Here is a 54,013-nt window from a genome sequence, read left to right as displayed (position 1 = left end):
CCCGACCGTTGGAAACCGAGCCAGAATTGGGCGCGATTGGACATGCGGCATCGCTGTGTCTATCGCGGGCCATTGCAAGGGCTGTCTATCTTGCCTCGCCCGCAAAGGGCGATCTTTTGCCGTGTTGGTCTAGGTTACATGACATAAGTTAAGGACGATGCCTAAACGTCAGTGACACAGTGTCCTCGCGCGGCAATCTGCGCGTTGACTCTCACCTGCACCAGCGGTCCATTCGGTGCAGCCAAATGTATCGGAGCAAAAAGCAATGAATCGCATCCTCGCTACCGCAATTGTCGGCCTTTTGGCCGTACCTGCCTACGCCGAAGGCGACGCAGAAGCCGGAAAAAAAACGTTCAACAAATGCAAATCCTGTCACATGATTGCTGACCCAGCCGGCGAAACGATTGTCAAAGGCGGAAAGACCGGCCCGAACCTGTATGGAATCGCAGGTCGCACCGCCGGAACCTACGAAGGTTTCAAATACGGCGACAGCATTGTTGCCGCAGGCGAAAACGGTCTGGTCTGGGACGAAGCAACATTTGTTGCATACTCACAGGATCCCAAAGCCTTTCTGAAAGACTATCTTGGGGAGACTTCGGCCAAGTCCAAAATGACCTTCAAACTGAAAAAAGGCGGTGAAGACGTGTACGCCTATATCGTAAGCGTGTCTGGTGAGTAACGCCTGATTGCCGCCGCGTGATACAATGAACGAAAGGCCGCAGCCCCTGCGGCCTTTCGTGCGATTGATAACCAGTTGGATCCTCGTCACTTTGGGAACAAGTGATGTGGGCCGCAATGGTGGTCGCGTCACAACGCCAAGCCGATCGGGCCGCAGCTAATATTAGAACCCCGTCGGGAAGGCGGATCGGCAGCAGGAGACGACAGATGGGAATCATGATCCCGGCTTGGGTTGATGGTGAATTGGCCCCCGTGGACAAGCTTGAGGCGCATGAAAAGGGGCTCAAGCACAAGGCGGTCTCCGTCTTCGTCGTGCGGGGAACCGAGATTTTGCTGCAACGCCGTGCGATGGGAAAATACCATACGCCGGGTCTTTGGGCGAATACCTGTTGCACTCATCCGGACTGGAACGAAAAGTCCTCGGTCTGCGCTGTGCGCCGCTTGCGCGAGGAACTTGGGATTACTGGTCTTTATCCGGAATATCGCCATCGGTTGGAATACCACGCCGATGTCGGCAACAATATGGTCGAAAACGAAGTGGTCGACGTGTTCCTGGCCCATGTACGTGGACCGCTGAAGATCGAGCCTAATCCGGAAGAAGTCATGGATATTCGCTGGATCGACTATCACGATCTGCTGGCCGAAGTGCAGCGGCACCCTGATCGTTTCACCCCGTGGCTCAAGATCTATCTGCACAACCACGCAGACACGATTTTTGGTCCGGACCTGATCATTTCGGCTAAATCCTGACACCCAAGGCGAAACCCTGCCTTGCATGGTCGGGGCAAGCCGCCTAAATCAACGCGTCATGGCCAAGCAAAAGACAGACCCGAATTACAAAGTGATTGCCGAAAACCGGCGTGCCCGCTTCGATTACGCAATCGAAGAGGATATCGAGTGCGGCATCATGCTGGAAGGGTCCGAGGTCAAGTCGCTGCGCGCAGGTGGCTCGAACATCGCCGAAAGCTATGCATCGGTTGATGACGGAGAGTTGTGGCTCGTCAACAGCTACATCGCGCCATACGATCAGGCAAAATCATTCAAACACGAAGAGCGTCGCCGCCGCAAACTGTTGGTCTCGCGCAAGGAATTGTCGAACCTGTGGAACGCGACCCAGCGCAAGGGCATGACGCTGGTACCGCTGGTTCTGTATTTCAATCACAAAGGTCTGGCCAAGATTAAGATCGGCATTGCCAAGGGCAAGAAGACCCATGACAAGCGTGAAACTCAAGCCAAGCGGGATTGGTCACGCCAGAAGCAACGGCTTCTGAAAGATCACAGCTAAAACGGTTCAGTTTTTTCCGAACCAACCCGATCAAAACGCCATTGTTGCCTGAACCGCGCGCTGCCAGCGCGCATAAGCAGCGTCGCGCTCGGTTTCGGGCAAGGCAGGGTCGAAGCGCTGATCCAGGCGCCACGTCTCGGCAAAGCCATCCTGATCAGGATAGATCCCGGCTTTCATTCCGGCCAGCCATGCGGCGCCCAGCGCAGTGGTTTCCTGCATTACCGGCCGGTCAACGGGCGCGCCAAGATAGTTCGCCAAGCCCTGCATGGCCCAGTCAGATGCGCTCATCCCGCCGTCGACGCGCAGGATGACATTCGCATCGGCGCCCCAGTCGCCTTGCATGGCATGCCACAGATCGCGGGTCTGGAAAGCGATGCTTTCCAGCGTTGCGCGGGCGATTTCGGCCCGGCCCGAGTTTCGGCTGAGCCCGAACATGGCGCCGCGGCAATCCGGCTTCCAGTATGGCGCCCCAAGGCCTGTGAAGGCCGGAACCAGAACCACATGCTGGTTTGGATCGGCCTTGGCGGCAAGATCACCACTTTGCGGCGCTGATTCGATGATTTCCAATGCATCACGCAACCATTGCACCGCTGCACCTGCGATAAAGATAGACCCCTCCAGCGCGTAAGTCCGCTGTCCATCCAGCTGATACCCGATGGTCGTGAGCAGGCGATTTTTGGAGGCAACCGGAGTTGCCCCCGTGTTCAGTAGCGCAAAGCACCCGGTGCCATAGGTCGATTTCATCATACCCGGTTGGAAACAGGCCTGACCGATGGTGGCTGCTTGCTGGTCGCCTGCGACGCCCAGAATGGGAATGTTACCGCCCAAAAGAGATGTGCTGCCGAAGTCGGTCGCACAGTCGCGTACCTCGGGCAGCATATCCAAGGGTACATCCAGTAGATCGCATATTTCCGGGCTCCATACGCCTTTGTGAATATCGAACAGCAGGGTTCGGGCCGCGTTGGTAGCGTCTGTGACATGGCTGCGCCCTTCGGTAAGCCGCCAGATCAGAAAACTGTCGATGGTGCCGAACATCAGCTCGCCAGCATCGACGCGCGCGCGGGCGCCGGGCACTGTGTCCAGCAGCCATTTGACTTTGGTGCCCGAGAAATACGGGTCCAACAGCAAGCCTGTTTGCGCGGTGACATCATCCTCGCACCCCGCTTGACGGTAGCGCGCGCAGATATCGGCGGTCCGCCGGTCCTGCCAGACGATTGCGTTGTGGATGGCCTTACCGGTCGCGCGATCCCAAACGACGGTGGTCTCACGTTGGTTGGTGATGCCGATCCCTGCGATCTGAGCGGCAGTGACCCCGACAGTTTCCATAACCTCGCGGCAGACCGTCAGAACACTGTTCCAAATGTCTTCCACATCATGTTCGACCCAGCCTTCCTGAGGGAAATGCTGCGGGAATTCGCGTTGCGCGGTGCCGACACCCTGCATCTGCGCGTCGAACAAAATCGCGCGTGAGGACGTGGTGCCCTGATCGATTGCCAGAATATAGGTCATGCCTGCGCTTCTCCCCCGCTTCGTTTTGCGGGACTTTAGCGCAAACAGTTGCGGTCCTGCCAGAGCAGAAATCAGGCCGGCGTGACCGGGATATTGTCGATCAGCCGAACCCCATCCGCCCAGGCGGTGACGAACAGCCGGGCTGGGCGCGAGGCGCGAGGCAATTCTTCCAAACTGTCAGCACAGCGCAGGTCGATATATTCGACCTCGGTGAAACCGGCGTCGATCAGTTTGGCCTTTGCCTTTTGCGCCAGCGGTGCAAAGGCTTGCCCGTTTGCCAACTCGGCAGCCAGCGCCTGCATGATTCCGCTTTTCTTCGCGGCAATGCAAAGCCCCTCGGGCGACAGCATCAGATTGCGCGATGACATGGCCAGACCCGACGGTTCTCGGATTGTCGGGCACCCAATGACTTTGATTGGAATATCCAGATCACGCGCCATGTGGCGAACAACCAGCAGCTGTTGATAGTCTTTTTCCCCGAAATAGGCTCGATCTGCCTGGGTTTGCAGGAACAGCTTGGCCACAACTGTGGCCACCCCTTCAAAATGCCCGGGCCGGAATGGCCCCTCCATAACATCGGTCAGCCCCGAGACTGTCACCGTTGTCGAAAACCCTTCGGGATAGATCTGATCCGGGTCGGGAACATAGATCGCATCCACACCGTAAGGCGCCAGTTTTTCGGCATCTTCAATTTCAGTGCGCGGATACTTGGCCAGATCTTCGGGGTTGTTGAATTGTCTTGGGTTCACAAAGATGGTGACGATCACCCGTTCGCAGTCGGCCTTTGCGGCCTCGACCAATGACAAATGCCCCTGATGCAGCGCGCCCATTGTTGGGACAACACCAAAAACATCACCGTTTTGGTGCCATTCGGACGTTAATACGCGCAGATCTGCCTGACGGCGCAGGATTGGTGCGGTCATGCTCTCGAGCCCTTGGACGGGGCCTGATCTCCAAAGACGTGTTCCTGGGCCGGGAAACTGCGTGCCCGAACTTCGGCCGCGTAGTCTGCAATGGCCTGTTCCGCCAATGGGCCAAGCTCGGCGTAACGTTTGACGAATTTCGGTTTGAACGCTGTGAAGAAGCCCAGCATGTCGTCGACCACCAGAATTTGCCCGTCACATCCGGCAGACGCGCCGATCCCAATCGTCGGGATTGCAATTTCAGCGGTGATCCGATCGGCGAGTGCTTGCGGAACCTTCTCTAACACGACGGAAAACGCCCCTGCATCCGCAACAGCCTGAGCATCGGCCAACACCGCCTCGGCCTGCTCATCGCGGCCCTGCACCTTGTAGCCGCCCAACGTGTTGATCGATTGCGGCGTCAAACCGATATGGGCCATCACCGGGATGCCGCGCTTGACCAGAAAGCGGATGGTTTCGGCCATCTCGACGCCGCCCTCCAGCTTCACTGCGCCTGCTCCGGTTTCTGCCATCAGCCGTGCCGCGTTTTGAAAGGCTTGGGCCGGGTTTTCTTCGTAACTGGCAAAAGGCATGTCGATGACCATCATGGCCTTCTGCAGCCCGCGGGCGACGGCCTGCCCATGCAAGATCATCATCTCCATGGTCACACCAAGGGTCGAGGGCAGACCGTGCAGCACCATGCCGACGCTGTCACCCACCAGAACAAAGTCGCAATGGTCGTCCATCAGCTGCGCCATGGGCGTCGTATAGGCAGTCAGACTAACCAGAGGTTCGCCGCCTTTTCGGGCTCGAATATCCTCGGCGTTCGGGGCTTTTTTGCGGGCGGTGGCGCTCATGCTCGCTCCTGCGGGGTTCATGTTGCAGTGCGGCATAACAGATCGAATGAGGTTATAGAAACCCCGGTTGCGCGAACATTTCCTTGAATGACCTTAGGTTTAAAGGGACATTGTGGGTACGGTGACCCGCAGTACGACGGGTCAACGCGTATTAGTGGGTGGAGAATTTTATGACAAAGCAGATGTTTCGAACCGTAAGCTCAGTGTTGGCAATGAGTGTCAGCGTTCTCGCGGGCCAGGCTTTGGCAAAATCGGATATCACGATTGCCATGCAATTGGAGCCGCCGCATTTAGACCCGACAAGCGCCGCAGCGCAGGCCATCGATTCGGTCGTTTACACAAATGTATTCGAAGGGCTGACCCGATTCATGGGCGATGGATCAGTCGTGCCCGGCCTGGCCGAAATGTGGGAGATTTCCGATGACGGGACCGTCTACACATTCACGCTGAGGGATGGTGTGACCTTTCACGATGGCACCACGATGGACGCCGAAGATGTCAAATTCAGCCTTGACCGTGCCACGGCCGAAGACAGCGCGAACGCGCAGAAAGCGCTGTTTGCCGGAATTGAAACTGTCGAAGTCGTCGATCCTTTGACTGTCAAGGTCACCTTGTCAGAGCCGAATGGGAGTTTCCTGTTCAACATGGCCTGGGGAGACGCGGTCATCGTTGCGCCGGAGAGCATTGATGGCATCAAGACCAACCCGGTCGGGACTGGGGCTTTCGCGTTTGGTGAATGGGTTCAGGGCGACAGCATCACGTTGAACCGGAACCCCAACTATTGGGGCAATGAGCCCGCGTTAGAGACTGCGACATTCAAGTTCATCTCGGATCCAACCGCTGCCTTTGCGGCCATGATGGCCGAGGATGTGGATGCGTTCGACAACTTCCCGGCGCCGGAAAACCTGCCTCAGTTCGAGGCTGACCCGCGTTTTAAAGTTCTTGTCGGTTCGACCGAGGGTGAGACGATTCTGTCCACCAACAACAAGCAGCCGCCATTTGACGACATTCGTGTACGTCAGGCGCTGGCCCATGCCATCGACCGGCAGGCAATCATTGATGGGGCGATGTTTGGGTATGGCACACCGATTGGATCCCATTTCGCACCGCATAACCCGGCTTACGTCGATCTGACGGGCAATTCAGCCTACGACCTGGAAAAGGCCAAAGCGCTGCTGGCTGAGGCAGGTTTTGCCGATGGGTTCGAAACCACTCTGCATCTGCCGCCGCCGTCTTACGCCCGTCGTGGCGGAGAGATCATCGCCGCACAGCTGGCCGAGATTGGGATCACCGCCGAGATCATCAATGTCGAATGGGCGCAATGGCTGGAATCGGTATTCAACGGCAAAGACTTTGGACTGACCATCGTCAGCCATACCGAGCCGATGGATATCGGAATCTACGCCCGGCCCGAATACTATTTCCAGTATGAGAGTACGGACTTCCAAACCTTGATGGCGACGCTGAATTCGACCACGGCCCCTGAAGAACGGGCAAAGATTCTGGGAGAGGCGCAGCGATTGATCGCAAATGACTATGTAAACGGCTATCTCTTCCAACTGGCTAAACTGGGCGTCGCCAAGGCCGGTGTCCAAGGACTTTGGGAAAATGCCCCTACCGCTGCAATAGATTTGACGGCAATAAGCTGGAATAAATAAAAGCATCTAGCACTGAAGAGGGTCAGCGCATGATTAGAATAGTTGTTGCTGCCCTTTTTATTGTGGCTCAGGCTGCGATCGGCTCAGCCGTTTCGGCGCAAACACCGCTTGAGAAGGCCGTGGCGCTTTGGCTGGACGGTGATGACGCAAGGGCTTTGCCGATGCTGGCTGAATTGGCGGCCAAGGGCGATGCCGAGGCCCGCTTGCTGTTGGCACGGATCGAAACGATGGATCTCGGTCCGTCACCATTCCGGCTTGGGCTTGAGCCTGCGCAGTCTCGTGCGCTGTTCCGACAGAAGGATCTTTCGGCGTTCGGACGGTCCTGGTTGGTGGTCGAGGCGGCGGCCGGCAACGAATTGGCGCAAGCCTTGCTGCGCGCCAAACGCCCCGACCCAGATCCGGCTCTGATCTCGCGCCTGAATGCACTGGGCGAACATCAGGCGACGGATTATCCAACCAGGATAATAGCGCTGTACGGCAATGAAGATATGCGCCTTAGCCTGCTGGAAGACGACGGACTTATGGATGACCTCAAACCGTATCTGTCCTACCTCACCCTTGATCCTGAACCGCGGGGAGACGGCCTTGCCGCCCTGCGTCACATTCAATCGGACGGCGTTGAGGCAAGTTCTGCACCTGCGCTGGGTATGGCTGGAACCTTGGCGCTTGGGCTGGGATACGGGGACCTTTCACCAGACAATCCATGGCGGCCTGCTGTAGAAAGCTGGTTGATGACCGCCCAGTCAACCGTGCCGATTGCGCAACTCTGCTCGACAAGCTGCGGAACCGAGGCACCAGCTTGCGCCTTTGCGTTCATGGCGTTGTCCGGCGGGTATTTTGAGGTCATCCGAACCGACAGCCCGCTTGAGACGGTTATTCCTCAGGACAGGTTTCTGAACAGCCCGCGCGCGCGACTGATGGTGTTGCGCCGGGCGGTTCTGGCCCGAACCGAGACCAATGTTGAATGGCTTGCCGAATCCGCACCCGCAGCAGAGTTGTCGGCCTGCGCCATAGGCCTGATCCAGGCAGAACGTCAGGCGTACCAGTAGCCGCTGGACCCGGGCGGCAAGCGCACTTAACCTGTTGCCAATGCTACGCTATGCCCTCAAACGTCTGCTCTCGCTTATCCTGAGTCTTGCCGTTGCCTCGGTTGTCATTTTCGCGGTGATCGAGATCGCGCCGGGGGATCCGGCGTCTTTCATGCTTGGGGTGAATGCGCAGGCTGACACGCTGGCCGCTTTGCGCGCCGAACTTGGCTTGGATGTGTCCAAGGTGCAGCGATACTTCAACTGGGTCAGCGGGATGCTGGTTGGCGATTTCGGCACGTCCTACACCTATCGCACCCCAGTGTCGCAGATGATTGCCGACCGTCTTTGGGTGTCGCTGCCGTTGGCCCTTTATGCGCTGACCCTGTCCACCCTGATTGCCTTTCCGGCGGGCATTTACGCGGCAGCACGTCGGGGCAAGCCCGGTGATTTGGCGGTGATGGGCGCCACCCAATTGGGTGTTGCCGTGCCCAACTTCTGGTTCGCAATGATGCTGGTGCTGATCTTTGCCATCAATCTGCGATGGTTCAATGCCGGCGGGTTTTCGGGTTGGGACGCAGGGATTTTGGCAGGGCTGCATTCTCTTACGTTGCCGGCCATTGCGCTGGCCTTGCCACAAGCGGCAATTCTGGCGCGTGTCATGCGGTCGGCCTTGCTAGACATTCTGGGCGAAGATTTCATGCGGACGGCGCGCGCCAAGGGGCTTAACCCCCGACAGGCGCTCTGGCGTCATGGGGTGAGGAATGCGCTGATCCCGGTTCTGACCATCATCGGGCTGCAGTTTTCCTTCCTTCTGGCCGGATCCATCATTATCGAGCAGGTCTTCTACTTGCCGGGTTTGGGGCGATTGGTGTTCCAAGCGATTTCTGCCCGTGACCTGATCGTGGTCGAATCCGTCGTCATGCTGCTGGTTTTCGCGGTGATCACCGTGAACTTTCTTGTCGATCTCGCCTATGCCGCCGTTGACCCAAGGCTAAGGAGCAGGACATGAGCCGCAACCTGATCCTTGGCGCATGTTTGTCTTCGCTGGTTCTTTTGGCGGCTTTGGTGTCTTTTGTCTGGACGCCATACAACTATGCTGCGCTGAACATTCCCGACAAACTGCAATCGCCCAATACGCAGCATTGGTTCGGCACGGATCATTTCGGGCGCGACATATTCTCGATGATCATGGTTGGGGCGCGGACGTCGATTGCTGTCGCGCTGGTCGCCGTCGGCATCGGTATGGCGCTGGGCGTGCCCCTTGGCTTGGCGGCGGCGGCGCGAAAGGGATCTTGGCTGGACGAAGTGATCATGCGCGGCAACGATTTGGTCTTTGCCTTCCCGTCTTTGGTGATCGCCATCCTGATCACAGCGGTGTTTGGCGCAGGCGCGGTCAATGCCATAATAGCGATCGGTATCTTCAACATCCCCGTTTTCGCGCGCATTACCCGCGGCGCCGCGTTGTCCTTATGGGAGCGTGAGTTCATCCTTGCCGCCCGCGTCGCTGGCAAGGGCGCCGCGCGTATTTCAACCGAGCATATCCTACCAAATGTTGCCAACCTGCTGATCGTTCAGGGCACGATCCAGTTCAGCCTTGGTATTCTTGCCGAGGCGGGCTTGTCCTATGTTGGTTTGGGGGCACAACCTCCGACGCCCAGTTGGGGGCGGATGCTGGCCGATGCGCAGACAATGGTCAGTTTTGCCCCGCATTTGGCTCTAATTCCGGGGTTCGCCATCATCGTAACGGTGTTGGGCCTGAACCTGCTGGGGGATGGGTTGCGCGACTGGCTGGACCCTCGGATTCGGGTGGCGCGCGTATGACGTTGTTGCAGATCAAAGATCTCACGCTGGGGATCCACGGGACGAACATCCTGAGCCATATCAACCTGTCCATTGCGCCAGGGGAAATCGTGGCGGTGACCGGCGAAAGTGGCTCGGGCAAGTCGATGACTGCTTTGGCTGTGATGCAATTGTTGCCAAATGGCGCCAGAGCCGAAGGGTCCATTTTGCTGGACGGGCAAGAGGTATTGAACCGTCCCGAACCAGAGATGTGTCAACTGCGCGGATCCTCCATCGGTATGGTGTTTCAGGAACCGATGACGGCCCTGAACCCGGTGAAAACAATCGGTGATCAGGTGATGGAAACCATCCTGATCCACAAAGCCATGCCCCCTGTTGGCGCGCGCGAACGGGCAAAGGAGGTTTTGAACCGGGTTGGTTTGCCGCCCGATAAATTTCCCCTGTCGCGCTATCCGCACGAGCTATCCGGCGGCCAGCGGCAAAGGGTTGTGATCGCCATGGCCATCGCCTTGCGCCCCCGACTGCTGATTGCAGATGAACCGACAACAGCGCTGGATGTCACGACGCAAGCGCAAATTCTCGACCTGCTTAAGGGGTTGGTCACGGAATACGGTATGGGCCTGCTGATGATCACCCACGATCTGGCCGTTGTCGCCGACCTGGCCGACCAGATTGTGGTGATGCGCCACGGTAAGGTGGTGGAAACCGGTGCAACCGGGCATTTGTTAGAACACATGCAGCACCCGTATACCCGAATGCTGTTCGACGCGTCTGGTCATAAGGTGACGCTGCCTGAACCAGTGTCATCGACGCCGCTGCTTGAGGTTACAGATGTGGTTCGAGAATACCGTCTGCCACGGCATCATCTGTTCGCGGCTCCGGCGCAGCAGCGTGCTGTGGATCACGTGAGTTTCACGCTGAACAAAGGGGAGCGATTGGGACTTGTAGGCGAATCCGGTTGCGGAAAATCGACCCTAACAAGGGCGATTTTGGGTCTTGAAGAGGTGCAACAGGGGCGAATTCTGCTAGATGGCCAACCTGTTTTTGCAGGCCACAAACCCAATTTGGCGGTGCGTCGGAAGATGCAGGTGGTGTTTCAGGACCCTTATGGCAGTTTCAATCCCCGTCACCGCGTCGCCCGATTGATCACGGAGCCGTTTCATTTACTGGATCATCCTCCTGCCGGATCCGAGCGGCAGGATCGTATTGCGGAGATCCTGACGGCCGTTGGCCTCGGCCCCGATGACGCAAACAAATATGTACACGAGTTCTCTGGCGGTCAGCGACAGCGCATTGCGATTGCCCGAGCCTTGATCATCCGGCCCGCGCTGATCGTGTTTGACGAGGCTGTCTCGGCGCTCGACGTTTCGGTCCGGGCGCAGATTCTGGATCTTCTGGCCGAGCTTTGTGCGGCCTATGACCTGACCTACTTGTTCATCAGCCACGATCTGAGCGTCGTTCGGACAATCACAGACAGGGTGATGGTGATGCGTGCGGGTAAAATCGTGGAGCAGGGTGAGACAGAATCTGTCTTTGCGGATCCGCAGCAAGGCTATACCCAAAAATTGATCGCGGCCGCACCGCGACTGCCTGAACTGAGTATCACATGAAATCCCCTAGTTAGAGCCTAAACTGGAGTCCGACATGACCCTTCCCCTCTGGTTCGATCCCAGCCTTTGCCTGATTGGTGGGGTCTGGAGCACCCCAACGTCCCGAGATACTTTGCCTCTGATCAACCCATCGGATGGGTCCGAGATTTGCCGGATTGCGCGCGGGACGTCAGCAGACATTGATAAGGCTGTATTGGCTGCACGGACTGCGCGAGACGGGGCGTGGGGTGGGATGACAGCATTGGAGCGTGGCCGTATCCTAAACCGGTTGGGGCAACTGGTGTTGGACCGGGTCGAAGACCTGACTCTGCTCGAGGCCATGGATGTTGGCAAACCGCTGACTCAGGCACGCGCAGATGCGGTGGCTTTGGCACGATATTGCGAGTTCTATGGGGGCGCAGCAGACAAGGTGATGGGTGAGACCATCCCGTATCTGGATGGCTATACCGTATACACCTTGCGCGAACCCCACGGTGTCACAGGCCATATCGTGCCGTGGAACTACCCGATGCAGATCATCGGGCGATCTGTTGGCGCGGCATTGGCAATGGGCAATGCCTGTGTGCTGAAGCCAGCAGAAGAGGCCTGTTTGACCGCCCTGGCCTTTGCCCATTTGGCGCAAGAGGCAGGTTTGCCAGACGGGGCGCTGAATGTGGTTCCGGGGCTGGGCGTCGAGGCAGGTGCGGCTTTGTCGGAACATCCGGGCATCGATCACATCTCGTTCACCGGATCGGTGGCGACGGGCGCGTTGGTACAGCAGACGGCTGGGCGAAACGTTGTACCAGTCACACTGGAGCTGGGCGGGAAATCTCCGCAACTTGTCTTTGATGATGCTGATCTTGATGCGGCGCTGCCCTTTCTGGTGAACGCGGGCATTCAGAATGCGGGTCAGACCTGCTCGGCCTCGTCGCGTATTCTGGTACAGCGTGGCGTCTATAGTCAGGTGAAAGAACGCATTGCAGACGCCTATGCGCAGCTGAGTGTTGGCCCGGCGCAAGACGATTTGCGAGTCGGACCGTTGATCTCTGCGCGCCAGAAAGAGGTTGTGACCGGGTTTCTGGCCAAGGGCGCAGATCTTAGCATCGCGGCGCAAGGCAATATCGTCGATACGGCGCCGAAAGGCGGGGCTTATGTGCGACCCACTGTGTTCTCGGATGTGCCGCCTGACCACGTTCTGGCGCAGCAGGAAATTTTCGGTCCGGTTCAGGTTCTGATCCCGTTTGACACGGAGAGTGAGGCTCTAACTATAGCAAACAGTACCGATTATGGCCTTGTTGCCAGCCTCTGGACCCGCGATGGCGCGCGCCAGATGCGTCTGGCCAAGCGGCTAAACTCGGGGCAGGTGTTCATCAACAATTACGGGGCCGGAGGCGGGGTCGAGTTGCCCTTCGGAGGGGTCGGAAAATCAGGCCACGGCCGCGAAAAGGGGTTCGAAGCCCTGTATGGGTTTTCGCAGCTCAAGACGGTGGCGGCTTTTCACGGTTAGACGATCACCTCGATGGGCTGTTGAGCACCAACACCAAAAACGCGCTTGTAGCGGTCGATCTGATCCGCTGGGCCCATTGCCTTTTCCGGGTTGTCCGACAGCTTCACCGTCGGTCGACCATTGGCCGAGACCGCTTTGCAAACCAGCGAAAACGGGGCAAGCGCGTCATTGGGCACAAGCCCACGGAAGTCATTGGTCAGCAGTGTTCCCCAGCCAAAGGACACCTTTGTGCGATGGGCAAACTGGCTGTGCAATTCCTGAATTTTGTCCACGTCCAGCCCGTCGGAGAATATGATGCGCTTTTCTTGTGGATCCTCACCCCGTGACTGCCACCAGTCTATTGCGATATCAGCGCCGGCCGCAGGGTCGCCGCTGTCAATGCGAATTCCGGTCCAGCCAGCCAGCCAGTCAGGCGCGCGATCCAGAAAGCCCTTGGTTCCATAGGTGTCCGGCAAGATGATGCGTAGGTTCCCGTCATGTTCATCATGCCAATCGCTCAGCACGTCATAAGGGGCCTGGGCCAGATCGTCATTTGTGTCGGCCAAAGCGGAATACACCATCGGAAGTTCATGGGCGTTGGTCCCAATCGCCTCAACCTCGCGACGCATTGCGATCAGACAGTTCGAGGTTCCGGTAAAGGAGTCGCCCAGCCCCTCCATCATTGCCTGAACACACCAATCCTGCCAAAGGAATGAATGCCTGCGGCGGGTCCCAAAATCTGCGATGCTCAGCCCGTTGATCGCGCTGAGCGGCTCGATCTTTTCCCAAACACGGGTCATTGCGCGGGCATAAAGCACCTGCAATTCAAACCGGCGCATGCTGTTCAGAACGGCGCGGGACCGCAGCTCCATCAACACGGCTAGCGCAGGGATTTCCCACAACATGACCTCGTGCCATTTGCCTTCGAAAGTCAGCTCGTATTGGTCGCCCTTGCGTTCCAGATTATAAGGCGGCAAGCGCAGGTTCTCGAACCATTCCATGAAATCCGAACGGAACATCTGGCGTTTGCCATAGAACATATTGCCCCGCAGCCATGTGCTTTCACCACGGCTAAGGCTAAGTGAGCGGATATGATCCAGCTGCTCGCGCAGCTCTCCTTCGTCGAGCAGCCGGGCCAGCGGCACATGAAGCGATCGGTTGATCAGCGAGAACGTGACATCTGTTTGTGGCTTGTTACGAAATACGGATTGGCACATCAGAAGTTTGTAGAAATCCGTATCGATCAAAGACCGCACAATCGGGTCGATCTGCCATTTGTGATTGTAGACACGGGTCGCGATGTCGACCATGGGGAACTCCTGCGATTTCCGTTGTTAGATCAATCGTCACGCTGATTGGCAAGAGTCGCTAATTTGATGACAATGCCCGTATGACGTCACAATGCGGGCATATTCTGCGTTGTTTTCACCGATTAGTGAGGGGTCGAAACAAACTCAGAAGGCTGAACTTGGTGAATGGGTCTTAAGTACGACTTTGATATTGTCAAAAAGGCATCGGACGATTTTGATCCTGAACTGAACACCGCAGGCAGCAATCAAGGCGCCAAGGTGCGTGCGCTGTTTCGGGATATCAAAACGACAGATGCCTTGCGTGGCGCGTCCCCCAAGATCCGCGGCATGTTTTTGGACGCGGGGTTCGGGCTTGAAGCCCATGACAGCGGGATTGCGCCCGACGTTTACCCGCCTGCCGATGAGCTTGATCGGGAACGCATTCTGCGTGATCTGTTCGCAAACATCAAATCCAGAGGGATTCAGGGCGAGTATTCTGGGGAATTCGATTTCCGGCAGTTTCTGCATCATGTCAGACATGCACAACCGGTGAGCGGCGTCATCAGCGCCTCAGCTGTGTCGCAGGGCAAAGCGCATAATCCGCCTGCCGAAGTTCAAAGACGCAGTGTGCCGGGGCGAATTGGCCTGGCCCTTGGCCTGTCAGTAATTCTGATCGCTTTGTTAAAATACTTGGCCGCCGCTGGCGCGTCGCCCTAAGCCAGCACAACGCCCGACGCGCGCATTGCGTTCTCGGCCGCCGCCCGTGACCCGTCCATGTCTATTGCTTTGCAGGCTTTCATCAACACCGTGACGTCAAACCCCAGTTTCGCTGCATCCACTGCCGAGTAGTGAACGCAGAAATCTGTGGCGAGTCCCACCAGTGTCAGCCGGTCGATCCCGCGTGTGTCCAGATACCCTTTCAACCCCGTTGGCGTTTTGTGATCATTCTCAAAAAAGGCAGAATAGCTATCGATTGCAGGGCGGAACCCTTTGCGCAGGATCAGATCACCATCTGTCCGCAATGCGGGATGGAAGGCTGCGCCATGCGATCCCTGAATGCAATGATCGGGCCACAGAACCTGAGGGCCATAAGGCATCTCGATCATCTCGAACGGTGCTTTGCCCGTGTGCGAGCTTGCGAACGAAGAATGCGCGGCCGGGTGCCAGTCCTGTGTGAGGATCACGGCGTCAAATTCATCCATCATGGCATTGATCGGCGCGACGATCTCGTCCCCTCCGGCCACAGCCAAAGCCCCGCCCGGGCAAAAGTCGTTCTGGACGTCTATTACGATCAGGGCATGGGTCATGGTGGCCTCCGTTGACTGCAATATGGGTAAGGGGCCATGTGCGGGGCGTCAATCCGATCCCTTGCGACTCCGGCCCAGCGGGTTTAGACCGCGCGCATGTACACGATCGCTGCCCTATACCACTTTACCCGTTTCGCTGATCACGCCGCCCTGCGTGACCCGTTGGCAGAGCTGTGCCGTGCCAAATCGGTCAAAGGCACGCTGTTGCTGGCACGCGAAGGGATTAACGGCACCATCGCCGGACCCCGTGACGGCATCGACGCGGTGCTGGCCCACATCAAGGCTTTGCCGGGTTGCGCCGATCTGGAGTGGAAAGAGGCCGCTGCCGATCACCCGCCGTTTGGCAAAATGAAGGTGCGTCTTAAAAAGGAGATCGTCACCATGGGGCAGCCGGATGTGGACCCGCGCGCCCGCGTCGGTAACTATGTTGAACCAGACGAGTGGAACGATCTGATCCGTTCCGACGACGTGGTCGTGATCGACACCCGCAACGACTACGAAGTAGCGATTGGTACGTTTGAAGGAGCAATAGACCCTGAAACGACCAGTTTTCGTGAATTTCCAGCCTGGTGGGAAGAGAATAAGGAACGGTTCCACAACAAACGGGTCGCGATGTTCTGTACCGGCGGCATCCGCTGCGAGAAATCCACCAACTATCTGCTGGGTCAGGGGTTAGAGGATGTCTATCACCTGAAAGGTGGCATCCTGCGTTATCTTGAGGAAATGCCAGCGGAAGACAGTACTTGGCAGGGCGATTGTTTTGTTTTCGACAACCGCGTCTCAGTTGGGCACGGGCTGGTTGAAGGCCCACATAAATTGTGCCATGGGTGTCGGCGACCAATCCTGCCCGAAGACGTGAAACGCCCAGAATACGAGCACGGGGTGTCTTGCCATCGATGCATCAACGAGACGTCCGAGGCGGACAAGATGCGCTTTCGCGAGCGGCAAAAGCAGATTGGTTTGGCCCGAGCGCGCGGCGTTGAACATTTGGGTGCGGACTGAATTCGGGTTGCGTTGGCCGGTGTGACGCCGGATGGTTGTCTGACTGCCATCAAAGCGGAGTGGCCATGTCCCGCGAACCCAAAACTCTGGATGAATGGAAATCGACACTGTTTGCGGCGGCGGGGCTGGTGGTTGCAAGCTTTCTGGCCTGGTACGGGTTGTCCCGCCTCAGCGAATCTGCTGCGGGTGACACCATTGGCACATTTGCCTCGATCGGCCTTGTCATCTGGCTGATTTCGCAATCCTGGTTCTACATGACGCAGGTTAAATCGCCCCGCAGGCTTTTGTTTCTGATGGGCGTGTCGTTTATCCAGGTGGTGCCGTTCCTTTTTGCTGCCGTTTATGGCGCGTTTGGATACAGCGATCTATGCGTCGTCGGCGCCAAAGGACCTGCGGATGTGCTGTATTTCTCCTACGTGACCTTTACCACAGTAGGATACGGCGATCTGTCCCCGGCAGGGCTGTGCCGGGGTTTGGCTGCGGCCGAGGCCGTCACAGGGTATATCCTGTTGGGCCTGTTTGTAGCTGCAGCAGTCACCATATACTCACATAACCACAGCCGCAGTTGATCAGCTTATTTGTTCTCGTCGATCCAGCGGGACATCCGGTGTTTGTCGCGGAAACACTCGGATGGGATCGGGCGGCGTTTGCTGCGTGAAATCCGCTCGGCAAAGGCAACCTGCTTTCCGGTCGGGTAGTTGTCAAAAGGGGATGCAGCCCGGGGCTTATGTGTCGAGATCCAATCAGAAAGCATCCGCCGGTCGCGCTGCACCTCAACAGGAATTTCAAGCGCCGATTGTTCGGCAATCGCGCGGGCATAGCGCATCTGGCGGTCTGTTACCGGCAGCAGGTGGTAATCATTTGTCGGGCCGCTAGGCGCTAAAGTTCGAGCAGACTGTGCCATCGGTGTATCCTCTGACTGTGTAGAACATATATAGAACATTTGGTTAATTTTTCAAGCCTGTTGACACAGCGGATCCCCCACATCAGGCGGTTGGGTGAGGTTATTGACTGACCAATCAATAACCGGTAGGGGCGAGCTGAGCTGCCCATTGTGACCGAACCAGGGGCTGCGCTTGCAAAGAAGAGGACTCGGTTATGAAGTTTCAGCCCAAGGCCAGCCATTTCATCGACGGTGCCTATGTCGAAGATACCAGCGGCGCACCCATCGACGTGATCTATCCCGCAACCGGAGAAGTGATTGCACGGCTGCATTCGGCGACGCCTGCGATCGTTGATCAGGCTCTAAACAGTTCAAAAACTGCTCAGAAGGCCTGGGCTGCCATGTCTGGAACCGAGCGCGGCCGCATTCTGCGCCGTGCGTCAGACATCATGCGTGACCGCAATCGCGAGCTGTCGATCCTGGAAACCCATGACACCGGAAAACCCTTGCAGGAAACGCTGGTGGCAGACGCGACCAGCGGCGCGGACGCGTTGGAATACTTCGGAGGATTGGCCGCATCCCTGACCGGGGAACAGATTCCTCTGGGCGGTGGCGATTTCGTCTATACCATCCGCGAGGCGTTGGGCGTGTGTGTTGGTATCGGTGCGTGGAATTACCCGACCCAGATCGCTTGCTGGAAAGGGGCCCCGGCGCTGGCCTGTGGCAATACGATGATCTTCAAGCCATCTGAAACCACGCCGTTGTCGGCGCTGCAGGTTGCCGAGATTCTTATCGAAGCCGGGGCGCCCAGGGGGGTCTACAATGTGATCCAAGGCTACGGTGACGTGGGCGCATCGTTGGTCACCGATCCGCGCGTTGCCAAAGTGTCGCTGACCGGATCGGTTCCGACGGGTCGTAAGGTCTATGCCGCGGCAGCAGATGGCATGAAGCACGTGACGATGGAATTGGGCGGCAAGTCCCCGATGATCGTGTTCGACGATGCTGACATTGGAAACGCGGTATCCGGTTCGATTTTGGGCAACTTCTATTCCTCGGGGCAGGTCTGTTCGAATGGCACTCGTGTTTTTGTTCAGAAAGGCATCAAAGAGGCGTTCTTGAACCGACTGTCTGAACGTCTGGCTACGGCAAAAATCGGCGATCCACTGGATGAGCAAGTCAACTTTGGCCCGATGGTCAGCGAAAACCAAATGAACATCGCGTTGAGCTATGTCGAAAAAGGCAAATCCGAAGGCGCACGGCTGGTCTATGGCGGCGCACAGATTGAAGGCGAAGGCTACTACATGCAGCCAACGGTCTTTGCCGATGTCACCGACGATATGGCCATCGCGCGCGAGGAAATCTTTGGCCCGGTCATGTCAGTTCTGGATTTCGACACCGAAGAAGAGGTTTTGGCGCGCGCCAATGACACCGAGTTCGGCTTGGCAGCGGGCGTGTTCACCAACGATCTGACCCGTGCCCATCGCATCGTCGCAGGGTTTGAAGCCGGTACGTGCTATATCAACACCTACAACCTTGCCCCGGTCGAAGCGCCGTTTGGTGGATCAAAAATGTCCGGCGTCGGGCGCGAGAATTCCAAGCTGGCGATCAACCATTTCAGCGAGATGAAGACGGTTTACGTTTCGATGAACGACGTCGACGCACCATACTGATTCAACTCTGGTTGAGAATTATTCGAGCCATGAGATATCTGTTCCCGACATTTCGCGTCGGGAACAGAGCATAAGCCCATCCCGACCTGTGGCTGAATTTCCTGCAAAGGAGCCGATCTGGCGGCGCCCGAAACGCAGGAGACTATCCCATGAAAACCCACGCGCAGGCCGTCGTTATCGGAGGGGGCCTTGTCGGTTGTTCGATTCTTTACCATTTGGCTAAGCTCGGTTGGACCGACGTGGTCCTGCTGGAACGGGATGAGTTGACCAGCGGTTCAACCTGGCACGCGGCGGCGAATATTCACGGGCTGCACGACAACAACAATATCACCCGCATCCAGCATTATACGATGAATCTGTATAAAGAGCTGGAGAAGGAAACTGGGCAGGGCTGTGGTGTGTTCCAATCCGGGTCGCTCTACCTCGCGCAGACCGAAGACCGGGAACACCAATTGCGACTGCAAGAGGCCAAAGCCAAGTTCTACGGTCTGAATTTTCACGAAATCGGCCACGAACAGGCGATGGAACTGCACCCGTTGGCGCAATTTGACGATGTTCGGTGCATCATGTTCGAACCCGATGGCGGCAATGTCGATCCCTCGGGCGTGACTCATGCCTATGCTGCCGGTGCGCGGGCAATGGGTGCCACGATCGAGCGGTTTTGCCCCGTAACAGGCACTGAACAGCAACCAGATGGGTCCTGGATCGTGCGCACCAAAAAGGGTGATATCCATACACAATGGGTGGTCAATGCCGGTGGTCTTTGGGGGCGCGAAGTCGCAGCGCTTGCGGGTGTAGAGCTGCCCTTGCAACCGACTGAGCATCAGTATTTTGTAACCGAGGCGATTGATGAGGTTGCCGAGCTGGGCCGCCGCCTACCGTCCATCGCCGACCGGGATGGCGAGTATTACTTCCGTCAGGAAGGCAATGGCCTGCTGATCGGCGCCTATGAGAAAGACATGCGGTTCTGGGCGGAAGACGGCACGCCATTGGATTTTGCCCACGAGCTGTTCCCCGATGATCTGGACCGGATCATGGAGAATGTGATTCGCGCGACGGAACGTGTTCCCGTCGCCGCTACCGCAGGGGTCAAACGAGTAATCAACGGGCCAATGATTTGGTCTCCGGATGCCAATGCGATCTGGGGGCCGGTGCCCGAGTTGCAGAATTATTTCTGCTGTACCGGGATTATCCCTGGCTTCTCTCAGTCCGGCGGGCTGGGGCTGTTGTCCGCGCAATGGATGATCGACGGGGAGCCGCAATACGACATGTTCGCCTGGGACTTGGCCCGTTTCGGCGGTTGGGCGGACAAGAAATTCACTAAAGCGCGGGTTGAAGACCAGTACTCGCATCGTTTCGCGATCCATTTCCCAAACGAAGAGCGCAGCGCCGGTCGTCCTGCCCGCACCCGTCCTGCGTATAAGATGCAACAAGAGATGGGCTGCGTCTTTGGTCTCAATTGTGGCTGGGAACACCCGCTATGGTTCGCGGATCAGCCGGGAGCCATCGAAACTAACGGCTTCACCCGTCAAAACTGGTGGGAGCCGGTCGGTCGCGAAGCGAAGATGCTACGTGAGACTGTCGGTGTGATCGATATCTCGAACTTCGCCAATTACGTGATCAAAGGTCCAGGGGCCTGCGATTGGCTGGACCGCCTGGTGGCCAACCGAGTCCCGACTGACGTAGGGCGGTCGTGTCTGACTCCACTGATCTCGGTTCGGGGCGGCGTCGCTGGCGATTTCACAATCACAAAAGTCGCAGATGATGAGTACATGATGATCGGCTCTGGCATGGCCGAGCGTTACCACCAGCGTTTCTTCAACATGGTCGATCTGCCTGAGGGCACCACGCTCGAGGTTGCAACAGATCGTATCGCGGGTTTCAACGTGGCGGGACCAAAGTCGCGCGACATGCTGCAGCGCCTGACAAATGCGGATCTGTCAAACGAGGCCTTCCGGTTCATGCGCTCGCAAACCGTTGACGTGGCAGGGGTTACATGTCTGGCCATTCGCGTCAGCTTTACCGGCGATCTAGGGTGGGAGCTGCATTGCGCGGAAGAGGATCAAATCAGGCTCTATTCGGCGCTTTTGGACGCGGCAAAAGAAATGGATGGCGGCCCGGTGGGCGGCCGTGCGTTGGGCTCTCTGCGCATCGAAAAAGGTTATGGTTCGTGGGGTCGGGAGTATTCTCAGGAATACTGGCCACAAGAGGTCGGGCTGGCAGGGTTGATCAAGCTGGACAAGGAGTTTTTGCACAAAGACGCCTACCTGGCCGTCAAGGACAACGCCCCGCGTGAGGTGCTCTCGATTTTTGAGGTTGATGCGGTCGACGCCGACGCAGCGGGAGGTGAGCCGATCTTTAACCCCGATGGGAGACCAGTAGGTCGTGTGACGTCCGGCGCTTACGGCTATTCGGTCGGCAAATCACTGGCGCTCGGGTATGCCGATCCGAATGTGGCGCAGCCCGGCGATCCGGTCGAGATCTTTATTCTCGGCAAACCTCATACTGCCCAGTTGTTGGCGAAACCGCCATTCGATCCCGACGGCCTGCGCCTGCGTGGTGCTAGACCGCTCGTGATGGAAGCGGTCAAATGACAGACACCTTCGCCTGCGTTGCCAAATTTGCCCTGGGCCGTTCGGCACAGGACATGCCCATCAGCGCGCGCGAGGCTGCCGCGTTGTTGATGCTGGACACGATGGGCATTCTGATCGCATCGGGCCCAATGGAGGCTGGAGTGATCGCGCGCGATACGGCGGCGTTGCTCTATGCCAGTTCAGACCCGTCCTACAGCGCGCGCATGATGTTTGACGGGCGACAGGTCAGTATGGCCGGGGCCACCTATGCCGCTGCAACCCAGACCGACAATCTGGACGGTCATGACGGCTATAACCCGGTCAAAGGCCATATCGGTGTCGTCGTTTTACCTGCCCTCGCGGCCCTTGCGGAACACCGTCCAGATCTGACGGGACCCGAGGCTTTGGCCGCGGTGATTATCGGTTACGAGGTCGCGGGACGTGCCGGTTTGTCGCTGCACGCAAGTGTCAGCGATTATCACACCTCTGGGGCCTGGAATGCGCTGGGCGTAGCGGCAATGGCTGCGCGCTTGCGCAGGCATACACCCGAACAATTGCGACAAGCGATGGGGATCGCTGAATTCCACGGCCCCCGCAGCCAGATGATGCGCGAGATTGCAAACCCTACGATGTTACATGACGGATCAGGCTGGGGCGCGATGGTCGGAATGTCAGCAGCAATCCTGGCCGAGCGTGGCTTTACCGGTGCCCCTGCAATCACCATCGAAGCCGCCGAGGCCGCACCGCATTGGGCGGATCTGGGCGCGTTCTGGGTGGTCGAAAATCAATACATAAAACCTTACCCGATCTGCCGATGGGCCCATGCCGCAATCGACGGGGTAAGCGCGATACTGTCCGAGCATGATCTGACCCATGAGCAAATCAAAAGGCTGGACATCCGTAGTTTCCACGAAGCGGTTTGCCTGTTTTCCGGCCTGCCTGAAACGACGTCACAGGCGCAGTATTCCCTGGCATTTGCAGTGGCTAGCTACGCGGTGCATGGTCAGATCGGAGTGGAACAGATCACAGGCACCAGCTTGTCCAATCCGGGTGTCGCCGCTTTGATGGCGCGTATTCATGTGGCCGAAAGCGATCATCACAACGCAGGTTTCCCGCAAGGTCGCAGCGCCGATGTCCGTATCACCACCACAGACGGGCGCGTCCTGGTGTCAGGCCACGTTGACGCCCGCGGAGGCACCGAAGCACCGCTGACCAAGACTGAAGTGATCAAAAAATTCATTCAATTCGCCTCTCCCGTCGTTGGGCATGCGCGTGCCGAGGCCATTCGCCAGGCTGTTTTGGGCTGGATCGACTCAAAGACTTCCTACGCGGATGTGGCGGACCTTATCTATGACCCGCCGACAACCTAAGACCAACTGTCGAGCGCGGCCATAGCCCCTCAGGCGAACAAACTGGTTGGGCCTAAGATGGCTGCCACAACCGACGCGCTATTCGTTCTTTACCGAGTCGAGAAGCTCAGCGATCTGCTGACGCGCCTTTGCGCTGTCATCCAGTAAATTGGCCGCATCCGCCAGTGGTCTGGCTGGCAATCTGATTGGCGGTTCGGACAATGCTGTTGCCGCTGCATTTATGTTCGCGAATTTCCCTGCCGGCTCTGAACCGACCGCGGGCGGTAGTCCGGCCAGCCACAAATAGCGGTTCGCCATCATTATTTCTCCGAGTTCCCGCGACATCTCGCCAGCCGCCGCATAGTCTTCAACGGCGCTCATGGCCTGAACCCGCAGCGCAACTGCATTTTTCGATGAATCACTCTCCAACTCTAGCATCGCCTGATGTGGGCGACCATCCATCAGGGCAGCGCGGGCCCGTAACCGCGCCCGTTCAGATCGTCTGGTGCTGTCTTCCTGTCTGTTGGCCAAAGCAAAAGTCTGTGCCGCAAACCCAAGCGAAGCGAGGCGCCTCGATAGGACTATGGCGGTATCTGTCGACAATAGATCGGTGAGCTCTGATGGCATTGCTAATGTCTGACGTAGAAAAGTCACATCGTCCGATCGCTCTGCGAGCAATTGAAGGTGCCGATTCAAGGTGACTGGCACCTCTTCTCCATTTGGCAAAGTCTTGATCAGATCCAGTGCGCTGTCGAATTCATGGCTCAAGCCAAGAGCGACTACATGAGTTCGCGCCATCATAGGTCCAATTTCGGATCGCCGGAATTCCATCGCATAAGACGCGGCAAGGCCAAGCTCTTGCGATGTTACCGCACCCCGATCAACCCAGCGTTTGTCAACCAACCGGGCCAGTGCCAATGGTGCTTCCGTCAAAGCGCCAGGGCTGGAGGCGACCTCGCTGAGCAAGGTTTCAGCGCGCTCGTCGTCACCTGCTGCCTCGGCGACCTTGGCCTTTACTCGTGTCACGCTGGAGTGTTCGGTCAGTTCGATGCGATTAACCGAGCGCAACACGCGCCGCGCGGCCTCTAGCTCCTGAGCATCGACCAAGATGGACGACACCCTTGGCCCGAGCGTGCGACGAAGATGCTCAGGCAGCCTGGCAAAGGCTTGTTCAATCGCCTCAACATCGGCTTCGGATGCCAGCTCACTTTCCGATAGAACCGCCCATAGCGCCGCGTCGCTGTCACATCGCTGTAGTTTTCTGAATGGGTTTGGTCCGGACATCTGTCGATCGTCCATGATATATGCGATGGCGGAAACCCTCGTCAGTTCGGGGGTTTGCGTCTCCATCAACCCTAATACTCTGATCGCCTCTGCCCCAAATCCATAAAACGCGTAGAGCTTGGCGAGACTGACAGCGCGCTCGTCGTCCAGATGATCAAACTCCTGATACAGCCCAGCCCTTAGGTCCGCCAACTGGCTGTGGAATGGGCGCGCTTCAGACCAGTGATCAAAGCCCAATTCGGTGGTCGAGAAACAGGTTGGCCTATCCCCGATCTGCAGCAATTCTGCACCAAGCAACCCGTTCAGATCGTCAAGTACACTCGACAGATGAATATTCGAACTCAGACTGGGCGGCACTGCCGTTCTCGAAACACTGGACGAATTACGAGGCCCGACAGGTGCCAGGTTCAGGTCAAGCAGGCTCCTATCCGCGCCTTGCAGCAGACGCGCAGACAACTGGTCCCTAAACCCCTGCCCGTTCATGTTCAGAGGCGGCAGCTTCAAATCCACTTTCAGACCCAATCTTTTGGGGTGAGATTCACGGTCTGGTTCGCGCGTCAAAACTGGCGGAGGGATGTAAGTGGTCAGCGGTGGCAATGAAATGCCTGGTGCGATGTCGACCACGATCATCGAGTTTCTGAACAAAAAGGCCGACGCGACGCAATCGCATCCGAACTCCATGTTCAAGGCGGTGCCGGGCTGGGATTGCGACAGGGACGACAGACGATTGGTTGTCAGGCGTCCAAAGACCGATCTGGTTTGAAAGGTGACGTCATCCACCTCCACGGTCAGCGTTGCGCCATTTTTCTGCTGCGCCAAAACCCAACCGGTGTCTGGGGGCACGTTGAACACAAGGCGTGTGTACCCGTCATGCTCGCCAGATCGTACCGTCACTTCCTTCGACGCTGCGCCCGATGCGACCGCAATCAGGATGGAAACCACTGCACAAAATCGTGTCATGCCGCCGCCTGCTTAAGTTCCTTCAGCGCGTCCTCAAGCTCGGTAAAGCCGGGGCGGTTGTGGGTCGGTGTGTTTTGACGCCCGACTTCAATGCACATCGCCGCGTTGTGATTGTGCAGGTTGGCAACCAGAACCTCTTTGATCAGCTGGTAAAAGTGGTTGTCCTCCTCCACCACGGATTTCAACTTACCTGAAAATGGGCCGACCAACCCATACGCCAAAAAAACCCCCAGGAATGTACCGACCAAAGCGCCACCGATCAGTTTTCCCAAAACTTCGGGCGGCTGATCGATCGACCCCATTGTCTTGATCACACCCAGAACCGCGGCAACAATCCCCAGCGCAGGCAGGCCGTCTGCCACGGTCTGCAGCGCGTGGCTGGAGTGCATCGCATGGTGAAAATTAGCCTCCATCCGTTTCTCCAGAACCTCTTCGACCTGATGCGGATCGTCATAGTTCATCGAAGCCGATCGCATGGTGTCGCAAATAAGATCAACAGCTTCCTTATCAGCCTGTATCTTGGGATACGCGGAAAAGATGCTGGAACTTTCGGGCTCTTCAATATGTTGTTCAACCTCTACCGGATTTGCACGCGCGATGCGGATTAACGAAAACAAAAGGCACAACAGGTCGCGATAATCCTCGGGTTTCCATTTTGGCCCTTTGAAGACTTTTCCCATGTCTTTGAGTGTGTGTTTTACGCCGCTCATATCGTTACTGATCAGGAACGCACCGATTGCGGCGCCGCCGATCATCATCATCTCAAACGGTAGGGACTTCATAATGATGGTCATCTTGCCGCCTGCGGCGAGATAACCGCCGAACACCATCACGAAAATGACGACAATTCCAACAATTCCAATCATTTGTGATCTCCAGCAATATCCAGTGCAGGGTTAGGGGACACGGGCATCTACTCCTGCGGGGCGTTGGCGTTGCGCCCCGCCATCACAACACTGATCGTATACGCCACTTCGGGGCTGAGACCGGCAAGGACTCCAGCTGCAGCGTCAGGCGGCATGCGCGCCAGAAAACCTGCTGCAAAAGTCGGGTCCATGGTCTCGAACAGCGCAGCGGCATCTTTGGGCTTCATGTTCTGGTACACGTCTGTCAGGCGCGTCAGATCAGTTTCCGCAGCCTTGTCCGCCACGGCCAGCGTCGCGCGCAGGGAAGCTTCGGCTTCTTGCATCGCAATTAATCTGGTCTCAATTGCCCGGTCTGCTATCTCCAGCGCTTTTTCCCTTTCGACCAAGGCATCTTCGCGCTCCTGCACGCGTTCCTCGCGACGCAAAAGTTCGGTCAATACAACCTGAACATCCCGTGTATCCGCCGAGGCAGACTTACTTTCGATAGGCTGAGGTTCTGTCGATTTGGCCAGGGCTGGCCCGGCTTCCAACCCCAACCGAATCGCAGCTGAGCCAATCATCAAAAAAGAAATCACCGCAAGAACACCACCTCGTGGATGCCCGCGCGTCTCATTTGCCGGGCGACTTCTCATTTTGGGGCCTCGTTCTGCTTGCGGTCATGCCGGAAAAACATCACGCCTTCGGGGACTTTTGCAGAGGCATCAAGGGCTGAGGCATCTCCGGATTCAGACGAGACAGCGAGCTCTTGCGCCGCGACCTTGATGTCCTGGGTCATTGAATCAGAAGGCAGGTCGTCTCTGGGGGAGGCATCCGATTTGGTAGCAGTGTCGACAGTCTCATCTGTGACAACGTCATGCATCGACGCCATCATGAGTTCCAGCCGCTGAGCCACTGTCTCCGCACGTTGAGTGAGGTCTTTAAGCACATCGCCCGATTGGTCAGAGGCCGACCGCGCGCTCTCCAGCGATGTCTTCAGCTCATCCGCCTGAGAAGACAGTACGGCAACAGCGCCGCCTACTCCCTTTTCGAGATTTGTGAACCGCTTGAGCCGTCGTGACAGCACAAAGCAATAAAGGCCCGCGCCCAGCGCGCCCGCAACCAGCAAAATATCCGCAACCAGCTCCAATTTCGCCTCCTAATTCAATACAAATTCCATGACCAGAACGTCACGCACCCGGCCTTCGCCGACGACAATTCCGATGCGCCGCAGCAGGTGCCCGCGAATGCGTATCAGGGCTAGAGAATCCTCAAGATCCGAGATTTCAACGGCGCGCAGATACCCGTTCAGGACATCCATGATTCGTGGCTGCATTTTTTCCACATCAGCGATGTACGGTGCGTTAACTTCGAGCTGCGCATGAAATTTCAGATGGCGCGACTCGCCCGTATTCACAGATACGATGACAGGCGGAAGATCGACGAATCCCACATCTGCAAGTGCCTTAGCGGGCATGTCTTCCTGGGTTTCATCAATGGCGGCCTTTTCTGCCTTGGCGCCGAAGGGCAACACCCCGGACGAAGTCAGAAAATACCCAGCGGCCGCGCCTGAGATCGCCAGAATCAACCCTACAATCAACCCCATTTTCCCCTTTTTTACAGGGGCCTCCGCCTGTTCTGCAGTTGCGTCGGTCATGACGTCCTCATTCATCCAATCTGCAACTGTCATAACCCTGTATGGACTAACCGATTGTTAAGGGCATTCGGCCAAACAAGAGGGGTGCCGGGCAGAATGTCGGCGAGTCGGAGGTGAGTGTGCAGCAGATCGGAACCGTCTGGGCGGGTTTGGACAGGCGAAAACAAATTGTCGTCGCTGGTGCGGTTGTGCTGGTCTTTCTTGGTGTATTGGGGATGTCACGGCTTGTGTCCGCGCCGTCGATGACACTGCTATATGCAGGGCTGGAAAGCGGTGCCGCAGGGGACATCGTCCGTTCGCTGGATCAGCGTGGTGTGCCATACGAGATTCGTGGCGGGTCCATCTATGTTCCAGGCGCAAAGCGGGACGAATTGCGCATGATGTTGGCCAGCGAAGGCTTGCCTGCAAACAGTAACCGTGGGTACGAACTGCTAGATACACTCAGCGGTTTTGGTACCACGTCGCAGATGTTCGATGCCGCCTATTGGCGCGCGAAAGAGGGCGAGTTGGCGCGCACGATCGTCGGCGGTCGCCATATCAGCCAAGCTCGGGTTCATATTGCAAATGCATCGGCGAACCCGTTTCAGCGAAGCGTCGCTCCAACCGCCTCGGTCTATCTGGTTCCATCGGGGTCAGATATCACTGGCGATCAGGCCAAGGCGGTTCGCTTTCTTGTGTCATCCGCCGTCAGTGGTCTGGCGCCCGAGAACGTGGCTGTTATTGATTCCAACGGATCCGTAATCGGAGGGCAGGAGACGGCGGTGGCCGCTGATACGGCCGATGATAAGTCCCGCCAATTGCGCGAACGGGTTTTGCGCCTGGTCGAGGCTCGGGTTGGCACTGGCAACGCTGTGGTCGAGGTTAGCGTCGATACCGTGACCAAAACGGAATCGATCCGCGAACGGCGCTTTGATCCCAAAGGTCGCGTTGCGATTAGCACGGATGTTGAAGAGAAATCGGATAGCGCCCGCAACCAGTCGTCTGATGTAACTGTTGCGTCGAACCTGCCTGATGGTGATGGTGCAGGGGGTGATGAATCGAATTCGACGGCGACGCAAACCCGCGAACGTGTGAACTATGAAGTGTCCGAGACCGAGCTTGAGGTCCATAATGCACCTGGGGCAATCAAACGGCTGACGGTTGCCGTATTGGTCAATGGCATGCGCGCAGTTGACGCCGCCGGTGCCGAAACCTTTACACCGCTGCCGCAGACCGAGCTCGACGCGTTGGAAGAGCTTGTTGCATCTGCCGTCGGGTTTGATCCCGAACGTGGGGATGTAATCACATTGAAATCTCTGGATCTGCCAGCTGCTGAACCTCAGGGGACGCTGGTCTCGGCGTCGATGTGGCAGAAGATCCATCTGGATGCGATGTCGCTCATCCAAATGGCCGTTCTGGCGATTGTCTCTCTGGTTCTGGCGTTGTTTGTCATCCGACCGATCTTGATGAAACCCGCAATGGCCCAGGCCTTACTGCCAGCCGGTGCAGCACCTGTAGCGGACGATGCCCCGCTGCTAACGGGCGAAATTGCGGCGGCTGACGGATCGGACTTTTCGCAACTTCCGGCGCAAGCCAATGTACCGGCGCTCGGCTCCGCTGTGTCAGAAGATCCGGTGGATCGGCTTCGGTCCATGATCGGTGACAAGCAGGAGGAGACAGTGGAGATCCTTCGCAGTTGGCTTGAAGAAGGCGAGGAGCGTGCGTGATGTCCATTACCCATCTTCTTGAAGACTTCACGGTGCAGTCCGGCGGCGGCAAGATTCATCTGCTGGATGACGAAGCATTGGAAGAACAAAACCTTGCGGTCTTTGAAAAGGGGTATGGCGCCGGGTGGGAAGACGCGATGCAGGCGCAAGAACAAAGCCAAGGGCAGGTCTCGGCCGAGCTTGGCAATGCATTGCAGGACATGTCGTTCACCTACCAAGAGGCAATCAACCGCATGACGCTGTCGCTGGAACCGATGTTCCAGAGCCTGACCCGCATCGTTCTGCCGGACACTATGGAGCGCGGCTTTGCGGCCCGGATGGTCGAGCAATTGTGTGGCATGGCTGGTGAACAGATTGAACAGCCGATGCAGATCAGGGTGCCCAAAGGGTGTGCCAAAGACGTCGAGGCGATGATTCCATCCGACTTATCGCCGACCCCGCGCGTGATTGAGGATGCGTCGCTGGACCCGGGCCAAGCGCGGTTGCAAGTGGGCGTTTCCCGACGCGAGATCGATTGCAGCGCTCTGCTGGCTTCGGTCGCGCACGCATTCGATTCCTATGTGTTTGAGGCAAGAGAGGCTTTGTCAAATGAGTGATACTCAGACCCCGAAATCAGATAAGCCGAACCCGTTTGATTCTGTTCCGATCGAAGTAACCGTGTCGGTTGGCTGTGCACGCCCTTTGATCAAGGACCTGTTGAACATGGGCGAGAACGCTGTGTTGACCTTGGACAAGCGGATTGAGGATCCGGTTGACCTGTATGTCGGAGACCAATTGGTTGCACGCGGTTTGCTCGAGGAAATGGAGGGCGATCAAGCCGGTCAACTGGCTGTGCGATTGACGGAAATTGCGGATCTGCAAAATGGGATCGGGTAATGCGCGCCCTGATCTGGTTGGTTTGTGCAGCTGTATTTCTAAGCCCGTCGCTTGCCGTGGCACAGGAGCTGACGCTTTCGCTGGGCGAAGGCGGGTCAATCTCGGCCCGGACCATCCAGCTGATTCTGCTGATCACCGTGCTGAGCCTTGCGCCTGGATTAGCGATCATGATCACTTGTTTTCCGTTTTTGATCACCGTTCTGGCCATCCTGAGACAAGGTATCGGGCTGCAGCAATCACCACCAAACATGTTGATCGTAAGCCTGGCTCTGTTTCTGACTTACTTTATCATGGAGCCCGTGTTTACCGAGGCTTGGACCGATGGAATCCGCCCACTGGTTGAAGAAACGATGGGTGTTGAAACAGCATTAGAACGAGCATTGGAGCCATTCAGGGTATTTATGGCCAACCGTTTGGACGTGGACACGTTCTATGCCATGGCGGCATTACGACCCGGAGGCGACGCGCTGGAACTGTCGGCCCAGGCCCCGCTTTCGGTTCTGATGCCGTCTTTTATGCTTTCCGAGATTGCCCGGGCCTTTCAGATCGGCTTTCTGATCTTTCTGCCGTTTTTGATCATCGATCTAGTGGTAGCTGCTGTTCTTATGTCCATGGGTATGATGATGGTGCCGCCCGCGATTGTTTCACTGCCGTTCAAACTGGCGTTCTTTGTGATCGCCGACGGATGGGCACTGATCGCCAGCGCCTTGGTGCGCAGTTACATGCCATGACACCTGTCAGGGTGTTCCATCAAAGGGCGCGTTTGCGGCATAACCGCCAGTTCTCAAGGACTGTGTTGAGGAACCGCAAAATAGGCAGGTTCGAACACACTCAGTCTTAACCCGTCCGGTCAAGGTCCTTGATCAGCTGGTTCAGGTTGCCTTTTCTTGCATCCAGCATTGCGCCGATTTCGGTTCGTTCGGTCAGCAGCAGGTTCACGCCTTCGATGAACATGTTGTAGAACTTGTCACGCCCCGATTTGTCGGACACAAGAAAAGTCACATCAAAAGGTGCGGAACCGCGCAGTTTCACCAGGGTTCTGACCTCGTACCCCGCTTTGATCTTTCGGGCGTTACGTACATTAACCTCGCCCCCGATGAATTCCCGGAAGCGGCGGCCGTACTTGCGCGAGATATATCCCTGAAACGCCTTGGTGAACTTTTTCAGCTGCGACGGGCTGGCGGTGCGGGCATCCACACCCAACGCATAGCGCGCCATAATCGGCACGTCGGCATATTGCACAAAGATCTTTTCGAAATCACGCAACATGGCGTTTTCCGATTTGCCCGATGCGATCACGCGATTGATTTCGGTTACCACGCTGTTCACCAGTGCCTTGGCGCTTGCCTCAGTCTGGGCAAATGCGGACACAGGTATCGCTGTCAGTGCTACACCCGTCAGGGTGGTCGCAATAAAATGGCGTCGGTTCAAGGCGTTACTCGGCATAGGGGTCCTCGTAGGGGTCTAAATAGGGGTCCCTGACTGGGTCGGTTCCGATGTCGGCATAGGGATCGGTGTAAAGGTCCAGATAGGCATCCTCGTCATCCCTTGCCAGTTCAAACCGGCGATTCTGCAAATAGATCAGACGCGCCTGCGCATAACTGTCGGCGCTGTCATACAAGATCGAATCGACCGTGTCCGAGAACCGACCCCGGTCGCCCATCCGCCGTACAACCTCGGCATAGACACCCAGATTGTCGGCCGGGCGCGTTGGCGTGAAATTGATGGGGTTCGAGAACAGGTTGACCACGACACCCACGGCATCGCGGGTGGTCGAGGGGCCATAGAACGGCAGTTCGACATAAGCACCTTCGCCAAAGCCCCAGACATGTAGTGTTTCCCCGAAATCGGTATCAACCGGAGGCAGGTTCAGTTCGTCTGCAGGGGCGGATAACCCAAATCCGCCAACTGTCATGTTGATCACGAACCGCAAAAGTGCGTTACCCATCTGCTTGGGGTTGCCCTGCAGCAGATAGTCAACCGCCTGTCCAGGCAGAGAGATATTCTCGGCGAATGTGCTAAAGCTGGTGACCATCGGGTCGGGAACGATTTTCACATAACCTTTCGAGGCCGGACGAAACAGGAACCGATCCAGGCCCAGGTTGAATTTGTGAACGGATCGGTTTGTGTCTTCATACGGGTCAAAAACCTGACCGCGGGCGGCTTGATCTGAAGGTTGTGAGGCGCACGCAGTCAATACGAACACCAGCGGAAGAACAACAAGATGTTTTAGGCGAAGTCTGCTTAACACGGTCTTTGTTACTCCAAAGCGGCCCAGCACCTTCGCGACCAGGCATTCAATCAACAATGTAGTGCTGTATCGGCACAAGTCGTTGTCACATAGATGTTTCGGGTCAAAATTGAAACACCTTGCGTTTAACCCGCCTGCCGGTCCGGGGTAAAGTGACACCGGTTCAACAGTTCGGAATAAGAGAAGTTATGCCAAGATTGCAGGCATTCCAGAAAATACTGGTTTCCGGCTTTCCCAATCCGATCTTCCCGGTTAGCGTCCGCCCGAGTCGAAAACAGGGAGGATCATAAATGAGCATCGCAGCCAATTTGGAAAGCCTGGGTGTGACCTTGCCCGATGCACCTGCACCAGCGGCAAACTATGTGCCTTTTGTGCGTGTCGGTAACATCGTCTACGTCTCAGGCCAGATATCAAAGGCAGATGACCTGATCACCGGCAAACTGGGGGATGACATGGATGTCGCAGCAGGCGCTGCGGCGGCAAAGGTTTGTGCCATCAATCTGCTTGCGCAGGTCAGGGCGGCCTGCGGTGGAGACATCGAAAAGCTGGTGCGTGTGATCAAGTTGACTGGCTTTGTGAATTCAACCGCAGATTTCACAGACCAACCACAGGTGATCAACGGGGCCTCAGATTTCCTTGTCGAGGCTTTGGGGGATGCAGGTCGTCATTCCCGTTCAGCTGTCAGCGCTGCATCATTGCCACTGGGTGTCGCTGTTGAAATCGAAGGTATTTTCGAGGTTCAATGACACCGTCTCTGCCAGCAGAGTTCCTGCAAACCCCGGTCGCACATCGGGCGCTGCATGACAAAACGCAAAACCGTCCGGAAAACAGCCGGGCGGCCATTCGTGCTGCCGTCGAGGCCGGGTATGGGATTGAGGTCGATCTTCAGCTGACCTCGGATGATCGCGCGATGGTGTTTCACGACTACGACATGGCCCGATTGACCGGGCAGTCTGGTCCAATCCGGCAGATCACCGCTACGCAGGCGTCATCCACCACGTTGCTGCACGCTGACGATGGCATTCCGACGCTGGATGAAGTGCTGGATCTGGTTGCTGGCAAGGTGCCGTTGTTGATCGAGCTCAAGGATCAGGACGGGGCGATGGGCACGGATGTCGGGGCTCTCGAACAGGATGCTGTTCGCGCGTTGCAAGGATATGATGGCCCGCTGGCGCTGATGTCTTTCAATCCAAACAGCGTGGCCGAACTGGCTCGTCTGGCGCCGGATTTGCCGCGCGGTCTAGTGACCAGTTCATATGATCCGCAGGATTGGCCCCTGTCTGAAGAAACTTGCAGCCATCTGCGCGCGATTCCCGACTTCGATCGGGTCGGCGCCAGTTTCATCAGCCACGAAGTCCACGATCTGGCCCGTCCCCGAGTCGCTGAACTCAAATCGAAGGGTGTACCGATACTGTGTTGGACGGTCCGGTCGCCCGAACAAGAAGCAGAAGCGCGCAAGGTTGCCGACAATGTGACCTTTGAGGGGTATTTGGCCGCACAACCGGGTTGATCCCGCCGCGTCCCACCACAAATACTGATCAGGTGCGGAGGGCATATGGATCAGGCACAGATCGAGGTTCAGATTCTGGGATCGCTCTCGCAGATTGCTGCGGCAGAGTGGGACAGTTGTGCTTGTCCCGATGCGGCAGATGGCGGGCGTCCGTTAGATCCGTTTACCACACATCGGTTCCTGCTGGCGCTTGAAGAAAGCGGTTCCGTCGGTCGTGGTACTGGCTGGCAACCGCAGTACCTGACCGCCTTTCTGGATGGCATGTTGATTGCGGCAGCACCGATGTATGCCAAATCCCACAGCCAGGGCGAGTATATCTTCGATCACAGCTGGGCGCATGCTTACGAAAGTGCCGGCGGACGCTATTACCCTAAATTGCAGATCACCGTGCCCTTTACGCCAGCTACCGGGCGGCGCTTTCTGGTGCGCCCCGGGTACGAAGGGATTGGCATGTTGGCGTTGGTGCAGGGCGCGGTGCAATTGGCGGCGGACAATCAGGTGTCGTCGCTGCACGCAACCTTCTGTACCCAGGATGAGGCGCTGGCGGGTGAGCAGATGGGGCTTATGGTGCGCAGCTCGCAGCAGTTTCACTGGCTCAACAATAACTATGCGGATTTCGCCGGTTTTCTCGCCGACTTGTCCTCGCGCAAACGCAAGAACATTCGCAAGGAACGCGCACAGGCGGGAGATTTCGGGGGCGAGATCCGCACCCTGACGGGATCTGATCTGAGGCCGGAGCATTGGGATGCATTCTGGGAGTTTTATCAGGACACTGGCGCGCGCAAATGGGGTTCGCCATATCTTACGCGCCAGTTTTTTGATATCGCGCAGGAAACCATGACGGACGACATGGCGCTGGTTTTGGCCGAACGCAATGGCGTTCCGATCGCAGGTGCGCTTAACTTCATTGGTCGCGAAACACTTTTTGGTCGCTATTGGGGCTGTGTTGAACACCACGCCTGCCTGCATTTTGAGCTGTGCTACTATCAGGCAATCGACTTTGCCATTGCTCATGGGCTTGCCCGTGTCGAAGCCGGTGCGCAGGGTGAACACAAGCTGGCGCGCGGCTATTTGCCCACGCTCACCCACAGCCTGCATTGGATTGGCGATCCAGGATTTGCAGATGCGGTAAAAAAGTATCTAGACGCCGAAGGCCGTGCAGTGGGAGAAGAGATCGAGATTCTGACGGATTACGGCCCGTTTAGAAAATCGAACCCGGAGGAACAGCAATGACCGAACTTTTGTCTACTGAAACCCGCGGACCCCTGCTGGATCCGCTGTTCAACAACGGCTGGACCATGGTTGAAGGCCGGGACGCGATCACCAAGACCTTCATATTCGACAATTTCGTCGCTGCATTTGGCTGGATGACGCAAGTGGCAATCTGGGCCGAAAAGTGGAACCATCACCCCGAATGGTCGAATGTGTACCGCACAGTCGACGTGGTGCTGTCCACCCACGACGTGGGCGGTTTGTCGTCGCTGGATGCAAAGCTTGCGCGCAAAATGGACAGCTTGCTTTAGCCTCTGTCGCTGCCTGATCCAACGCCGCCAGCCAAAGACGCTACCACACCCATCTGTTTGAATTCGGACGGTGTTACCGTGCCATCGTTGACATTGATGTTAGACGGTATCCCGGTCGTGCGGTTGCCGATGGACCGAACGCTGCGTGCGGCCGGGTTTATGTCCAGGCACCGCGTATCATAGCAGGTCAGACCGCTGGTATTGATCTGAATACGGGGCTGGCCGTCCGCGCCGGTGACAACCGGGGCCTGAGGCACGTCACATGCCGCCAGCAGCGCAAGCGCGCTCAGGCCGATCCATTTGCTCATACCATGCTCCTGTCAGAGTTGGCCTAGTCCAACTGGCTATTTCCGTCCTGATCCGCCGCATTGAAATCTAGGTTCATCTGGGCGTCGTATTCAGCTCTGGAGATAAGGCTATCTTTGTTGCGGTCAACTTGCTGGAACTGCTTGATGTCCAGAAACGGCTTGGCTTCGTCCAGACCCAGCGTGCCGTTCTTGTCGTCATCCATTTCCTGAAACGCATAGTCGGAAAAGGCGTTGAACTCGTCCTTGGACAGAAACCCATCATTGTTGGTGTCGATCGCGTTCAACTCTTTTTCATGCAACTCAGCCACGGTTTCGGCGCTGACGGCATTCGCCAGAAACATGGCAGCGACAAGGATAACTGCGCGCTTCATTCCAAACCCCCTCAGCATGAGAACCTCTGACCTTCAATGCCCCCGGCAGCGGCGCCCGCCGCAGTGAGGATTGATTTGCCAGACCCGCCCCCAAACTGGTTGCCAATGGCGCCGCCGATCAACGCGCCCCCAAGGGTTCCGCCGAGACATGCGATTTCGTGTTGCCGTGCGGCTTGTTGTTGCGGCGTGGGTGCAGGGCCGCAGGCCGCCAACAGACCCGCCCCGCCCAAGATAACAGAATACAAACTAAGTTTCACAAATGAGCCCCCAATAAGACGGGTCCAGTATTGGTCCATCTGGGGAGTGTATCAAGTTAAATACACTTCATGTGGCCCCAGCACTGCCGGGGCCAAACTGGATCAAATGACGTCCAGCAGTCCTTCGCCTGCCGAAGTTTCACAGACACCTGGGTTTTCTTCCAGGTTCAGGGCGACGACTTTGCCGTCTTCGACCAGCATGGCGTAGCGCTTGGACCGTGCAATCAGGCCCACGGGTGGTGCATCAAAATCCATTCCCAGTGCCTTGGTAAATTCCGATGAGGCATCGGACAGCATGGTCAGACCGGCCGCGCTGGCACCTGTGGATTCGCCCCAAGCGCTCATCACAAAGGGATCGTTGACCGAAATGCAGATGATCTCGTCTACACCCTTTGCGTCGAACTGATCTTTGGTCCGCATGAAGCTGGGCACGTGCGCAGTTGTGCAGGTGCCGGTATATGCCCCAGGCACAGCAAAAATGACGACCTTCCGGCCTTTTGTCTTGTCTGAAACCTGAACGCCTTCGGGGCCTTCAGCGCCCATCTGGATCAGTGTGGCATCGGGCAGAGTATCACCGGTAGAAATCATTTTGTGCTCCTGTCGATTGGATTTGCAGAGTCAGTCCCTGCCGCAATATAGGTGGTCGGACGAAAGTGACCACGTGAATTCGACAGGGTGGGAGGAACATGAGCCATATTGTCGTGATAGGTGCCGGACAGGCGGGTGCATCGCTTGTTGCCAGGCTGCGAAAAGATGGGTTCGAAGGCGATATCACCCTGATTGGGGCCGAGCCGCATCTGCCATATCAGCGCCCGCCACTGTCCAAGGCCTACCTGCTGGGCGAGATGGAGCTGGAACGTTTATTCCTGCGCCCCGAGAGCTTTTATACCGATAACAGCATCACCCTGCGTTTGGGTCAGCGCGTGACGGGCATCGATGCCAAGGCCAAGACTGTGACGTTGGGCGATGAGGTTATTTCCTATGACGAGCTTGCCCTGACCACCGGATCAGACCCGCGTCGGTTGCCCGCTGCGATAGGCGGTAATCTGGATGGTGTGCACGTGGTGCGCGATCTGGCGCATGTAGACGATATGGGCCCCTGGGTCACAGAAGGTGCGCGCGCACTGATCGTGGGCGGCGGCTATATCGGGCTTGAGGCCGCCGCCGTGTGCGCCAAGCGCGGGGTCAAGGTAACGCTGGTCGAAATGGCGGATCGTATCCTGCAACGTGTTGCTGCTCCTGAAACCAGCGACTATTTTCGGGCCTTGCACAGCGACTACGGCGCAGACATACGCGAAGGGGTTGGGCTGGATCGTCTGGTGGGCGAGAATGGCAAGGTGACGGGCGCCGTCTTGACCGATGGATCCGAGCTTGAACTGGATTTCGTTATCGTCGGCGTCGGGATCGCGCCGGCAACCCAGCTGGCCGAGATGGCGGGGCTGACGTTGGACAACGGAATCAAGACCGATGCCCATGGCCGCACCTCTGATCCGTCAATCTGGGCGGCCGGTGACTGTGCGTCTTTCCCGCACAAGGGGGATCGCATCCGGTTGGAAAGCGTGCCCAACGCAATCGATCAGGCCGAGATCGTCGCCCAGAATATGCTCGGCGCGGCCAAGGATTATGTGGCGACGCCTTGGTTTTGGTCGGATCAATACGACGTCAAATTACAGATCGCGGGCCTGAACACCGGCTATGATCGCGTGGTGACGCGCAAGGGCGAAGGGGCAACTGTTTCCTTCTGGTACTACAAGGGCGATCGGCTGATTGCCGTTGACGCAATGAACGATCCGCGTTCCTATATGGTCGGCAAGCGCTTGATCGAGATGGGGAAAACAGCCGATCCGACTGTGGTGGCTGACCCGGATGCGGACCTGAAGCCGTTGCTTAAAGCGTGAGGATTATTGCCGGAGCGTTCCGGGGTCGCGCCCTGACCTCGGTTGGCAAAGGAGATGTGGGCGCGCATCTGCGCCCCACCACCGACCGGGTGCGCGAAAGCCTGTTCAACGTTCTGAGTCATCAGATCGATTTTGACGGCTTGCGCGTACTGGACCTGTTCGCGGGCACTGGCGCTTTGGGGCTTGAGGCGCTGTCGCGCGGCGCGTCTTATGTGACTTTTGTCGACGATGGTCGTGCGGCGCAGGCTCTGATCCGCAAAAATATTGACTTGACCGGCAGCAAAACCTGCACCGAGCTGATCCGCCGGGACGCAACGCGGTTGGGGGATAATCCAAGCCCGGGGTACGATCTGGTCTTCCTCGATCCGCCTTATGGTAAGGCGCTGGGCGAAAAGGCTTTGGCCAAAATCACGCAGGGTGGTTGGCTGGCTGATGACGCCCTGATCGTCTGGGAGGAAAGGGCCCCAATGACAGCGCCCGAGGGTTTCGATCTGCACGATACGCGGAAATATGGCGACACCCATATCTCATTGATGTGGTGGAAGGGGGCGTGACATGCATGATCTGGTGATTTTCGATTGCGATGGCGTTCTGGTCGATAGCGAGGTTCTGTCCAATCAGGTCATAGTCGACAATCTTGCGGGCTATGGTGTGCATCTTTCCTTGAACGAATGCATGTCGCTTTTTGTCGGCGGAACCATGACTGGTGTCCGCGACAAAGCCCGGACGCTAGGCGCGGATTTGCCCGACGCGTGGATCGATCAGATTTACGCCCAGACCTACGAGGTTTTGCGCGCAGGGACGCCTCTGATCGAGGGTATCCCCGAACTGTTGGCACAGCTTGATGCGCAGGGAATCCCATTCTGCGTTGCTTCAAACGGGCGGCCTGAAAAGATGCAGATCACACTGGGTCAAAACGGCTTGTGGGACCGTTTTAGCAACGTCATGTTCTCGGCCTATGTTCTGGGGGTCGGCAAACCCGACCCCACCATGTTTCGGACCGCAGCCCGGCATTTTGACGCTAAATCGCCTGTCGTCATCGAAGACAGTGAAAATGGCGTTACCGCTGCCATCAAGGCGGACATGCGCTGCCTTGGGTACGCCGCCCATGACGACGGCGCCCGGTTGGCTGCACTTGGCGCCGAGGTCTTTTCCGATATGGCGCAAGCCCCACAGCTTTTGGGGCTTTGACGCGACTATGTTATGGTTTGCAGATGGACCGCGCCATTCCCCCGCCACTCTGGGCCTTTTTGCAGGACACCGATGCCGTCACCGGTCCGCCTCCAAAACCTATGCGCACACCGATCTTCATCCATGACGCTGTCACGCCATGGGGCCCAGAGACGATGCTGCTAAAGCTATTGCGCGAGCAGGTCGCCGATCAGGACGAATAAGTCGGGTGGTACTTGCCGCCCGGTGAGAGGGTGAAAATCTCGACCCCGTCCGCCGTGACACCCACCGAATGTTCAAACTGGGCTGACAGTGATTTGTCGCGCGTCACCGCAGTCCAATCATCGGCCAGCGTTTTGGTCTCGGGGCGGCCTAAATTTACCATTGGCTCAATGGTAAAGAACATGCCTTCTTCCAGCTTTGCACCGGTGCCCGGACGCCCATAATGCAGAACGTTCGGCGGCGCGTGGAACACCCGGCCCAACCCATGGCCGCAGAAGTCGCGCACAACGCTCATCCGATGCGCTTCGACATAGGCCTGAATCGCGTGACCGATATCACCGAACGTGTTGCCCGGCTTGACCATCTCGATGCCTTTGAACAGCGCATCATGGGTCACCTGAATAAGTCGTTCGGCCTTGCGCGGCAGTTTTCCGGCCACATACATGCGCGAGGTGTCTCCGAACCAGCCATCGACAACAACGGTCACATCAACGTTCAGGATGTCGCCATCTTTCAGCTTTTTATCGCTAGGAATACCATGGCAAACCACGTGATTGACGCTGATACAGCTGGCGTGTTGATAGCCCTTGTAACCTATGGTCGCCGAGGTCGCGCCCGCATCCTCGACCATCTGTGTGATGATCCGATCAATCTCGCCAGTGGTTTGGCCAACAACGACATGGTCAGCGACATCATCCAGAATCCGCGCAGCCAGTTCCCCTGCCGCGTGCATTCCGGCAAAGTCACCCTGTTCATAGATGCGGATACCGTCCTTTGTCAGACGGCCACGATGTTCTTTCATCGACGCTAGGCTCCAAATGTTTCGCGCAGCACTCCTTTTACGCTGCTTGCGCAGAAAGTACCAGAGGGCGCGGCGTCGCATTGTAATGCTGTTGATCAAGTATCATATCGAAACAAATAGACCCTCGGAAATTTTTTGAGTGAACCGGGGCATGGTCTGTTCGAATTAATGAGACAGATAGGGCTTTGAAAATGATTAATAAATTCGACCCTGTGGGTGCCGAAGTGTCTGTTATTAGTGATTTGTTAAAAAATGGTCGTCCGGACAAAGCATACAAACGGGCAACCAAGGCCGCAAAAAAATGGCCGAAAGTGTCCGCTTTGCCCAAGCTCGCGGGATTGTGTGCGGTCCAGCAACAGAAATTCAAACTGGCGCAGACGAACTTTGAACGTGCGTGGCATTTGGATCCTGAAAACCAGGAATTGATCCAGAATTACGGGTTGAGTCTGGTACAGGGTGGAAATTCCGAAGACGCTTTGCGTTTCATCGACAAAGTTGGCACCCGGGCGGCTTTGACGCCATCCCAGCTTTACATTCAGGCGCTGGCGCTGCTGCGTGAAAACGAAGATGAATTGGCCCTGGTGGCCATAGAAAAAGTGATTAAACAGCAACCGAAGAATTTGCAGGCTCTATGCCTGAAAGCCGATATCCTGGACGAGTTGCGCGAATGGACACGTGCGATTGACTTGCTAACCACACTTGTTGAACAAAACCCCAGATTTCACTTTGGCCGTTTGCGTCTGGCCAAGGCGCATGTCGGAATGGGGCAGATCGATGAAGCAATAACTCATGCTCGTGTGGCCCTTGATTTGATTCCGGACCATCCCGAAACGCTTGAATTCATGACGACACTGCCAAACCTGTCGCCGGATGATCGGTTGAAGCTGAAGGCCAATATATCCCAGACTCTTGAAGGCAAGCGGTCCTCTGGTCGCGAAGGGGCTGCGGTCGTTCATTTTGCAGCGGCGAGCCTGGCGCGTCACGACAAGGATACCGCGGTTGAGATGCAGCACCTGTCCGAGGCCCATGGATTTCTGCGCGAGGGCCTGAAGGAGTGGGACTCGCGCAACGATAAGCAATGCCGCAAGATTCTGGCCGCGTCTTTGCCAAACCCTACACCCGGACCACGAACCGATATTCCCCGACCGATATTTGTCGTTGGTCTGCCGCGATCCGGCACAACTCTGGTCGAGCGTATCTTGTCTGCCCATAGCGGTGTTCAGGGTCTGGGTGAACTTGCGTCAGTGCACCACTGGGCCCGAAAGGCCCATGCTCAGCCGTCCGAATGGCAAGCAGCGGATAAACTGGCCGATCATTATGCCGAAAACTTGCCAAACCTGACCGAAGGCGCGGTGGCTTTTGTGGATAAGGCGCCGGGGAACTACGCGTATCTCGGGGCAATTGCCCAGGCCTTCCCCGATGCTGTTATCCTGAACGTCGAACGCGATCCCCGGGATGTTGCCCTGTCGATGTGGCGCACGCATTTTGGTGCGGCTGGGTTGTATTTCACACATGACCTGAAATGGATGGCGGCCGAGGCAAACCGATATCGCCGCTATGTTCTGCATTGGCAGCACCAGCTGCCGGGTCGGATTCACAACATCGGGTACGAGCATCTGGTCAGCAATCTGAAAGACACGGTCGAAGACCTTGCCCGGATCTGCGATCTTCAGTTCCAAGAGGCTATGCTGTCGCCACATGACCTGTCCGATGCCGTCAAAACCGCAAGCAACTTACAAGTCCGACAGCCTGTGAACACGTCTTCGGTCGGGCGTTGGCAATCTGTGGCAGACCATTTCAAACCGTTCGTCAAAGCCCTTGATAAGGACTTGTGGCCGGATCTTAAGACTTTGTGAGGTAATATGTTGGTCTGACCTGTGTTGGGAGCGCCCGTTCAAGGAATTGTCGCTTCCGGCACAGGTCAGTCAGAGACTATTTTACTGGGACGGAACCCAAGCCAGCGCGCGCTGAGCCCGGACTCCTTGATTGCGATTTTCAAACGGTTAGAGAAGAAGACTCTGCTGAGAACGTTGCGATCCATCCAGAAATCCAGATCACTGGCGGCAGACGGGTTTACGGCCAGCTTGTTATTCCCCTCGGGGTCGACCTGTCAAACTTCGGTGCTCTCAACAACTGCTCGTAACCCGGCGGACAGTTTTGGCTCAAAAGTCTTTCGGCAGAATTGGCAGCACTCAGTCTTCAAAGAGGTTTAAGCCTTAGTTCACAGCAGTTTACCTGAAATCAATCGGTCGTCTATCTCAATCCCCTCGGGCGAAACCCGAGTTCCATAGATCAGCCGTTCTACGCCCTGTGCTTGTGCCGCATCAAATGCCGCCGCATAGGTCGGGTCAATGTCTGCTGCCAGTGCAAATCGATGACAATCCGTGCGTTGCACCAGATACAACATGATCGCGCGATGACCTTGCTGGGTCATCGCCTCCAGTTCCCCCAAATGCTTGGTGCCGCGGGCGGTGACGCTGTCGGGAAACTCGGCCAGACCGGGTTGGCGCGATAGGGTGACGCTTTTGACCTCAACATAGGCATCCGGCAGCCCTGGTTGGGTCAGTAGGAAATCAATGCGACTGTTTTCGCCGTATTTCACCTCGGGTCGCACGGTTTGATAGGCGGCCAGTTCGGAAACCTCACCTGCTTCAAGCGCGGAACGCAGGGCTTTGTTGGGCACGGATGTGTCGACGCCGGTGAAATGCCCATTCTCATGATCGACCAGCCGCCAGCCGTATTTCAGCTTTTTCTTGGGGTCGTCATTGGGCTCCAGCCAGATTTTTCTACCCGGCTCGGCCAGTCCCAGCATTGAGCCTGGGTTGGCGCAGTGGGCGGTGATCTCACGCCCGTCCTCCAGCGTGCAATCGGCCAGAAAGCGTTTGTAGCGGCGGATCAGGCGGGCGGGAACAAGAGGCGTCGGGAATCTCATACCCACCGCCATATCGCGCACCCGCCCGCAAGAAAAGGGTCAGACCAGACCCGCCATCACGCCGCCGTCGACATCCCAAACCGCCCCGGTGACCCAGGACGCGTCATCCGAAAGCAGATGGGTGATTGTGTTGGCTACATCCTCGGGCCGACCGACGCGACCAATCGGGTGGAAGGCATCAAATCCGCTGGTCAGAGTGTCTTCGATCTGGTCCGGGTCGATGAACGCGCCGTAGATTGGCGTCACCACAACCGCAGGTGAAACAGCGTTGACGCGGATGCCGTGGGCCGCCAGCTCCATTGCAAGATGCTGGGTCAGTGAATGCAACCCAGCCTTGGCCATCGAATAGGCCGAGGACGGCGTCGCCCGAACCGCCTGCTTGGCCCACATAGAGCCTATGTTGACGATGCTGCCACTGCCGTTGGCCTTCATGTTCTCAGCCACGGTTTGGGTGATGAAAAACGTAGCGCGGTTTAAGTCCATGTAGCTGTCATAGTCTTCAAACCCATGCTCAAGGAACGGTTTGGGCGAGAATGTTCCAGCCGCGTTGATCAGACCCACGATGTGCTTGTCGCTTGTCTTGATCTGTTCAATCAAGGCTTCGACCTCGGCTGCATTGCGCAGGTTGACCTGCTGGGTTTCCGTAGAAGCGTCCAGCTCGGCCTTGGCGCCGTTCAGCTTGGCAGTTGACGAGCCGACCAGCGTGACATGCTGTCCCTTGGCCACGAGCTGCCTTGCTGCAGCCAGGCCCATTCCACTGGATCCACCGATGATAAGAGTTGTCGTTTGTGTCATGATCAGATTCCCTATCTACTGATAGGTAGATATATTGGAGTGGCGGTTTCCTTTTCAACCCCCTATCTAATGATAGATAGATTTCTTGGACGCGTGACCCATGGCAAAATCAGATAAACCCCTGACCGAGACGGCAACTCGTATCCTGGACGTGGCCGAGCGTATGGCGCGGCTGGGCGGGTATAACGCCTTCAGTTTCCGCGATATCGCCAGCGAAATTGGCATCAAATCAGCCAGTATTCACTACCACTTCCCCACCAAGGAAGACTTGGGGGAGGTGCTGGTCAAGCGATACACCGAGCGGTTTCTGGACGCGTTGGGCCAGCCCGATGGGGCCTCTCCCATGGAACTACTCGCGCGGTATGTGCAGGTGTACCGATCGGCCCTGATCGAACAAGACCTGATGTGCTTATGCGGTATGTTCGGTGCAGAGATTGCAAAACTCCCCGACCCTGTGTCCAAGCGGACGCGCGAATTTTTTGAACGCAACCTTGCGTGGCTTGAAACCGTGTTCCAAGCGGCTGAGTCAAAGGATCCAAGAGCGCGTGCCGGTGAAACCATTGCCCAACTGGAGGGAGCGATGATCTTGGCACGGTCGCTGAATGACATGGACCTTTTCAACAGGATCACCGCAAATTTGCCGACAGAATCCTTGCGTCACTAACAATGGGACCTTGCGAGGCCGGTCAGGACGGATATCTTGCCCACACGTCGCAGCAAGAAAGGACAGGCCATGTCAAACCCAACCGCAGCCATGCTGGTGATCGGGGACGAAATCCTGTCGGGTCGTACGCGTGATGCCAATATGCACTATCTGGCCGGGGAACTGACCAAACAAGGCATCGATCTGAACGAAGTTCGCATCGTAAGTGACGATGCGCCCGCGATTGAGGCGGCGGCCAAAGCATTGTCTGAAACATATGACCACGTGTTTACCAGTGGTGGCATCGGTCCGACCCACGACGATATTACCGCTGATTGCATTGCCCGCGCCTTTGGGGCGCATATCGATGTGCGCGATGATGCCCGCGCGTTGCTGCAGGCCCACTATGACAACTCCGGTCTGGAATTGAATGCCGCGCGACTGCGCATGGCCCGTATTCCGGATGGGGCGGTTTTGATCGACAATCCGGTCTCGACCGCGCCTGGTTTCACCATAGAAAATGTGCACGTCATGGCCGGGGTCCCATTGGTGTTCCAGGCGATGGTTGCCAGTGTGCTGCCAACCCTGACCGGGGGTCGTCCCTTGTTGTCTCAAACTTTGCGCGTGAATCGGGGTGAGGGCGATATCGCCGCAACCCTGTCTGTGTTGGCCGGCGCGTTCGACGACCTGTCGATCGGGTGTTATCCGTTTCAGACCAACGGAGTGTTTGGGGCCAACGTGGTTGTCCGGGGTACCGATGGTGCGCGGATTGACGCGGCCATGACCCGGTTGGCGAAAGAGTTGCCGCTGTGATCCCTAACTGGGTCGACATCGTCGACGGCACCTGGCCCGCTGCCAGTTATGAAACGCTGGGTCCATTTCAATTGCGCCAAGGGCAGGGCGGCGGCTCACGCGTGTCAGCGGCCAATGCGCTGGGCGCTGCGACCGATGCAGACATCGACGCCGCCGAAGCAGCAATGAGTGCGATGGGGCAGAAACGCATCTTCTGCCTGCGTCCGGGTCACGAGATGCTGGATGCGCGGCTAGCCCGCCGGGGGTATGATATCCTTGATCCGGTCAATATCTATTCTTGCCCAGTGACCCGTCTGACCGACCAGCCCATCCCCCGTGTCACGGTATTTTCAATCTGGGAACCGCTTGTGATCATGCGCGAAATCTGGGCGTCAGGTGGTATAGGGCCTGAACGAGTGGCGATTATGGAGCGTGCCAAAGGCCCTAAAACGGCCTTCCTTTTACGTCACAACGATCAACCCTGCGGCACCGCGTTTGTCGCGATGCACGGCGATGTCGCAATGTTGCATGCACTGGAAATCTTGCCGGATCATCGACGTCAGGGATTGGGTCAATGGACCATGCGCGCTGCGGCCTTCTGGGCGATGGACAACGGCGCCCAGACCCTTAGCGTGATCTGCACCAAAGCCAATGACGGGGCCAATGGCCTCTACCGTGCGCTCGGGATGGAGATCGTCGGAGAATACCATTACCGTCAGCGTGTCGAAAGAGAGAGATCGTCGTGACAAAACAAGACATGCCCACCGCGTTGGACCTGCCCATGGTCGATCCGTTGCCGCCCGAGACGCAGAAGTATTTTGACATCTGTGTCGAGAAACTGGGCATGGTGCCAAATGTGCTGAAGGCCAATGCGTTTGACATCGAAAAGCTGAACGCTTTTGCGGCGATGTATAACGATCTGATGCTGTCAGACAGTGGTCTGTCCAAGCTGGAACGAGAAATGATCGCGGTGGTCGTTTCGTCGATCAACAAGTGCTTCTATTGTCTTGTTGCCCACGGTGCAGCGGTACGGCAGTTGTCTGGAAATCCGCAATTGGGTGAGATGCTGGTGATGAATTACCGGGTCGCACCGCTGGATGGGCGTCAGCGCGCGATGCTGGACTTTGCAGCCAAGATGACCACAGCCAGTGCTGAAGTCGAAGAACCGAACCGACAACGGCTGCGCGATGTAGGGTTCAGTGACCGCGACATCTGGGACATTGCCAATGTGACTGGCTTTTTCAATATGTCGAACCGCGTGGCCAGCGCCACTGCGATGGTTCCAAACGAAGAGTATCACACGCAATTTCGATGATCCGATTTCTTGCCCTTTGCACCCTGATACTGGCCGGACCCGTTGCCGCGCAGGACCTGACGCTGCCCGCCAGTGCGCGCCAGATCAGCGAACGGATTTCACCATTGGACAGTTACGATCTGCCAACCGGTCCGTATGCCAATGGCTCGGTACCTGCCCGCACCGTAGAAGGTCGCGTGGAACGGTTTTCCTGGCGCTTGCAAGCCGGATCCAGCACCACGCTTCAGCTTTTGGCGCCCTTACGTGACCAAATAGAGGCGCAGGGGTTTGACATCCTTTTCGAATGCGAAGCTCGCACCTGCGGAGGATTCGATTTTCGGTTCGGCACCGAGGTGATTCCGACCCCGGATATGTACGTCGCCATTCAGGACTATCGATTTCTTTCAGCCACCAAAGGGGCCGAGGTTCTGAGCCTTTTGGTCAGCCGCAACCCGCCAGATGGCTATGTCCAAATGATCCGCGTCACGCCCTTGGGGGGGCCAAGCCCGACCCCTGTTGTGATCGAGCAGACCGTTGACGGAACGGGTGGTCTTTTGGCCGAGTTTGAACGCACCGGTCACGTGATTCTGGATGATCTTCATTTTCGCACGGGTGAAGTGGCCTTGGGTGATGGCCCATTTGCTTCTTTGACCCTTCTGGCTGGCTTCTTAGCCGAAAACCCGGGCATGCGGCTCGCTTTGGTGGGTCACACGGATGATACCGGCGATCGGCAGGCAAATACTTCCGTCAGTACCCGCCGCGCACAAGCCGTGCGGACCCGGTTAATCAACGCGCACGGCGTAGCATCCGACCGGATCGAGGCGCAGGGTGTTGGCTATCTGGCCCCCATCACATCGAACGCAACCGCCGAAGGGCGGGATCTGAATCGCCGGGTCGAGGCGGTGTTGCTGTTGAACTGACATTTCTCAATACGTGCAGACAAAAAAAGACCCGCACCGAAGTGCGGGCCAGTCCACCGGGAGAAATTACCAATCCATCGGGCCCTTTTCGTTGAAGGACTCGACAAGAAAATCAATGAACGCCCTCACTTTGGGCTGCGTAAAGCGACCGGGCGGGTAAACCGCATAGACGCCCTGAACCTCATCAGGCAGGGATGGCATCGCATCCAGAACCTGTCCGGATTTCAGTGCATCCGCATATAAATAGCTGGGCAGATATGCGATTCCCAATCCGGAAATCGCCGCATTCAACAGCGACTGACCGTCATTCACGCTGAGCCAACCGGCTGTGCGAACCTGCCTCTTTTCGCCGGAGGGCGCGGTCAGTTTCCAGACATTGCCTGATGATTGGCTGGAGTAATGCAGCAGCTTATGCTCGTTCAGATCATCGATCTTTTGTGGGCGCCCAAATTTTTCGATGTAAGACGGGGCCGCAACCATTCGTTTGACGGTTTCGGTCAGCTTGCGTGCGCGCAGGGTGCTGTCTTCCAGCTCGCCAATGCGCACGGCTACGTCAAACCCTTCTGAAATCAGCTCAACGTAGCGGTTATTCAGCACCATGTTCACGGTGATATCGGGATAGGCCGACAGGAAATTCGACAGGACCGGAGACAGGTGATTGACGCCAAAATCGGTCGCAACACTGATCCGCAACAGGCCAGACGGCGCTGATTGCATCGAGGTCACCAGCGAGTCTGCCTCGCCAGCGTCATTCAATACGCGACGGGCGCGGTCGTAATAGGCCAGCCCGATCTCGGTCGGCGACACGCGGCGCGTCGTCCGGTTTAGCAGACGTGCGCCAAGACGTGCCTCAAGGCTTGAGACGTGCTTGGACACGGCCGATTTGGAGATGCCCATCTTTTTGGCCGCATCGGTGAAGCCACCCTGGTCCACCACATTGGCGAAGGCTTCCATTTCGGTCAGTCGGTCCATTCTCGTACCCCAGGTCTTGCTTTCGTGACTGAACTTGGCGCTCAATCTGGGCGGAAACGGGGCAGACATGGGATAATATCAGGGTTTTGAATCGGATCGTTTGCAGATGGGAAACGCGGAAACAGTGATTTCCAACCTGCCCGGAGGTTCCATTGATGCTGGTTTACTGGACTTTTTGCCAAACGTGCTATGCTGAGAGTGGCATTTTTGTGTCCAGGGAGGAAATCATGAAAGCCATTTTCGTCGCCATTGCCTTATGTCTGCCCACCACCTTTGCCATGGCAGGTGGATCAACCCCATCCAACCCGGACGCGCAGGTTTATTTTGTGAATCTGTCGGATGGTGACACCGTCCAATCGCCTGTAACCGTTGTTTTTGGTCTAACTGGCATGGGGGTCGCACCGGCAGGAACCGAGAACGAAAACACTGGCCACCATCACTTGTTGATCGACCGCCCACCGCTGGGCGAAGGGGAAGATGGCGCGGATGAGCTGGCTTATGGCTTGCCTGCAGATGACAATCACATCCATTTCGGCGGTGGTCAGACCGAGGTGACGCTGGATCTCGCCCCTGGACCACATACGCTGCAGCTTGTGTTGGGCGATGCTGGCCACGTACCCCACGCAACACCGATCGTGTCAGAGGTAATCACAATCACGGTCGAATAGTCGTCACACTCCGAATTGCTTGTCGAAAGCCTGAATGCCTGCGCGTGAAAACCGGACTATGCGGCTGTCTGGCTTTCGCGACACCCAACCGATGTCTTCCATGCGTGCCAGCATGGCACGTCCAAGCTTGCCAGCAAGATGGGTTTGGCGCTCGCTCCAGTCCAGGCACGGCCGGCATAGGGGCGCGCGGTTTTTGCTGAGCGTATCCAGATCGATTCCAAACGCGGAACAGAACTCAGATCCGGTATCGGTCAGAACAACGTTGTCTGTGGAGACGTCCAGAAACCCACGGGTCTGCATTGAGGTAAACAACTGTACACCCTTACTGCCTGCCAGATGGTTGTAACACACACGTGCTTCGCGCATTTCGGCGTCATTGGGTCCGGTCCGCGTGCGAAGATGCCCGCGTCCCGCGGCCAGCCCCATCAGATTCTCTAGCGTCTGCGCGACATCCTCACCGGACAGGCCGTAATATTTGTGGCGCCCCTGTCCCCGCAGGTGCAACAGCCCGCCTTCCAGCAGCTTTTTCAGATGCGAGCTTGCCGTTTGCGGGCTGATCCCCGCCTCGCGCGCCAACTCTCCGGCTGTCAGGGCTTTGCCCGACATCAAAGCCGTCAGCATGTTTGCGCGCGCGGGATCACCAATCAGCGCGGCCATCTGGGCAATATCTGGTCCGTCTTTCATAGTTCGACCATAGTCGAAACATATAAGTCAAACAAGAATGTATTCTGCGCAGGTCAACAATCGGAGCCTTCAATGCTGACCTGCATCATTCGTTACCAGATCGACCCAACCAAGAAAGCGCAGTTCAAGACCTATGCCCAAAACTGGGGACAGGCGATTCCACGCTGCGGCGCTGACCTGATCGGCTATTTCGCCCCGCACGAGGGGTCATCGACACTGGCCTACGGCATCTACAATGTTCCCAGCCTCGCCGAATACGAAGCCTATCGCGCCCGCCTCAGCGCCGATCCGCTGGGGCAGGAGAACTACGCTTTTGCGCAAAAAGAACGGTTTATCCTGCGCGAGGATCGCACGTGGTTGAAGCTTGCTTCGGCCCCGCATGGGGAAGCCAAATGATTGCCGTCATATTCGAAGTCGAACCCGCGGATGGCGAGACCCAAACCTATCTGGACATAGCGGCAGATCTGCGACCGCTGTTGGATCAGATTGATGGGTTCATATCCGTCGAACGGTTTCAGAGTCTGGTGACCCCCGGCAAATACCTGTCATTATCGTTCTGGCGGGATGAGGATGCGGTTGCCGAATGGCGACGCATGACACAACACCGCTTGGCCCAATCGCGGGGGCGATCGGGACTGTTTGCCGGATACCGGCTGAGGGTCGCTGCGGTTGTACGGGATTATGGGCTAGCTGATCGGGACCAAGCGCCGGAAACGCGCGGTGTTGGCTAACATGAGGGCACCTTAGACCAAATCAGAACTAGCCAGCGGGTCTGGTCCTGTCTGCCAAGAACACCGGTGCGCGTCTGATCCGGGTTATCCGAGATCAGCGTCTTGAACGCCTCGCATAGGGGATTGGCCGCGTGCGCCGCATTCATACACGCGGAGTTAAGTTACATGGCGGCCGCCAGACGTGTCCCCTGATTGATCGCGCGCTTGGCATCCAATTCCGCGGCCACGTCGGCGCCGCCAATCACATGCGGGGTAATCCCGCGTTCGATCAAATCATCGGCAAGGTTGCGATCCGAGACCTGACCCGCGCATAGAACAATCGTGTCCGCTTCGATGACGGTTGGATCTGTCCGCTCTTCTCCAAAGCTGACATGCAGGCCAGTGTCGTCGATCCGCTCGTAATTCACGCCGCCGACGAAATTGACATTCTTCATCTTCAGCGTTGCACGGTGAATCCAACCGGTGGTTTTTCCCAGACCCTTGCCATGTGCCTGCTTCTTGCGTTGCAGCAATGTAACCTGCCGCGCAGGTGCTTCGGGCTGCGGTCCTTCCGGGGCAAGGCCTGAACGGTGCTCGGCAGGGTCCGTGACGCCCCATTCCTTCATCCACAAAGGCAGATCGGTTGTTGGGCTATGGCCCTCCTCCAGCAGGAATTCGGACACGTCAAAGCCAATGCCACCTGCACCAATCACAGCGACTGACTTGCCCACCTTGGCTTTGCCACGCAAGACGTCGATGTAGTCCAGAACATTGTCGCCATCCTGCCCCGGTATCTGCGGATCACGCGGGGTGACACCGGTGGCGATTACAACCTCGTCAAAGCCCACCAAGTCGTCTGCGCCAACTTCGCGGCCCAGTTCGATCCTGACACCCAGATCGGTGATCATGGTGCGGTACCAGTCAACCAGCCCCCAGAATTCTTCTTTACCCGGCACTTGTTTGGCCATGTTCAACTGTCCGCCAACCTCATCGGCGCGGTCGAACAAGGTAACGTAGTGGCCGCGCTGGGCTGCGGTCATCGCGGTGGAAAGCCCGGCCGGACCGGCGCCGACAACGGCCACTTTTTTCGCGGTGTCCGCTGTGCCAATAACCAGCTCGGTCTCATGACAGGCGCGAGGATTAACCAGGCACGAGGTCAGCTTGCCGTTGAAGGTATGATCCAGACAGGCCTGATTGCAGGCAATACAAGGTGCAATCGTAGCGCCGGCTCCAGATATCGCTTTGTTGACGAATTCCGCGTCGGCCAGCATCGGGCGCGCCAGCGACACCATGTCGGCGCACCCCGTCGACAGAACCTCTTCTGCTACTTCCGGAGTATTGATCCGGTTGGACGTGATCACCGGGATCGACACCTTGCCCATCAGCTTTTTTGTCACCCAGGCGAAGGCCGCGCGTGGCACGCTGGTGGCAATCGTCGGGATCCGCGCCTCGTGCCAGCCGATGCCGGTATTGATGATGGTGGCGCCGGCGTTTTCGATCCGCTGCGCCAGTTCAACAACCTCGTCATGGGTTGACCCGTTGGGCACCAGATCGATCATCGACAGGCGGTAGATGATGATGAAATCCGTGCCCACAGCCTCGCGCGTGCGTCGTACAACGTCGATGGGCAAGCGCATCCGGTTTTCGTAAGACCCGCCCCAGCGATCGGTACGCTTATTGGTGTGGGTGACGAGAAACTGGTTGAGGAAATAACCCTCGGACCCCATGATCTCGACCCCGTCATAGCCGGCTTTCTGGGCCAGAACGGCTGCGTTGACGATATCGCTGATCTGCTTTTCGATGCCGTCTTCGTCCAGCTCATGAGGCGGGAACGGAGAAATAGGAGATTTCACCGGGCTGGGCGCAACGCATTTCGGGCCATAGGCGTAACGACCGGCATGCAGAATCTGCATGGCGATCTTGCCGCCCGCGTCATGCACCCGCTGTGTAACGATGGAATGGTCCGCAACCTCTTTGTCGTTCGTCATCATCGAAGCGCCCGGCAGCACCGACCCTTCAAGGTTCGGACCAATGCCCCCGGTCACCATCAGTGCGACACCCCCGCGCGCGCGATCGGCATAAAACTCGGCGACCCGGTTCCAGTCGCCAGTTTCCTCAAGGCCTGTATGCATTGAGCCCATCAGGACTCGGTTCTTCAACGTGGTAAAGCCCAAGTCCAGCGGGGCCAGCATATTTGGGTACTCAGTCATGGCGAACTCTCCCTCCCGATTTGGGCCGTAGATTGACGCGAACGTAATCGTTGTCACGCGAAACCTAACGTCACACCCTTTGCGGGCGCTGCGGCTCTTGTTACAGGTTGACCAAACAACCCATGAGGCCGCGCATGACCCCGGAAGACATCGCCAAATTACCCTATCGTCCCTGCGTCGGGCTGATGTTGATGAACGCGGAGGGCAAGATTTTCGTCGGTCAGCGCAACGACCGCCACAAGGACGCCTGGCAAATGCCTCAGGGCGGCGTGGACAAGGGCGAAGCCCCGGGCGATGCCGCCTTGCGCGAGCTGTGGGAAGAGACCGGAGTGACCGCCGATCTGGTCGAGATCATCGCTGAGACTGAAGGGTGGTTGCCTTACGATCTGCCCCACGACATCGTTCCAAAGATCTGGAAAGGCCGTTATCGCGGTCAGGAGCAGAAATGGTATCTGCTCCGCTTTTCCGGCCGTGACGACCAGATCAACATTGAGACCGATCATCCGGAATTCACCCGCTGGAAATGGCAGGATCAGGATCGTTTAGTAGACGAAATTGTGCCCTTCAAGCGGGACGTTTATACACGCGTGGTTGCCGAGTTCAGCGATTATCTGGGTTAGCAACGTTCCCTCACTCGCGTTGTATGACTTGTCACTGACGCTCCGGAAACTGTGGACATCTAAGGTGTCAGCATTTAGCGCAAGACATCCCATTTAAGATTTCGCCATGACCCAAACGACCTACCCAAGCCCGGTTCTCTCCCATCGTCGCGCTGATATGGTTGTCCATGCGATTGGGCTGGTATTGATCCTGTCGGCTGGCGGTTTACTTGTCTCCAAATCCTACATCAACCTTCAAGGCGGGTTGGTGTTTGCGGTCGCTGTGTATGTC

Annotated in this window: 62 protein-coding genes (2 of these 62 cut by a window edge); 39 read left to right on the top strand and 23 right to left on the bottom strand. The window is 57.2% G+C overall.

Annotated features, from left to right (window positions below):
• From ACR0BU_RS10450 to smpB, 4 genes are all read left to right on the top strand, one after another.
• Positions 1–152, top strand: the 3' portion of a protein-coding gene (locus ACR0BU_RS10450) for a P1 family peptidase (protein WP_480737208.1). It extends 865 nt beyond the left edge of the window; only the last 152 of its 1,017 coding nucleotides appear in the window; its start codon lies beyond the left edge, outside the window; it ends in the stop codon at positions 150–152.
• A gap of 113 nt (positions 153–265) precedes the next feature.
• Complete coding sequence (locus ACR0BU_RS10445) at positions 266–679, top strand: c-type cytochrome (protein WP_298934220.1); 414 nt, start codon at positions 266–268, stop codon at positions 677–679.
• Positions 680–885: 206 nt separating this feature from the next.
• On the top strand, positions 886–1,428 hold the full coding sequence (idi, locus tag ACR0BU_RS10440) for an isopentenyl-diphosphate Delta-isomerase (protein WP_298934222.1): 543 nt from the start codon (positions 886–888) through the stop codon (positions 1,426–1,428).
• A 58-nt stretch (positions 1,429–1,486) separates the two neighbouring features.
• Complete coding sequence (gene smpB, locus ACR0BU_RS10435; RefSeq protein ID WP_298934224.1) at positions 1,487–1,963, top strand: SsrA-binding protein SmpB; 477 nt, start codon at positions 1,487–1,489, stop codon at positions 1,961–1,963.
• Between the two features lie 30 nt (positions 1,964–1,993).
• On the opposite strand, the gene glpK is transcribed toward smpB, so the two are convergent.
• From glpK to panB, 3 genes are all read right to left on the bottom strand, one after another.
• Positions 1,994–3,472, bottom strand: coding sequence for a glycerol kinase GlpK (glpK, locus tag ACR0BU_RS10430; protein WP_480737206.1), 1,479 nt, complete (start codon positions 3,470–3,472; stop codon positions 1,994–1,996).
• 71 nt (positions 3,473–3,543) lie between these two features.
• Positions 3,544–4,395: a pantoate--beta-alanine ligase gene (panC, locus tag ACR0BU_RS10425; RefSeq protein ID WP_480737204.1), complete on the bottom strand. Its 852-nt coding sequence runs from the start codon at positions 4,393–4,395 to the stop codon at positions 3,544–3,546.
• Positions 4,392–5,231, bottom strand: coding sequence for a 3-methyl-2-oxobutanoate hydroxymethyltransferase (gene panB, locus ACR0BU_RS10420; RefSeq protein WP_480737203.1), 840 nt, complete (start codon positions 5,229–5,231; stop codon positions 4,392–4,394). The genes panC and panB overlap by 4 nt, the downstream gene beginning before the upstream one ends.
• Positions 5,232–5,401: 170 nt before the next feature.
• On the opposite strand from panB, the gene ACR0BU_RS10415 reads away from it, so the two are divergent.
• From ACR0BU_RS10415 to ACR0BU_RS10390, 6 genes are read left to right on the top strand one after another with little or no spacing between them, the layout of a single operon-like run.
• On the top strand, positions 5,402–6,889 hold the full coding sequence (locus tag ACR0BU_RS10415; protein ID WP_480737202.1) for an ABC transporter substrate-binding protein: 1,488 nt from the start codon (positions 5,402–5,404) through the stop codon (positions 6,887–6,889).
• A 29-nt stretch (positions 6,890–6,918) separates the two neighbouring features.
• Positions 6,919–7,938: a hypothetical protein gene (locus ACR0BU_RS10410; protein ID WP_480737200.1), complete on the top strand. Its 1,020-nt coding sequence runs from the start codon at positions 6,919–6,921 to the stop codon at positions 7,936–7,938.
• A 40-nt stretch (positions 7,939–7,978) separates the two neighbouring features.
• Complete coding sequence (locus ACR0BU_RS10405; protein WP_480737199.1) at positions 7,979–8,926, top strand: ABC transporter permease; 948 nt, start codon at positions 7,979–7,981, stop codon at positions 8,924–8,926.
• Positions 8,923–9,738: an ABC transporter permease gene (locus tag ACR0BU_RS10400; RefSeq protein ID WP_298934238.1), complete on the top strand. Its 816-nt coding sequence runs from the start codon at positions 8,923–8,925 to the stop codon at positions 9,736–9,738. Before ACR0BU_RS10405 ends, ACR0BU_RS10400 begins: the two co-directional genes overlap by 4 nt.
• The gene (locus ACR0BU_RS10395) at positions 9,735–11,327 is read left to right on the top strand and encodes an ABC transporter ATP-binding protein (protein WP_480737197.1); all 1,593 of its coding nucleotides are present in this window, start codon (positions 9,735–9,737) and stop codon (positions 11,325–11,327) included. Before ACR0BU_RS10400 ends, ACR0BU_RS10395 begins: the two co-directional genes overlap by 4 nt.
• A 34-nt stretch (positions 11,328–11,361) precedes the next feature.
• Complete coding sequence (locus tag ACR0BU_RS10390; RefSeq protein ID WP_480737196.1) at positions 11,362–12,813, top strand: aldehyde dehydrogenase family protein; 1,452 nt, start codon at positions 11,362–11,364, stop codon at positions 12,811–12,813.
• Here ACR0BU_RS10390 and pncB read toward each other — a convergent pair.
• A complete protein-coding gene (gene pncB / locus ACR0BU_RS10385; RefSeq protein WP_298934242.1) occupies positions 12,810–14,102 on the bottom strand; it encodes a nicotinate phosphoribosyltransferase in 1,293 nt (430 codons plus the stop codon). The genes ACR0BU_RS10390 and pncB overlap by 4 nt on opposite strands.
• A gap of 165 nt (positions 14,103–14,267) precedes the next feature.
• On the opposite strand from pncB, the gene ACR0BU_RS10380 reads away from it, so the two are divergent.
• Positions 14,268–14,798 (top strand): hypothetical protein, encoded by a 531-nt coding sequence (locus ACR0BU_RS10380; protein ID WP_298934244.1) that lies wholly within the window; start codon positions 14,268–14,270, stop codon positions 14,796–14,798.
• Here the strand turns inward: ACR0BU_RS10380 and pncA are convergent.
• Complete coding sequence (pncA, locus tag ACR0BU_RS10375; RefSeq protein ID WP_300069080.1) at positions 14,795–15,388, bottom strand: bifunctional nicotinamidase/pyrazinamidase; 594 nt, start codon at positions 15,386–15,388, stop codon at positions 14,795–14,797. The two genes, ACR0BU_RS10380 and pncA, sit on opposite strands and share 4 nt — an antisense overlap.
• A gap of 96 nt (positions 15,389–15,484) precedes the next feature.
• Here pncA and trhO point away from each other — a divergent pair, with 96 nt between their 5' ends.
• A complete protein-coding gene (gene trhO / locus ACR0BU_RS10370) occupies positions 15,485–16,390 on the top strand; it encodes an oxygen-dependent tRNA uridine(34) hydroxylase TrhO (RefSeq protein WP_299889398.1) in 906 nt (301 codons plus the stop codon).
• A 65-nt stretch (positions 16,391–16,455) separates the two neighbouring features.
• Positions 16,456–16,959 carry a potassium channel family protein gene (locus ACR0BU_RS10365; RefSeq protein WP_299079266.1) on the top strand — a complete coding sequence of 168 codons (504 nt, stop codon included), beginning with the start codon at positions 16,456–16,458 and terminating at the stop codon, positions 16,957–16,959.
• Positions 16,960–16,964: 5 nt separating this feature from the next.
• Here ACR0BU_RS10365 and ACR0BU_RS10360 read toward each other — a convergent pair whose 3' ends face one another.
• The gene (locus ACR0BU_RS10360; protein WP_480737195.1) at positions 16,965–17,294 is read right to left on the bottom strand and encodes a hypothetical protein; all 330 of its coding nucleotides are present in this window, start codon (positions 17,292–17,294) and stop codon (positions 16,965–16,967) included.
• Positions 17,295–17,488: 194 nt separating this feature from the next.
• Here ACR0BU_RS10360 and betB point away from each other — a divergent pair, with 194 nt between their 5' ends.
• The 3 genes from betB to ACR0BU_RS10345 all read left to right on the top strand — a co-directional run bounded on the left by betB (position 17,489) and on the right by ACR0BU_RS10345 (position 22,886).
• On the top strand, positions 17,489–18,943 hold the full coding sequence (betB, locus tag ACR0BU_RS10355) for a betaine-aldehyde dehydrogenase (protein ID WP_480737193.1): 1,455 nt from the start codon (positions 17,489–17,491) through the stop codon (positions 18,941–18,943).
• Positions 18,944–19,092: 149 nt separating this feature from the next.
• Positions 19,093–21,537 carry a GcvT family protein gene (locus tag ACR0BU_RS10350; protein WP_480737192.1) on the top strand — a complete coding sequence of 815 codons (2,445 nt, stop codon included), beginning with the start codon at positions 19,093–19,095 and terminating at the stop codon, positions 21,535–21,537.
• Complete coding sequence (locus ACR0BU_RS10345) at positions 21,534–22,886, top strand: MmgE/PrpD family protein (RefSeq protein WP_480737190.1); 1,353 nt, start codon at positions 21,534–21,536, stop codon at positions 22,884–22,886. Before ACR0BU_RS10350 ends, ACR0BU_RS10345 begins: the two co-directional genes overlap by 4 nt.
• Positions 22,887–22,964: 78 nt before the next feature.
• Here the strand turns inward: ACR0BU_RS10345 and ACR0BU_RS10340 are convergent, their stop codons facing one another.
• Genes ACR0BU_RS10340 through ACR0BU_RS10320 form a run of 5 tightly spaced genes read right to left on the bottom strand, consistent with a single transcriptional unit; the run spans position 22,965 to position 27,608 of the window.
• Complete coding sequence (locus ACR0BU_RS10340) at positions 22,965–25,109, bottom strand: hypothetical protein (RefSeq protein ID WP_480737189.1); 2,145 nt, start codon at positions 25,107–25,109, stop codon at positions 22,965–22,967.
• Entirely contained in the window at positions 25,106–25,975 is an 870-nt protein-coding gene (gene motA, locus ACR0BU_RS10335; RefSeq protein ID WP_299079248.1) for a flagellar motor stator protein MotA, read from the bottom strand. Before motA ends, ACR0BU_RS10340 begins: the two co-directional genes overlap by 4 nt.
• A gap of 47 nt (positions 25,976–26,022) precedes the next feature.
• On the bottom strand, positions 26,023–26,607 hold the full coding sequence (locus tag ACR0BU_RS10330) for a MotE family protein (protein WP_480737188.1): 585 nt from the start codon (positions 26,605–26,607) through the stop codon (positions 26,023–26,025).
• Positions 26,604–27,101, bottom strand: coding sequence for a hypothetical protein (locus ACR0BU_RS10325; RefSeq protein ID WP_480737186.1), 498 nt, complete (start codon positions 27,099–27,101; stop codon positions 26,604–26,606). The genes ACR0BU_RS10330 and ACR0BU_RS10325 overlap by 4 nt, the downstream gene beginning before the upstream one ends.
• Positions 27,102–27,110: 9 nt before the next feature.
• A complete protein-coding gene (locus ACR0BU_RS10320; protein ID WP_300069105.1) occupies positions 27,111–27,608 on the bottom strand; it encodes a flagellar basal body-associated FliL family protein in 498 nt (165 codons plus the stop codon).
• Positions 27,609–27,727: 119 nt separating this feature from the next.
• Between ACR0BU_RS10320 and fliF the strand changes: the two genes are divergently transcribed.
• From fliF to fliP, 4 genes are read left to right on the top strand one after another with little or no spacing between them, the layout of a single operon-like run.
• Positions 27,728–29,314: a flagellar basal-body MS-ring/collar protein FliF gene (fliF, locus tag ACR0BU_RS10315; RefSeq protein WP_480737185.1), complete on the top strand. Its 1,587-nt coding sequence runs from the start codon at positions 27,728–27,730 to the stop codon at positions 29,312–29,314.
• The gene (locus tag ACR0BU_RS10310) at positions 29,314–29,910 is read left to right on the top strand and encodes a FliH/SctL family protein (protein WP_480737184.1); all 597 of its coding nucleotides are present in this window, start codon (positions 29,314–29,316) and stop codon (positions 29,908–29,910) included. Before fliF ends, ACR0BU_RS10310 begins: the two co-directional genes overlap by 1 nt.
• Complete coding sequence (locus ACR0BU_RS10305) at positions 29,903–30,190, top strand: FliM/FliN family flagellar motor switch protein (protein ID WP_480737183.1); 288 nt, start codon at positions 29,903–29,905, stop codon at positions 30,188–30,190. The genes ACR0BU_RS10310 and ACR0BU_RS10305 overlap by 8 nt, the downstream gene beginning before the upstream one ends.
• On the top strand, positions 30,190–30,921 hold the full coding sequence (gene fliP / locus ACR0BU_RS10300; protein ID WP_480737181.1) for a flagellar type III secretion system pore protein FliP: 732 nt from the start codon (positions 30,190–30,192) through the stop codon (positions 30,919–30,921). Before ACR0BU_RS10305 ends, fliP begins: the two co-directional genes overlap by 1 nt.
• Before the next feature lie 106 nt (positions 30,922–31,027).
• Here the strand turns inward: fliP and ACR0BU_RS10295 are convergent, their stop codons facing one another.
• Positions 31,028–31,636 (bottom strand): MlaC/ttg2D family ABC transporter substrate-binding protein, encoded by a 609-nt coding sequence (locus tag ACR0BU_RS10295; protein ID WP_298934274.1) that lies wholly within the window; start codon positions 31,634–31,636, stop codon positions 31,028–31,030.
• The gene (locus ACR0BU_RS10290; protein ID WP_299079224.1) at positions 31,626–32,441 is read right to left on the bottom strand and encodes an MlaA family lipoprotein; all 816 of its coding nucleotides are present in this window, start codon (positions 32,439–32,441) and stop codon (positions 31,626–31,628) included. The genes ACR0BU_RS10295 and ACR0BU_RS10290 overlap by 11 nt, the downstream gene beginning before the upstream one ends.
• A gap of 290 nt (positions 32,442–32,731) precedes the next feature.
• On the opposite strand from ACR0BU_RS10290, the gene ACR0BU_RS10285 reads away from it, so the two are divergent.
• From ACR0BU_RS10285 to ACR0BU_RS10270, 4 genes are read left to right on the top strand one after another with little or no spacing between them, the layout of a single operon-like run.
• The gene (locus ACR0BU_RS10285; RefSeq protein ID WP_299079221.1) at positions 32,732–33,187 is read left to right on the top strand and encodes a RidA family protein; all 456 of its coding nucleotides are present in this window, start codon (positions 32,732–32,734) and stop codon (positions 33,185–33,187) included.
• Positions 33,184–33,951: a glycerophosphodiester phosphodiesterase family protein gene (locus ACR0BU_RS10280; protein ID WP_480737179.1), complete on the top strand. Its 768-nt coding sequence runs from the start codon at positions 33,184–33,186 to the stop codon at positions 33,949–33,951. The genes ACR0BU_RS10285 and ACR0BU_RS10280 overlap by 4 nt, the downstream gene beginning before the upstream one ends.
• Before the next feature lie 45 nt (positions 33,952–33,996).
• Complete coding sequence (locus ACR0BU_RS10275; RefSeq protein WP_480737178.1) at positions 33,997–35,184, top strand: GNAT family N-acetyltransferase; 1,188 nt, start codon at positions 33,997–33,999, stop codon at positions 35,182–35,184.
• Entirely contained in the window at positions 35,181–35,474 is a 294-nt protein-coding gene (locus ACR0BU_RS10270) for a 4a-hydroxytetrahydrobiopterin dehydratase (RefSeq protein ID WP_120634715.1), read from the top strand. The genes ACR0BU_RS10275 and ACR0BU_RS10270 overlap by 4 nt, the downstream gene beginning before the upstream one ends.
• Here ACR0BU_RS10270 and ACR0BU_RS10265 read toward each other — a convergent pair.
• The 4 genes from ACR0BU_RS10265 to ACR0BU_RS10250 all read right to left on the bottom strand — a co-directional run bounded on the left by ACR0BU_RS10265 (position 35,471) and on the right by ACR0BU_RS10250 (position 36,998).
• A complete protein-coding gene (locus ACR0BU_RS10265) occupies positions 35,471–35,782 on the bottom strand; it encodes a hypothetical protein (RefSeq protein WP_298934287.1) in 312 nt (103 codons plus the stop codon). The two genes, ACR0BU_RS10270 and ACR0BU_RS10265, sit on opposite strands and share 4 nt — an antisense overlap.
• 23 nt (positions 35,783–35,805) lie before the next feature.
• Positions 35,806–36,153 (bottom strand): EF-hand domain-containing protein, encoded by a 348-nt coding sequence (locus ACR0BU_RS10260; RefSeq protein ID WP_298934288.1) that lies wholly within the window; start codon positions 36,151–36,153, stop codon positions 35,806–35,808.
• An 11-nt stretch (positions 36,154–36,164) separates the two neighbouring features.
• Complete coding sequence (locus tag ACR0BU_RS10255) at positions 36,165–36,410, bottom strand: glycine zipper 2TM domain-containing protein (protein ID WP_300069128.1); 246 nt, start codon at positions 36,408–36,410, stop codon at positions 36,165–36,167.
• A gap of 102 nt (positions 36,411–36,512) precedes the next feature.
• On the bottom strand, positions 36,513–36,998 hold the full coding sequence (locus ACR0BU_RS10250) for a peroxiredoxin (protein WP_298934290.1): 486 nt from the start codon (positions 36,996–36,998) through the stop codon (positions 36,513–36,515).
• Between the two features lie 98 nt (positions 36,999–37,096).
• Between ACR0BU_RS10250 and ACR0BU_RS10245 the strand changes: the two genes are divergently transcribed.
• Genes ACR0BU_RS10245 through ACR0BU_RS10230 form a run of 4 tightly spaced genes read left to right on the top strand, consistent with a single transcriptional unit; the run spans position 37,097 to position 39,702 of the window.
• Positions 37,097–38,308: an NAD(P)/FAD-dependent oxidoreductase gene (locus tag ACR0BU_RS10245; RefSeq protein ID WP_480737176.1), complete on the top strand. Its 1,212-nt coding sequence runs from the start codon at positions 37,097–37,099 to the stop codon at positions 38,306–38,308.
• Positions 38,305–38,862 (top strand): 16S rRNA (guanine(966)-N(2))-methyltransferase RsmD, encoded by a 558-nt coding sequence (rsmD, locus tag ACR0BU_RS10240; protein ID WP_480737175.1) that lies wholly within the window; start codon positions 38,305–38,307, stop codon positions 38,860–38,862. The genes ACR0BU_RS10245 and rsmD overlap by 4 nt, the downstream gene beginning before the upstream one ends.
• Position 38,863: 1 nt before the next feature.
• Positions 38,864–39,499 (top strand): HAD family hydrolase, encoded by a 636-nt coding sequence (locus ACR0BU_RS10235; protein ID WP_480737174.1) that lies wholly within the window; start codon positions 38,864–38,866, stop codon positions 39,497–39,499.
• Between the two features lie 23 nt (positions 39,500–39,522).
• Positions 39,523–39,702, top strand: a complete 180-nt coding sequence (locus tag ACR0BU_RS10230; RefSeq protein WP_298934296.1) for a hypothetical protein — start codon at positions 39,523–39,525, stop codon at positions 39,700–39,702.
• On the opposite strand, the gene map is transcribed toward ACR0BU_RS10230, so the two are convergent.
• Complete coding sequence (gene map / locus ACR0BU_RS10225) at positions 39,690–40,502, bottom strand: type I methionyl aminopeptidase (RefSeq protein ID WP_480737172.1); 813 nt, start codon at positions 40,500–40,502, stop codon at positions 39,690–39,692. The genes ACR0BU_RS10230 and map overlap by 13 nt on opposite strands.
• Positions 40,503–40,693: 191 nt before the next feature.
• Here map and ACR0BU_RS10220 point away from each other — a divergent pair, with 191 nt between their 5' ends.
• Positions 40,694–42,358, top strand: coding sequence for a tetratricopeptide repeat-containing sulfotransferase family protein (locus ACR0BU_RS10220; protein WP_480737170.1), 1,665 nt, complete (start codon positions 40,694–40,696; stop codon positions 42,356–42,358).
• A 365-nt stretch (positions 42,359–42,723) separates the two neighbouring features.
• Here ACR0BU_RS10220 and sfsA read toward each other — a convergent pair whose 3' ends face one another.
• Positions 42,724–43,434, bottom strand: coding sequence for a DNA/RNA nuclease SfsA (gene sfsA, locus ACR0BU_RS10215; protein ID WP_480737168.1), 711 nt, complete (start codon positions 43,432–43,434; stop codon positions 42,724–42,726).
• A gap of 39 nt (positions 43,435–43,473) precedes the next feature.
• Positions 43,474–44,229: an SDR family NAD(P)-dependent oxidoreductase gene (locus ACR0BU_RS10210; protein ID WP_480737166.1), complete on the bottom strand. Its 756-nt coding sequence runs from the start codon at positions 44,227–44,229 to the stop codon at positions 43,474–43,476.
• Positions 44,230–44,329: 100 nt separating this feature from the next.
• Here ACR0BU_RS10210 and ACR0BU_RS10205 point away from each other — a divergent pair, with 100 nt between their 5' ends.
• The 5 genes from ACR0BU_RS10205 to ACR0BU_RS10185 all read left to right on the top strand — a co-directional run bounded on the left by ACR0BU_RS10205 (position 44,330) and on the right by ACR0BU_RS10185 (position 47,878).
• Positions 44,330–44,893, top strand: a complete 564-nt coding sequence (locus ACR0BU_RS10205; RefSeq protein WP_480737164.1) for a TetR/AcrR family transcriptional regulator — start codon at positions 44,330–44,332, stop codon at positions 44,891–44,893.
• Positions 44,894–44,962: 69 nt separating this feature from the next.
• Positions 44,963–45,685 (top strand): competence/damage-inducible protein A, encoded by a 723-nt coding sequence (locus tag ACR0BU_RS10200; protein ID WP_480737162.1) that lies wholly within the window; start codon positions 44,963–44,965, stop codon positions 45,683–45,685.
• The gene (locus ACR0BU_RS10195; protein WP_300069155.1) at positions 45,682–46,410 is read left to right on the top strand and encodes a GNAT family N-acetyltransferase; all 729 of its coding nucleotides are present in this window, start codon (positions 45,682–45,684) and stop codon (positions 46,408–46,410) included. Before ACR0BU_RS10200 ends, ACR0BU_RS10195 begins: the two co-directional genes overlap by 4 nt.
• A complete protein-coding gene (locus tag ACR0BU_RS10190) occupies positions 46,407–46,979 on the top strand; it encodes a peroxidase-related enzyme (protein ID WP_480737161.1) in 573 nt (190 codons plus the stop codon). The genes ACR0BU_RS10195 and ACR0BU_RS10190 overlap by 4 nt, the downstream gene beginning before the upstream one ends.
• Positions 46,976–47,878, top strand: coding sequence for an OmpA family protein (locus ACR0BU_RS10185; RefSeq protein WP_480737159.1), 903 nt, complete (start codon positions 46,976–46,978; stop codon positions 47,876–47,878). The genes ACR0BU_RS10190 and ACR0BU_RS10185 overlap by 4 nt, the downstream gene beginning before the upstream one ends.
• 66 nt (positions 47,879–47,944) lie before the next feature.
• On the opposite strand, the gene ACR0BU_RS10180 is transcribed toward ACR0BU_RS10185, so the two are convergent.
• Positions 47,945–48,850, bottom strand: a complete 906-nt coding sequence (locus ACR0BU_RS10180) for a LysR family transcriptional regulator (protein WP_120634856.1) — start codon at positions 48,848–48,850, stop codon at positions 47,945–47,947.
• 227 nt (positions 48,851–49,077) lie between these two features.
• Between ACR0BU_RS10180 and ACR0BU_RS10175 the strand changes: the two genes are divergently transcribed.
• Positions 49,078–49,518, top strand: coding sequence for a DUF4399 domain-containing protein (locus ACR0BU_RS10175; protein ID WP_480737157.1), 441 nt, complete (start codon positions 49,078–49,080; stop codon positions 49,516–49,518).
• Between the two features lie 3 nt (positions 49,519–49,521).
• Here the strand turns inward: ACR0BU_RS10175 and ACR0BU_RS10170 are convergent, their stop codons facing one another.
• Complete coding sequence (locus ACR0BU_RS10170) at positions 49,522–50,202, bottom strand: ArsR/SmtB family transcription factor (RefSeq protein ID WP_480737155.1); 681 nt, start codon at positions 50,200–50,202, stop codon at positions 49,522–49,524.
• A gap of 72 nt (positions 50,203–50,274) precedes the next feature.
• On the opposite strand from ACR0BU_RS10170, the gene ACR0BU_RS10165 reads away from it, so the two are divergent.
• Together ACR0BU_RS10165 and ACR0BU_RS10160 are read left to right on the top strand one after the other, a co-directional pair.
• Positions 50,275–50,598, top strand: coding sequence for an NIPSNAP family protein (locus ACR0BU_RS10165; RefSeq protein WP_480737154.1), 324 nt, complete (start codon positions 50,275–50,277; stop codon positions 50,596–50,598).
• Positions 50,595–50,933 (top strand): antibiotic biosynthesis monooxygenase family protein, encoded by a 339-nt coding sequence (locus ACR0BU_RS10160; RefSeq protein ID WP_298934328.1) that lies wholly within the window; start codon positions 50,595–50,597, stop codon positions 50,931–50,933. Before ACR0BU_RS10165 ends, ACR0BU_RS10160 begins: the two co-directional genes overlap by 4 nt.
• 161 nt (positions 50,934–51,094) lie before the next feature.
• Here the strand turns inward: ACR0BU_RS10160 and ACR0BU_RS10155 are convergent, their stop codons facing one another.
• On the bottom strand, positions 51,095–53,122 hold the full coding sequence (locus ACR0BU_RS10155) for a 2,4-dienoyl-CoA reductase FMN-binding domain-containing protein (RefSeq protein ID WP_480737152.1): 2,028 nt from the start codon (positions 53,120–53,122) through the stop codon (positions 51,095–51,097).
• Between the two features lie 134 nt (positions 53,123–53,256).
• On the opposite strand from ACR0BU_RS10155, the gene ACR0BU_RS10150 reads away from it, so the two are divergent.
• A complete protein-coding gene (locus ACR0BU_RS10150; protein ID WP_480737150.1) occupies positions 53,257–53,742 on the top strand; it encodes an RNA pyrophosphohydrolase in 486 nt (161 codons plus the stop codon).
• A 106-nt stretch (positions 53,743–53,848) separates the two neighbouring features.
• Positions 53,849–54,013, top strand: partial view of a PAQR family membrane homeostasis protein TrhA gene (gene trhA, locus ACR0BU_RS10145; RefSeq protein ID WP_299889465.1) — the beginning only. Its footprint extends 483 nt past the window's final position; only the first 165 of its 648 coding nucleotides appear in the window; the start codon lies at positions 53,849–53,851; its stop codon lies off the right edge, out of view.

This window comes from Ruegeria sp. CK2, assembly GCF_056536585.1.
The sequence above is the reverse complement of the archived record's forward strand: the minus strand, read 5'-3'. Positions and strand labels throughout refer to the sequence as shown.

Bases quoted from the DNA above. Each gene is read 5' to 3' on its own strand.
- sfsA (WP_480737168.1), bottom strand. From the start codon at position 43,434: ATGAGATTCCCGACGCCTCTTGTTCCCGCCCGCCTGATCCGCCGCTAC.
- ACR0BU_RS10280 (WP_480737179.1), top strand. From the start codon at position 33,184: ATGACACCGTCTCTGCCAGCAGAGTTCCTGCAAACCCCGGTCGCACAT.
- ACR0BU_RS10160 (WP_298934328.1), top strand. From the start codon at position 50,595: ATGATTGCCGTCATATTCGAAGTCGAACCCGCGGATGGCGAGACCCAA.
- ACR0BU_RS10320 (WP_300069105.1), bottom strand. From the start codon at position 27,608: ATGACCGACGCAACTGCAGAACAGGCGGAGGCCCCTGTAAAAAAGGGG.
- ACR0BU_RS10405 (WP_480737199.1), top strand. From the start codon at position 7,979: ATGCTACGCTATGCCCTCAAACGTCTGCTCTCGCTTATCCTGAGTCTT.
- ACR0BU_RS10340 (WP_480737189.1), bottom strand. From the start codon at position 25,109: ATGACACGATTTTGTGCAGTGGTTTCCATCCTGATTGCGGTCGCATCG.
- ACR0BU_RS10395 (WP_480737197.1), top strand. From the start codon at position 9,735: ATGACGTTGTTGCAGATCAAAGATCTCACGCTGGGGATCCACGGGACG.
- ACR0BU_RS10415 (WP_480737202.1), top strand. From the start codon at position 5,402: ATGACAAAGCAGATGTTTCGAACCGTAAGCTCAGTGTTGGCAATGAGT.
- smpB (WP_298934224.1), top strand. From the start codon at position 1,487: ATGGCCAAGCAAAAGACAGACCCGAATTACAAAGTGATTGCCGAAAAC.
- panC (WP_480737204.1), bottom strand. From the start codon at position 4,395: ATGACCGCACCAATCCTGCGCCGTCAGGCAGATCTGCGCGTATTAACG.
- ACR0BU_RS10155 (WP_480737152.1), bottom strand. From the start codon at position 53,122: ATGACTGAGTACCCAAATATGCTGGCCCCGCTGGACTTGGGCTTTACC.
- fliP (WP_480737181.1), top strand. From the start codon at position 30,190: ATGCGCGCCCTGATCTGGTTGGTTTGTGCAGCTGTATTTCTAAGCCCG.
- ACR0BU_RS10365 (WP_299079266.1), top strand. From the start codon at position 16,456: ATGTCCCGCGAACCCAAAACTCTGGATGAATGGAAATCGACACTGTTT.
- ACR0BU_RS10205 (WP_480737164.1), top strand. From the start codon at position 44,330: ATGGCAAAATCAGATAAACCCCTGACCGAGACGGCAACTCGTATCCTG.
- ACR0BU_RS10270 (WP_120634715.1), top strand. From the start codon at position 35,181: ATGACCGAACTTTTGTCTACTGAAACCCGCGGACCCCTGCTGGATCCG.
- ACR0BU_RS10345 (WP_480737190.1), top strand. From the start codon at position 21,534: ATGACAGACACCTTCGCCTGCGTTGCCAAATTTGCCCTGGGCCGTTCG.
- ACR0BU_RS10330 (WP_480737188.1), bottom strand. From the start codon at position 26,607: ATGAGAAGTCGCCCGGCAAATGAGACGCGCGGGCATCCACGAGGTGGT.
- ACR0BU_RS10185 (WP_480737159.1), top strand. From the start codon at position 46,976: ATGATCCGATTTCTTGCCCTTTGCACCCTGATACTGGCCGGACCCGTT.
- ACR0BU_RS10235 (WP_480737174.1), top strand. From the start codon at position 38,864: ATGCATGATCTGGTGATTTTCGATTGCGATGGCGTTCTGGTCGATAGC.
- ACR0BU_RS10180 (WP_120634856.1), bottom strand. From the start codon at position 48,850: ATGGACCGACTGACCGAAATGGAAGCCTTCGCCAATGTGGTGGACCAG.
- pncA (WP_300069080.1), bottom strand. From the start codon at position 15,388: ATGACCCATGCCCTGATCGTAATAGACGTCCAGAACGACTTTTGCCCG.
- pncB (WP_298934242.1), bottom strand. From the start codon at position 14,102: ATGGTCGACATCGCGACCCGTGTCTACAATCACAAATGGCAGATCGAC.
- ACR0BU_RS10295 (WP_298934274.1), bottom strand. From the start codon at position 31,636: ATGCCGAGTAACGCCTTGAACCGACGCCATTTTATTGCGACCACCCTG.
- ACR0BU_RS10220 (WP_480737170.1), top strand. From the start codon at position 40,694: ATGATTAATAAATTCGACCCTGTGGGTGCCGAAGTGTCTGTTATTAGT.
- ACR0BU_RS10250 (WP_298934290.1), bottom strand. From the start codon at position 36,998: ATGATTTCTACCGGTGATACTCTGCCCGATGCCACACTGATCCAGATG.
- ACR0BU_RS10410 (WP_480737200.1), top strand. From the start codon at position 6,919: ATGATTAGAATAGTTGTTGCTGCCCTTTTTATTGTGGCTCAGGCTGCG.
- ACR0BU_RS10200 (WP_480737162.1), top strand. From the start codon at position 44,963: ATGTCAAACCCAACCGCAGCCATGCTGGTGATCGGGGACGAAATCCTG.
- ACR0BU_RS10260 (WP_298934288.1), bottom strand. From the start codon at position 36,153: ATGAAGCGCGCAGTTATCCTTGTCGCTGCCATGTTTCTGGCGAATGCC.
- ACR0BU_RS10390 (WP_480737196.1), top strand. From the start codon at position 11,362: ATGACCCTTCCCCTCTGGTTCGATCCCAGCCTTTGCCTGATTGGTGGG.
- ACR0BU_RS10445 (WP_298934220.1), top strand. From the start codon at position 266: ATGAATCGCATCCTCGCTACCGCAATTGTCGGCCTTTTGGCCGTACCT.
- ACR0BU_RS10210 (WP_480737166.1), bottom strand. From the start codon at position 44,229: ATGACACAAACGACAACTCTTATCATCGGTGGATCCAGTGGAATGGGC.
- panB (WP_480737203.1), bottom strand. From the start codon at position 5,231: ATGAGCGCCACCGCCCGCAAAAAAGCCCCGAACGCCGAGGATATTCGA.
- ACR0BU_RS10230 (WP_298934296.1), top strand. From the start codon at position 39,523: ATGGACCGCGCCATTCCCCCGCCACTCTGGGCCTTTTTGCAGGACACC.
- ACR0BU_RS10400 (WP_298934238.1), top strand. From the start codon at position 8,923: ATGAGCCGCAACCTGATCCTTGGCGCATGTTTGTCTTCGCTGGTTCTT.
- ACR0BU_RS10305 (WP_480737183.1), top strand. From the start codon at position 29,903: ATGAGTGATACTCAGACCCCGAAATCAGATAAGCCGAACCCGTTTGAT.
- ACR0BU_RS10380 (WP_298934244.1), top strand. From the start codon at position 14,268: ATGGGTCTTAAGTACGACTTTGATATTGTCAAAAAGGCATCGGACGAT.
- ACR0BU_RS10350 (WP_480737192.1), top strand. From the start codon at position 19,093: ATGAAAACCCACGCGCAGGCCGTCGTTATCGGAGGGGGCCTTGTCGGT.
- motA (WP_299079248.1), bottom strand. From the start codon at position 25,975: ATGATTGGAATTGTTGGAATTGTCGTCATTTTCGTGATGGTGTTCGGC.
- ACR0BU_RS10310 (WP_480737184.1), top strand. From the start codon at position 29,314: ATGTCCATTACCCATCTTCTTGAAGACTTCACGGTGCAGTCCGGCGGC.
- ACR0BU_RS10150 (WP_480737150.1), top strand. From the start codon at position 53,257: ATGACCCCGGAAGACATCGCCAAATTACCCTATCGTCCCTGCGTCGGG.
- glpK (WP_480737206.1), bottom strand. From the start codon at position 3,472: ATGACCTATATTCTGGCAATCGATCAGGGCACCACGTCCTCACGCGCG.
- ACR0BU_RS10285 (WP_299079221.1), top strand. From the start codon at position 32,732: ATGAGCATCGCAGCCAATTTGGAAAGCCTGGGTGTGACCTTGCCCGAT.
- ACR0BU_RS10245 (WP_480737176.1), top strand. From the start codon at position 37,097: ATGAGCCATATTGTCGTGATAGGTGCCGGACAGGCGGGTGCATCGCTT.
- trhO (WP_299889398.1), top strand. From the start codon at position 15,485: ATGTACACGATCGCTGCCCTATACCACTTTACCCGTTTCGCTGATCAC.
- ACR0BU_RS10275 (WP_480737178.1), top strand. From the start codon at position 33,997: ATGGATCAGGCACAGATCGAGGTTCAGATTCTGGGATCGCTCTCGCAG.
- map (WP_480737172.1), bottom strand. From the start codon at position 40,502: ATGAAAGAACATCGTGGCCGTCTGACAAAGGACGGTATCCGCATCTAT.
- ACR0BU_RS10175 (WP_480737157.1), top strand. From the start codon at position 49,078: ATGAAAGCCATTTTCGTCGCCATTGCCTTATGTCTGCCCACCACCTTT.
- ACR0BU_RS10165 (WP_480737154.1), top strand. From the start codon at position 50,275: ATGCTGACCTGCATCATTCGTTACCAGATCGACCCAACCAAGAAAGCG.
- ACR0BU_RS10170 (WP_480737155.1), bottom strand. From the start codon at position 50,202: ATGAAAGACGGACCAGATATTGCCCAGATGGCCGCGCTGATTGGTGAT.
- betB (WP_480737193.1), top strand. From the start codon at position 17,489: ATGAAGTTTCAGCCCAAGGCCAGCCATTTCATCGACGGTGCCTATGTC.
- ACR0BU_RS10265 (WP_298934287.1), bottom strand. From the start codon at position 35,782: ATGAGCAAATGGATCGGCCTGAGCGCGCTTGCGCTGCTGGCGGCATGT.
- idi (WP_298934222.1), top strand. From the start codon at position 886: ATGGGAATCATGATCCCGGCTTGGGTTGATGGTGAATTGGCCCCCGTG.
- ACR0BU_RS10360 (WP_480737195.1), bottom strand. From the start codon at position 17,294: ATGGCACAGTCTGCTCGAACTTTAGCGCCTAGCGGCCCGACAAATGAT.